The 55,422-nt window shown below is 68.4% G+C and carries 51 protein-coding genes, 1 tRNA gene and 1 pseudogene (2 of these 53 cut by a window edge); 30 read left to right on the forward strand and 23 right to left on the reverse strand.

From position 1 onward, the window contains the following. The 5 genes from ACSG06_RS05970 to ACSG06_RS05990 all read left to right on the forward strand — a co-directional run. Positions 1 to 836 carry the 3' portion of an MATE family efflux transporter gene (locus ACSG06_RS05970; protein WP_440989352.1) on the forward strand. The gene continues 607 nt to the left of window position 1, outside the view, so the window shows 836 of its 1,443 coding nt (coding positions 608-1,443); its start codon lies beyond the left edge, outside the window; its stop codon occupies positions 834 to 836. A gap of 108 nt (positions 837 to 944) precedes the next feature. Next, positions 945 to 1,835 (forward strand): tetrahydrofolate dehydrogenase/cyclohydrolase catalytic domain-containing protein, encoded by an 891-nt coding sequence (locus ACSG06_RS05975; protein ID WP_440989353.1) that lies wholly within the window; start codon positions 945 to 947, stop codon positions 1,833 to 1,835. A 76-nt stretch (positions 1,836 to 1,911) separates the two neighbouring features. Then, positions 1,912 to 2,364 carry an SRPBCC family protein gene (locus ACSG06_RS05980; protein ID WP_440989354.1) on the forward strand — a complete coding sequence of 151 codons (453 nt, stop codon included), beginning with the start codon at positions 1,912 to 1,914 and terminating at the stop codon, positions 2,362 to 2,364. Positions 2,365 to 2,383: 19 nt separating this feature from the next. Then, positions 2,384 to 2,767, forward strand: coding sequence for a YrdB family protein (locus tag ACSG06_RS05985; protein WP_440989355.1), 384 nt, complete (start codon positions 2,384 to 2,386; stop codon positions 2,765 to 2,767). Between the two features lie 87 nt (positions 2,768 to 2,854). Continuing rightward, the gene (locus ACSG06_RS05990) at positions 2,855 to 2,989 is read left to right on the forward strand and encodes a hypothetical protein (RefSeq protein WP_440989356.1); all 135 of its coding nucleotides are present in this window, start codon (positions 2,855 to 2,857) and stop codon (positions 2,987 to 2,989) included. An 8-nt stretch (positions 2,990 to 2,997) separates the two neighbouring features. On the opposite strand, the gene ACSG06_RS05995 is transcribed toward ACSG06_RS05990, so the two are convergent. Beyond that, positions 2,998 to 3,714 carry a DUF7117 family protein gene (locus ACSG06_RS05995; RefSeq protein ID WP_440989357.1) on the reverse strand — a complete coding sequence of 239 codons (717 nt, stop codon included), beginning with the start codon at positions 3,712 to 3,714 and terminating at the stop codon, positions 2,998 to 3,000. 286 nt (positions 3,715 to 4,000) lie between these two features. Between ACSG06_RS05995 and ACSG06_RS06000 the strand changes: the two genes are divergently transcribed. From ACSG06_RS06000 to ACSG06_RS06015, 4 genes are all read left to right on the forward strand, one after another. Beyond that, positions 4,001 to 4,429, forward strand: coding sequence for a DUF7528 family protein (locus tag ACSG06_RS06000; RefSeq protein ID WP_440990292.1), 429 nt, complete (start codon positions 4,001 to 4,003; stop codon positions 4,427 to 4,429). Positions 4,430 to 4,498: 69 nt separating this feature from the next. Beyond that, positions 4,499 to 5,449 (forward strand): DUF1028 domain-containing protein, encoded by a 951-nt coding sequence (locus ACSG06_RS06005; protein ID WP_440989358.1) that lies wholly within the window; start codon positions 4,499 to 4,501, stop codon positions 5,447 to 5,449. 419 nt (positions 5,450 to 5,868) lie between these two features. Next, positions 5,869 to 7,527 carry a tRNA uridine(34) 5-carboxymethylaminomethyl modification radical SAM/GNAT enzyme Elp3 gene (locus ACSG06_RS06010; RefSeq protein ID WP_440989359.1) on the forward strand — a complete coding sequence of 553 codons (1,659 nt, stop codon included), beginning with the start codon at positions 5,869 to 5,871 and terminating at the stop codon, positions 7,525 to 7,527. A 63-nt stretch (positions 7,528 to 7,590) separates the two neighbouring features. Then, on the forward strand, positions 7,591 to 7,821 hold the full coding sequence (locus ACSG06_RS06015; RefSeq protein WP_440989360.1) for a DUF6199 family natural product biosynthesis protein: 231 nt from the start codon (positions 7,591 to 7,593) through the stop codon (positions 7,819 to 7,821). Here the strand turns inward: ACSG06_RS06015 and ACSG06_RS06020 are convergent. Further along, positions 7,818 to 8,393 (reverse strand): NUDIX hydrolase, encoded by a 576-nt coding sequence (locus ACSG06_RS06020; protein WP_440989361.1) that lies wholly within the window; start codon positions 8,391 to 8,393, stop codon positions 7,818 to 7,820. The two genes, ACSG06_RS06015 and ACSG06_RS06020, sit on opposite strands and share 4 nt — an antisense overlap. 147 nt (positions 8,394 to 8,540) lie before the next feature. Here ACSG06_RS06020 and ACSG06_RS06025 point away from each other — a divergent pair, with 147 nt between their 5' ends. Further along, the gene (locus ACSG06_RS06025) at positions 8,541 to 9,773 is read left to right on the forward strand and encodes a Zn-dependent hydrolase (RefSeq protein WP_440989362.1); all 1,233 of its coding nucleotides are present in this window, start codon (positions 8,541 to 8,543) and stop codon (positions 9,771 to 9,773) included. A gap of 16 nt (positions 9,774 to 9,789) precedes the next feature. Here ACSG06_RS06025 and ACSG06_RS06030 read toward each other — a convergent pair whose 3' ends face one another. Then, positions 9,790 to 10,035 carry a hypothetical protein gene (locus tag ACSG06_RS06030; protein WP_440989363.1) on the reverse strand — a complete coding sequence of 82 codons (246 nt, stop codon included), beginning with the start codon at positions 10,033 to 10,035 and terminating at the stop codon, positions 9,790 to 9,792. Positions 10,036 to 10,130: 95 nt separating this feature from the next. On the opposite strand from ACSG06_RS06030, the gene rqcH reads away from it, so the two are divergent. The 3 genes from rqcH to ACSG06_RS06045 all read left to right on the forward strand — a co-directional run bounded on the left by rqcH (position 10,131) and on the right by ACSG06_RS06045 (position 14,740). After that, complete coding sequence (gene rqcH / locus ACSG06_RS06035; RefSeq protein WP_440989364.1) at positions 10,131 to 12,293, forward strand: ribosome rescue protein RqcH; 2,163 nt, start codon at positions 10,131 to 10,133, stop codon at positions 12,291 to 12,293. A 37-nt stretch (positions 12,294 to 12,330) separates the two neighbouring features. Next, positions 12,331 to 13,038: a DUF4013 domain-containing protein gene (locus tag ACSG06_RS06040; RefSeq protein WP_440989365.1), complete on the forward strand. Its 708-nt coding sequence runs from the start codon at positions 12,331 to 12,333 to the stop codon at positions 13,036 to 13,038. 634 nt (positions 13,039 to 13,672) lie between these two features. Beyond that, positions 13,673 to 14,740, forward strand: a complete 1,068-nt coding sequence (locus ACSG06_RS06045) for an mRNA surveillance protein pelota (RefSeq protein WP_440989366.1) — start codon at positions 13,673 to 13,675, stop codon at positions 14,738 to 14,740. Between the two features lie 175 nt (positions 14,741 to 14,915). Here the strand turns inward: ACSG06_RS06045 and ACSG06_RS06050 are convergent, their stop codons facing one another. From ACSG06_RS06050 to ACSG06_RS06060, 3 genes are all read right to left on the reverse strand, one after another. Beyond that, on the reverse strand, positions 14,916 to 15,698 hold the full coding sequence (locus ACSG06_RS06050; protein WP_440989367.1) for a TrmB family transcriptional regulator: 783 nt from the start codon (positions 15,696 to 15,698) through the stop codon (positions 14,916 to 14,918). After that, the gene (locus tag ACSG06_RS06055; RefSeq protein WP_440989368.1) at positions 15,698 to 19,684 is read right to left on the reverse strand and encodes an MMPL family transporter; all 3,987 of its coding nucleotides are present in this window, start codon (positions 19,682 to 19,684) and stop codon (positions 15,698 to 15,700) included. The genes ACSG06_RS06050 and ACSG06_RS06055 overlap by 1 nt, the downstream gene beginning before the upstream one ends. Before the next feature lie 147 nt (positions 19,685 to 19,831). Beyond that, positions 19,832 to 20,566 (reverse strand): MBL fold metallo-hydrolase, encoded by a 735-nt coding sequence (locus ACSG06_RS06060; RefSeq protein WP_440989369.1) that lies wholly within the window; start codon positions 20,564 to 20,566, stop codon positions 19,832 to 19,834. 549 nt (positions 20,567 to 21,115) lie between these two features. Here ACSG06_RS06060 and ACSG06_RS06065 point away from each other — a divergent pair. Further along, positions 21,116 to 23,914, forward strand: a complete 2,799-nt coding sequence (locus ACSG06_RS06065) for an ATP-dependent helicase (protein ID WP_440989370.1) — start codon at positions 21,116 to 21,118, stop codon at positions 23,912 to 23,914. A 52-nt stretch (positions 23,915 to 23,966) separates the two neighbouring features. Here ACSG06_RS06065 and ACSG06_RS06070 read toward each other — a convergent pair whose 3' ends face one another. The 4 genes from ACSG06_RS06070 to ACSG06_RS06085 all read right to left on the reverse strand — a co-directional run bounded on the left by ACSG06_RS06070 (position 23,967) and on the right by ACSG06_RS06085 (position 29,250). Further along, complete coding sequence (locus tag ACSG06_RS06070) at positions 23,967 to 25,001, reverse strand: hypothetical protein (protein WP_440989371.1); 1,035 nt, start codon at positions 24,999 to 25,001, stop codon at positions 23,967 to 23,969. A 101-nt stretch (positions 25,002 to 25,102) separates the two neighbouring features. Beyond that, the gene (locus ACSG06_RS06075; RefSeq protein WP_440989372.1) at positions 25,103 to 25,612 is read right to left on the reverse strand and encodes a DUF6789 family protein; all 510 of its coding nucleotides are present in this window, start codon (positions 25,610 to 25,612) and stop codon (positions 25,103 to 25,105) included. Between the two features lie 88 nt (positions 25,613 to 25,700). Beyond that, positions 25,701 to 26,540, reverse strand: a complete 840-nt coding sequence (locus tag ACSG06_RS06080) for a phosphatase PAP2 family protein (RefSeq protein ID WP_440989373.1) — start codon at positions 26,538 to 26,540, stop codon at positions 25,701 to 25,703. Positions 26,541 to 26,580: 40 nt separating this feature from the next. Beyond that, positions 26,581 to 29,250 carry an AAA domain-containing protein gene (locus ACSG06_RS06085; protein WP_440989374.1) on the reverse strand — a complete coding sequence of 890 codons (2,670 nt, stop codon included), beginning with the start codon at positions 29,248 to 29,250 and terminating at the stop codon, positions 26,581 to 26,583. A gap of 102 nt (positions 29,251 to 29,352) precedes the next feature. On the opposite strand from ACSG06_RS06085, the gene ACSG06_RS06090 reads away from it, so the two are divergent. The 4 genes from ACSG06_RS06090 (at position 29,353) to ACSG06_RS06105 (ending at position 31,286) form a co-directional block, all read left to right on the forward strand. Further along, positions 29,353 to 29,874, forward strand: coding sequence for a hypothetical protein (locus tag ACSG06_RS06090; protein WP_440989375.1), 522 nt, complete (start codon positions 29,353 to 29,355; stop codon positions 29,872 to 29,874). A 141-nt stretch (positions 29,875 to 30,015) separates the two neighbouring features. Further along, the gene (locus tag ACSG06_RS06095; protein ID WP_440989376.1) at positions 30,016 to 30,567 is read left to right on the forward strand and encodes a hypothetical protein; all 552 of its coding nucleotides are present in this window, start codon (positions 30,016 to 30,018) and stop codon (positions 30,565 to 30,567) included. Positions 30,568 to 30,661: 94 nt separating this feature from the next. Then, positions 30,662 to 31,045 carry a nuclear transport factor 2 family protein gene (locus ACSG06_RS06100; protein ID WP_440989377.1) on the forward strand — a complete coding sequence of 128 codons (384 nt, stop codon included), beginning with the start codon at positions 30,662 to 30,664 and terminating at the stop codon, positions 31,043 to 31,045. A gap of 1 nt (position 31,046) precedes the next feature. Then, on the forward strand, positions 31,047 to 31,286 hold the full coding sequence (locus ACSG06_RS06105; protein WP_440989378.1) for a DUF8527 family protein: 240 nt from the start codon (positions 31,047 to 31,049) through the stop codon (positions 31,284 to 31,286). Positions 31,287 to 31,307: 21 nt separating this feature from the next. Here the strand turns inward: ACSG06_RS06105 and ACSG06_RS06110 are convergent, their stop codons facing one another. Both ACSG06_RS06110 and ACSG06_RS06115 read right to left on the reverse strand, forming a co-directional pair. Beyond that, a complete protein-coding gene (locus ACSG06_RS06110; protein WP_440989379.1) occupies positions 31,308 to 32,270 on the reverse strand; it encodes an Rv3626c family coenzyme F420 biosynthesis-associated protein in 963 nt (320 codons plus the stop codon). 53 nt (positions 32,271 to 32,323) lie between these two features. Beyond that, complete coding sequence (locus tag ACSG06_RS06115) at positions 32,324 to 32,623, reverse strand: hypothetical protein (protein ID WP_440989380.1); 300 nt, start codon at positions 32,621 to 32,623, stop codon at positions 32,324 to 32,326. A gap of 135 nt (positions 32,624 to 32,758) precedes the next feature. Between ACSG06_RS06115 and ACSG06_RS06120 the strand changes: the two genes are divergently transcribed. The 5 genes from ACSG06_RS06120 (at position 32,759) to ACSG06_RS06140 (ending at position 36,514) form a co-directional block, all read left to right on the forward strand. Next, positions 32,759 to 33,823 (forward strand): M20/M25/M40 family metallo-hydrolase, encoded by a 1,065-nt coding sequence (locus ACSG06_RS06120; protein WP_440989381.1) that lies wholly within the window; start codon positions 32,759 to 32,761, stop codon positions 33,821 to 33,823. Between the two features lie 62 nt (positions 33,824 to 33,885). After that, positions 33,886 to 34,080 (forward strand): LSM domain-containing protein, encoded by a 195-nt coding sequence (locus ACSG06_RS06125; RefSeq protein WP_440989382.1) that lies wholly within the window; start codon positions 33,886 to 33,888, stop codon positions 34,078 to 34,080. Then, positions 34,077 to 34,250, forward strand: a complete 174-nt coding sequence (locus ACSG06_RS06130) for a 50S ribosomal protein L37e (protein ID WP_440989383.1) — start codon at positions 34,077 to 34,079, stop codon at positions 34,248 to 34,250. Before ACSG06_RS06125 ends, ACSG06_RS06130 begins: the two co-directional genes overlap by 4 nt. Positions 34,251 to 34,426: 176 nt before the next feature. Continuing rightward, complete coding sequence (gene purF, locus ACSG06_RS06135) at positions 34,427 to 35,908, forward strand: amidophosphoribosyltransferase (RefSeq protein ID WP_440989384.1); 1,482 nt, start codon at positions 34,427 to 34,429, stop codon at positions 35,906 to 35,908. A 69-nt stretch (positions 35,909 to 35,977) separates the two neighbouring features. Continuing rightward, positions 35,978 to 36,514 (forward strand): GNAT family N-acetyltransferase, encoded by a 537-nt coding sequence (locus ACSG06_RS06140; protein WP_440989385.1) that lies wholly within the window; start codon positions 35,978 to 35,980, stop codon positions 36,512 to 36,514. Positions 36,515 to 36,527: 13 nt separating this feature from the next. Here the strand turns inward: ACSG06_RS06140 and ACSG06_RS06145 are convergent, their stop codons facing one another. The 5 genes from ACSG06_RS06145 to ACSG06_RS06165 form a co-directional block, all read right to left on the reverse strand. Further along, complete coding sequence (locus ACSG06_RS06145) at positions 36,528 to 37,097, reverse strand: DUF420 domain-containing protein (RefSeq protein ID WP_440989386.1); 570 nt, start codon at positions 37,095 to 37,097, stop codon at positions 36,528 to 36,530. A gap of 32 nt (positions 37,098 to 37,129) precedes the next feature. Next, entirely contained in the window at positions 37,130 to 38,269 is a 1,140-nt protein-coding gene (locus ACSG06_RS06150) for a plastocyanin/azurin family copper-binding protein (RefSeq protein ID WP_440989387.1), read from the reverse strand. Positions 38,270 to 38,339: 70 nt separating this feature from the next. Then, positions 38,340 to 39,242 carry a plastocyanin/azurin family copper-binding protein gene (locus ACSG06_RS06155; protein WP_440989388.1) on the reverse strand — a complete coding sequence of 301 codons (903 nt, stop codon included), beginning with the start codon at positions 39,240 to 39,242 and terminating at the stop codon, positions 38,340 to 38,342. After that, positions 39,194 to 40,978, reverse strand: coding sequence for a PA14 domain-containing protein (locus ACSG06_RS06160; RefSeq protein WP_440989389.1), 1,785 nt, complete (start codon positions 40,976 to 40,978; stop codon positions 39,194 to 39,196). Before ACSG06_RS06160 ends, ACSG06_RS06155 begins: the two co-directional genes overlap by 49 nt. Positions 40,979 to 41,423: 445 nt before the next feature. Continuing rightward, a tRNA-Leu gene (locus tag ACSG06_RS06165) sits at positions 41,424 to 41,508 on the reverse strand. Between the two features lie 152 nt (positions 41,509 to 41,660). On the opposite strand from ACSG06_RS06165, the gene ACSG06_RS06170 reads away from it, so the two are divergent. After that, a complete protein-coding gene (locus ACSG06_RS06170; protein WP_440989390.1) occupies positions 41,661 to 42,173 on the forward strand; it encodes a helix-turn-helix domain-containing protein in 513 nt (170 codons plus the stop codon). Between the two features lie 61 nt (positions 42,174 to 42,234). Here the strand turns inward: ACSG06_RS06170 and glyA are convergent, their stop codons facing one another. Further along, entirely contained in the window at positions 42,235 to 43,482 is a 1,248-nt protein-coding gene (gene glyA / locus ACSG06_RS06175) for a serine hydroxymethyltransferase (RefSeq protein ID WP_440989391.1), read from the reverse strand. Between the two features lie 123 nt (positions 43,483 to 43,605). Here glyA and ACSG06_RS06180 point away from each other — a divergent pair, with 123 nt between their 5' ends. Continuing rightward, positions 43,606 to 45,666 (forward strand): hypothetical protein, encoded by a 2,061-nt coding sequence (locus ACSG06_RS06180; protein WP_440989392.1) that lies wholly within the window; start codon positions 43,606 to 43,608, stop codon positions 45,664 to 45,666. Between the two features lie 446 nt (positions 45,667 to 46,112). Next, the gene (gene tbsP, locus ACSG06_RS06185; protein ID WP_440989393.1) at positions 46,113 to 46,931 is read left to right on the forward strand and encodes a transcriptional regulator TbsP; all 819 of its coding nucleotides are present in this window, start codon (positions 46,113 to 46,115) and stop codon (positions 46,929 to 46,931) included. Between the two features lie 307 nt (positions 46,932 to 47,238). Here the strand turns inward: tbsP and ACSG06_RS06190 are convergent, their stop codons facing one another. After that, positions 47,239 to 47,529: an amphi-Trp domain-containing protein gene (locus ACSG06_RS06190; protein WP_440989394.1), complete on the reverse strand. Its 291-nt coding sequence runs from the start codon at positions 47,527 to 47,529 to the stop codon at positions 47,239 to 47,241. A gap of 227 nt (positions 47,530 to 47,756) precedes the next feature. Between ACSG06_RS06190 and ACSG06_RS06195 the strand changes: the two genes are divergently transcribed. Continuing rightward, positions 47,757 to 48,029: a PadR family transcriptional regulator gene (locus ACSG06_RS06195; RefSeq protein WP_440989395.1), complete on the forward strand. Its 273-nt coding sequence runs from the start codon at positions 47,757 to 47,759 to the stop codon at positions 48,027 to 48,029. 33 nt (positions 48,030 to 48,062) lie between these two features. Here ACSG06_RS06195 and ACSG06_RS06200 read toward each other — a convergent pair whose 3' ends face one another. Continuing rightward, positions 48,063 to 49,304 (reverse strand): AI-2E family transporter, encoded by a 1,242-nt coding sequence (locus ACSG06_RS06200; RefSeq protein ID WP_440989396.1) that lies wholly within the window; start codon positions 49,302 to 49,304, stop codon positions 48,063 to 48,065. Between the two features lie 90 nt (positions 49,305 to 49,394). On the opposite strand from ACSG06_RS06200, the gene ACSG06_RS06205 reads away from it, so the two are divergent. Beyond that, positions 49,395 to 50,696 carry an MgtC/SapB family protein gene (locus ACSG06_RS06205; RefSeq protein WP_440989397.1) on the forward strand — a complete coding sequence of 434 codons (1,302 nt, stop codon included), beginning with the start codon at positions 49,395 to 49,397 and terminating at the stop codon, positions 50,694 to 50,696. Positions 50,697 to 50,769: 73 nt separating this feature from the next. Then, positions 50,770 to 52,140 (forward strand): aminotransferase class III-fold pyridoxal phosphate-dependent enzyme, encoded by a 1,371-nt coding sequence (locus ACSG06_RS06210; protein WP_440989398.1) that lies wholly within the window; start codon positions 50,770 to 50,772, stop codon positions 52,138 to 52,140. A gap of 33 nt (positions 52,141 to 52,173) precedes the next feature. Here ACSG06_RS06210 and ACSG06_RS06215 read toward each other — a convergent pair whose 3' ends face one another. Beyond that, entirely contained in the window at positions 52,174 to 52,494 is a 321-nt protein-coding gene (locus ACSG06_RS06215; protein ID WP_440989399.1) for a ribbon-helix-helix protein, read from the reverse strand. 273 nt (positions 52,495 to 52,767) lie between these two features. Here ACSG06_RS06215 and cysE point away from each other — a divergent pair. Next, positions 52,768 to 53,274, forward strand: a pseudogene (gene cysE / locus ACSG06_RS06220) (serine O-acetyltransferase); the annotation flags it as partial. A gap of 140 nt (positions 53,275 to 53,414) precedes the next feature. Here the strand turns inward: cysE and ACSG06_RS06225 are convergent. Then, on the reverse strand, positions 53,415 to 54,269 hold the full coding sequence (locus ACSG06_RS06225; RefSeq protein ID WP_440989400.1) for a hypothetical protein: 855 nt from the start codon (positions 54,267 to 54,269) through the stop codon (positions 53,415 to 53,417). 90 nt (positions 54,270 to 54,359) lie between these two features. Continuing rightward, positions 54,360 to 55,422: the 3' portion of an acyl-CoA dehydrogenase family protein gene (locus ACSG06_RS06230; RefSeq protein WP_440989401.1), read on the reverse strand. 80 nt of this gene lie beyond the right edge of the window; only the last 1,063 of its 1,143 coding nucleotides appear in the window; its start codon lies beyond the right edge, outside the window; the stop codon is at positions 54,360 to 54,362.

The raw sequence follows: 55,422 nt of genomic DNA on the forward strand, positions 1-55,422 counted from the left end.
GTGTGCAGGGCGCGGCCATCGCGACCGTCATCTCCCGGGCGCTCGCGACGGCCGTCGGCCTCGGCATCCTCTTCCAGGGCGAGCGCGGCGTCGAGATACACCTCTCGCAGATGAAACCGGACCTGCAGTTCTTCCGGAAGATGCTCGGCATCGGGCTCCCAGCCTCGGTCGAGAGCACGGGCCGTTCCATCTCGGTGAACCTGATGCTCGTCGTCGTCGCCATCTTCACGGACACGTTCGTCGCCGCGTTCGGCGTCGGCATCCGCATCTTCAGCGTCATCTTCCTGCCGGCCATCGCGGTCGGCCAGGGCGTCGAGACGATGGTCGGCCAGAACATCGGGGCCGGCAAGCGGGACCGGGCCGAGCGCACGGCCCACACCGCCGCCGTCGCGATGTTCGTCATCCTCTCGGGGGTCGCGGTGTTCGTGTTCGCGTTCACCGAGGCCATCGTCGCACCGCTGTCGCCGAACGAGCAGGCGACCGACATCGCGGTCACCTTCCTCCGGGTGGTCGCGCCGACGTTCGGCTTCATCGGGATGATGCGGGCCTACAACGGCACGCTCCGCGGCTCCGGGAAGACGATGCTCTCGGCCGCCGTCTCCATCATGATGCTCGGGGTCATCCGACTGCCCATCGCGTACGTGCTCTCGCGATCCATCGAGCCGTTCGCCAGCTGGGCGCCCTACGCGACGGGGCAGGCGGGCATCTGGGCGTCGTTCGTCGTCTCGAACACCGCCGGAGCGCTCATCGCCCTCGCGCTCATCCAGCAGGGCTCGTGGCGTCACGGCGACGTGCGCGGCGGCCCGACTCCCGAGCCCAGCGCGACGGACGACTGAGCTCTCGCCGGAAGAAGTATGCAGTTTCGTGCATAGAATTCGGTTCTAAAACGCCATTTTGGGCACGAACCCGAGGATTGAAGGGGCCCGTCGGCCAACCCGGACGTAATGACACACGTCATCGACGGCAACGCGGTCGCAGAGTCCGTCCGGGACGACGTGCGCGCGGCCATCGACGAGCTCGAGGCCGAGGGCGTCACCCCGGGCCTGGCGACGGTGCTGATGGGCGGCGACGCCGGCTCGGAGACGTACATCTCGATGAAACAGCGTGCCTGCCGGGAGGTCGGCATCGACGGCACCACCGTCGAGGTCGACCCCGAGGAACCCGCCGAGGCGCTGTACGAGGTCATCGACGACCTCAACGCCGACCCCTCCATCCACGGCATCCTCGTCCAGATGCCGCTGCCCGGCCACGTCCCCAAGCGCGAGGTGCTCTCCCGGGTCGACCCGCTGAAGGACGTCGACGGCTTCCACCCCGAGAACGTCGGCCGGATGGTCTCCGGCAACCCGCGGTTCAAGCCCTGCACGCCCCACGGCATCCAGAAGCTGCTCGCGTCGGCCGATGTCGACCCCGAGGGGATGGACGCGGTCGTCCTCGGGCGCTCCGAGATCGTCGGCAAGCCGATGGCGAACCTGCTCCTGCAGAAGGCCGAGGGCGGGAACGCGACGGTGACGGTCTGTCACTCCCGCACGCAGGACCTCGCGGAGAAGACCCGCGCCGCCGACCTCGTCGTCGCCGCCGTCGGCCGCCCGGAGATGCTCACCGGCGACATGCTGAGCGAGGGCGTGGTCGTCATCGACGTCGGCACGAACCGCGTCGACGCGGACAACGAGAAGGGCTACGAGCTCACGGGCGACGTCGACTTCGAGAGCGCGAAGGAGAAGGCGTCGGTCATCTCCCCCTCGCCCGGCGGCGTCGGCCCGATGACCATCACGATGCTGCTGTACAACACCGTGAAGGCCGCGAGCCTGCAGTCCGGGGTCGACGTCGACCTGTAGCGCGGGGGCCCACTCCGCCGGGCGCTGCCGTTTCTTGTCACACAACGTTCATGCTGTCGTCGAGCGTGATGGTGGTATGAACGAACTCGTCACGACCATCGACGTGGACGCTCCCAGCGACGTGCTGTGGGACGTGCTGACCGACCTCGACTCGTACGACGAGTGGAACCGCCACTCCCGCGTCACCGGCTCCCTCGCGGTCGGGAAGCGCCTCCGCGTCGCGCCAGGACCGGACGCCGGTCGGATGCCGACGTTCAGGCCGACCGTCGTCGAGGTCGACGAGGGCCGCGAGTTCGCGTGGCTCGGCCACCTATTCGTCCGGGGACTGTTCGACGGCGAGCACCGCTTCGCGGTCGAGGACCTCGGCGACGGCCGGTCGCGGCTCACGCAGTCCGAGCGGTTCTCCGGGCTACTCGCCGGACTCGTCCTGCGGCTCGTCGGTGACGACACCGAGTCGAACTTCCAGGCAGTGAACGAGTCTGCGAGGGTCCGCGCCGAATCGCTGGTCGCGACCACGACGGCCCGATGACGATGTCGGTGTCCCGGCCGTGACTGCGACGGCATCCGACGCCGACCTCGACGAACGTGGTGCGCTGGCAGTCGCCGTCCTCGGCGTGCGCTTCCTGCTGGAGCTCGGTGCGCTCGCGGCAGTCGCCTACTGGGGTGTCGTCACCGCCGGTGGTGGTCTCACCGGTGCCGCGCTGGGCCTGGGACTGGCGCTCGTCGTCGCGGCGGTCTGGGGCGTGTTCGTCTCCCCGAAGGCCCCGTCACGACTCGACGGTGCTCCCCGTCTCGCCGTCGAGGCACTCGTCTTCGGTGGCGCGGCGGTCTGTCTGTTCGCGACCGGGCAGGTGGCGCTCGGCACGGCCTTCGCTCTCGTGGCGGTCGTCGACCGCGCCCTGGTCTCGTGGCTGTCGCTCGACTCGTACTGAGGACACCGGTCCCGGACCGACACTGCTGCAGCCGTTTTGACAGTTCCCGACGTACCCGGTTCCATGGCCGACGAACCACACCCGTAGGTGCAGGCGCTCCTCGCGATGATCGACGCGCTGGACGTGCCGAAGAGACACGAGATGACGCCACAGGCGGCCCGCGCGACGATGGACCCACTGTTCGCCCGGGCCGCCGACGTCTTCGCCGACCGCGACGCCTGAGCCGGGCCTCAGTCGTCGGTCAGCCGGTCCTGCGCCCGGGACAGCGCCACCTCGTCGCCGTCCCGGACGTAGGCGACGACCTCGCGCAGCGCCTCGACCAGCGCATCCGCCTCCCGTGGCGGTACGTCCCCCTCCAGCGCGCGGAGCCGCTTCGCCCGCTCGTCCAGCGACGCGAACACCTGCGTCGTCGCCCGGTCCGGCTCCACGCCGTTCGCGTCCAGCCAGTCCCGCAGGTCGCGACGGTACTCCCGTACGGCGTCGGCGGCCGCGAGCCCCCGTGCCTCCCGCAGCGAGACCGGCACGTCCGCTGGCTCGGGACGGCCCTTCGTGTCACCCTGGAGCAGCCGCAGCAGGTACCACTCCTCGTCGTCGCTCGCGTCGAACGACCGGTCCACCAGGTCCGCGACGTGGCGCAGCTCCCCGGCGACGAGGTACTCGTCGTCCAGGTCGCGGAGCGCCCCCGCGTCGACGAACCCCCGCTTGCGCTGGTACGCACGCACCGTCTCCGCGACCGACTGCAGCGCCTCGTCCTCCGGCTCGGTCTCGAACCGCTCGCGCGCCTCCGTGAGGTCGAACTCGACGGACTGGGTCGTGTGCAGCTTCCGGTCGTCGTCGACACCGACGCTGTGCAGGCTCCCGCACTCCGGGCAGGAGACGCTCCCGGTCTCGTAGTACGACCACCGCGTCCCGCAGTCCTGGCACTCGCGCTCGCCCCGAATCTCCATGTTGTGCCCCTGTTCGCGTGTCGTGGGGAAAGGTTGTCGGGTTCTGCACTCGCGACCGGTTCCGTCGGGTGGGTGTCCGTGGCGTTCACAACGTCGACGACAGCCAGCGAGCGACGGTCCGACAGCCGGGTCTGCACGACCACCACGTTCATGCCGGACGACGCCGAAGCAGGAGGTACGATGTCCACGGAGACACCCGAGGATAGAGGAAGTCGCACAGAAGCGGCTGGTCGAGAAATTCTCCGACACGAGTGATACCCCAGCGGTCGTCCGCACGGACGACGGGCTGCGACTCGCAGTCGACGGAGAGAGCCACGTTCTGACGCACGACACCGCCGCCGAGCTACGCGACCAGCTGGCGGCCGCACTGACACGGACCCACGAGTTCGTCCACACGACCGGCACGCACCGGGAGGACGGCAGCTACGTCGTCGCCCGGCGAGGCGCTGACTCGGCAGGCCACAGCAAGGTGTTCGAGCGCGTCGAGGCGCTGGAGCGCCTCTACGACCGGCTGCCCGACAGCTTCACCGCGGAGGACGTGGGCCGGACCGGGCTGACCGGCGGCCGGCGACACATGCTCGTCTGGCACTTCGCCGAGCACCCGGGCTTCGACTGCGAGCTGGTCTCGCGCCAGCCCCTCACGGTCGAGAAGCACGACGACGCGACGGGACCGGACGTGGCAGAAGCCCACCTGGCCGTGCCGACGGCGGACTGACCGCCCAGCCGGCCCGACGCGCCTGCCGGCGACCGCAGGTTTTTGCCCGATGCCGCCGCAGTGGCGGCCATGCAGCCACGGCCATCCACGTTCTCCATCGCGGCCCGCGACCCCGAGACGGGCGCGGTCGGCGTCGCCGTCCAGTCGAAGTTCATCGGCGTCGGCGCGGTCGTCCCGTTCGTCAGCGCCGACGCGGGCGCGGTCGCCACGCAGAGCTTCGCGAACGTCGCCTACGGGCCCGACGGGCTCGACCTCCTCCGGGAGGGTCACTCGGCAGCCGACGCAGTCGAGCAGCTGACGAGCGAGGACGACGACGCTCCGCAGCGACAGGTCGGCATCGTCGAGGCACCCGGCGGCGACGTCGCCGAGCGCGAGGACAGCGTCGCGGCCTTCTCGGGCGAGGAGTGCTTCGACGTCTACGGCGACGTCCAGGGCACCCACTACACCGTGCAGGGCAACATCCTCGAAAATCAGGAGACGCTGACGGCGATGGCCGAGACCTTCGAGGAGACCGACGGCGGCCTCCCCGAGCGCATGATCGCCGCGCTCCACGCCGGGAACGCCGCCGGCGGCGACTCCCGCGGCGAACAGTCCGCCGCGCTCTACGTCGCCAAGCCCGAGGGCGGCTACGACGGGAAGAACGACCGCTGGGTGGACGTGCGCGTCGACGACCACGAGCAGCCCATCGACGAGCTCGAACGGGTGTTCCGGCTCTACGACATCACGCTGCTCGCCCGCGAGGAGCCCGCCGACACCCGCGAGCTGTCCGGCGCGACGGCCGAAGCAGTCACCGGGACGCTCGCCGATCTGGGCTTCTACGACGGCACCCCCGACGGCGGGTTCGGCGACGACGAGCGCGACGCCCTGGAGGACTTCCGCGGCATGAACAACTTCGAGAACCACAGCGTCGCCGTGCTGGAGGACGCCCTCGCGCGGGGCTGGGACGATGCCTCCGGCGACGGCGAGGACCGCATGGTGGACGCCATCTGGCACGGACTGCAGCGATTGGACCGGAAGTAGGGTCGATTGCCGAGTTTCCAGGTGGCGCGTGGCTGGCGAGCGTGCCGAACGAAGTGAGGCCGTGAGCCATCCGCGCGAGGGCGAGGAGCGCAGCGGAGCGAGCACCGCAGTCGGTTGGGGAGGTGTGTGGGCGGTTGCCGTGCTGTCGGAGGGTGGGACTGAAAGGGGCGCGGTTCTCGGCGAACCCGGCCGACGTAAGCACCGCAGGCACGAGGAGCGCAACGAGGCCCGGGAGCCGAGAACCGCGGGGCTTTCTGGCTGTTCACACTCAAATCGAATCTCACGACTGGCCGAACAACCGGGCGGCGAGTCAGATTGCAGAACCACCCGACGAGCACGTCCAGAACACGACCGTTGTCGATAACTCCCGATACTCGCTAACGACACGCTTTTTGCCGTCACGGGGCCACCAGAGAGTAATGAGCACCGAGACGGACCCGACGAACTCGGACGCGTTCGAGGCGGTCTGCGAGACGCTCGTCGAGGGCATCCTCGCGGGCGACATCGAGCGCGACGACGTCGAGTCCGCGAAGCTCGCGGCCTGCTCCGAGCACAGCGCGCCGAAGGTGCCGAAGAACTCGGAGATACTCGATTACGCGCCCCAGGAGCGCCGCGAGGAGCTGGAGGCGGTGCTCCAGCGCAAGCCCGTCAGGACGGCGTCTGGCGTCTCGCCGGTCGCCATCATGACGTCGCCGCACATGTGCCCGCACGGGAAGTGCCTCTACTGCCCCGGCGGCCCGGCGTCGGAGTTCGACAGCTCGCAGAGCTACACGGGCCACGAACCGGCGGCGGCCCGGGGCGAGCAGAACGACTACGACCCGTACGGGCAGGTGACGCTGCGGCTGGAGCAGCTCCGGGAGATCGGCCACCCGGTCGACAAGGCCGAGCTCATCCTGATGGGCGGGACGATGACCGCCCGGAGCCACGACTACCAGGAGTGGTTCGTCAAGCGCGCGCTGGAGGCGATGAACGACTTCGACGTGGACAGGGAGCCCGCACCGGCGGAGGGCGAGAGCTTCGCGCAGGACCCCGACGAGTACGAGTTCCGGTACCTGGAGGACGTCATCGCCGAGAACGAGACCGCGGACGTGCGCAACATCGGGACGACGTTCGAGACGAAGCCCGACTGGTGCGACCCCGAGCAGATCGACCGGATGCTCGACCTCGGCGGGACGAAGGTCGAGGTCGGCGTGCAGACGACGTTCGAGCGCATCAACCGCGAGATGCACCGCGGACACGGCGTGCAGGCGAGCGTCGACGCGAACCGCCGACTCCGCGACGCCGCGTTCAAGGTCGGCTTCCACATGATGCCCGGCCAGCCCGGCATGTCGCAGGCGATGTGCCTGGAGGACTTCCGGCGCATCTTCGAGGAGGAGCAGTGGAAGCCCGACTATCTCAAAATCTACCCGACGCTCGTCGTGCGCGGCACCCGCGTCTACGACTCGTGGTACCGCGACGAGTACGACCCGCTCACCAACGAGGAGGCCGCCGAACTCGTCGCCGAGGCGCTCTCGATGGTGCCGAGGTACACCCGCGTCCAGCGGGTGCAGCGCGACATCCCCGCGGACTTCATCGACGCCGGCGTCTGGAAGTCGAACCTGCGCCAGCTCGCCTGGCAGAAGATGGACGAGCACGGCTGGGACTGCCACTGCATCCGCTGTCGCGAGGCCGGGATGAACGACGAGGCGCCCGAGGACGTCACGCTCGACACCATCACCTACGAGGCCGGCGGCGGCACGGAGCACTTCATCAGCTTCGAAGACAGGGAGCAGGACCTGCTCGTCGGCTTCTGCCGGCTGCGGTTCCCGAACGACCCCGTCAGGCGGGAGCTCGAGGACGCCGCGCTCGTCCGCGAGCTCCACGTCTACGGCAACCAGGTCGGCGTCGGCCAGTCCGGTGCGGACGGCGACCAGCAGCACCGGGGCTACGGTCGCCGGCTCCTGGCGGAGGCCGAGCGACGGGCACGTGAGGCCGGCTACCGGAAGCTGTCGGTCATCTCCGGCATCGGGGTCCGGCAGTACTACCGCGAGAAACTCGGCTACCATCAGGACGGACCGTACGTGAGCAAGCGGTTGTAGGTCGGGACGCGGTGCAGCTCGGGCGACACAAGACTTTCAGGTCGGGCCGAACAGGATTCCGACATGACCGCAGGACAGGACATCTTCTTCGGCCTCCTCGCACTCGTCGTGGGGCCACTCATGTACTACTACGCAGAGGGCCTGACCCGGTTCTCCGAGCAGATGGACGCCATCGGGAGCACGACACCGATGGAGGAGGTCGAGCCGGCAGCCTGGAACGTGATGCTCACGCGGCTCATCGGCGCTATCATCGCGTTCGCCGGGATCGCGCTCGTCGTCGGTGGGCTGATCTAGTCGGCCAGCAGGTCCAGAATCTCTGCTTGCTCCCGACACTCGGGCAGGAGTTCGCGGTCGAACACGCCCGTCGCCCGGGTCACGCCGGGGTGGTCGATGCGCTCGCGCTCGACCGTGAGCGAGCCGCCGACGCGGTGGCCGACGAACTGCGCGAGCGGGAGCGTGACGTTCGACCCGTCGCGGTACTGGAACTCGAACCAGCCGGAGTACAGCAGGTCGGTGAGCTCGATCTCCAGGCCGGTCTCCTCGCGGGCCTCCATGTGGACCGTCTCCTCGGGCGTCTGGCCGGCCTCGATGGCGCCGCCCGGCGGCTCCCAGTGGCCGCTGGGGTTGTACACCAGCACCGTCTCCTCGTGGGCGTCGGTGTAGAACACGACGACGCTCGCGATGCCGGCGAGGAGTTCCAGCTGTCCATCGACGGTCTCGGGTGGTTCGCCGGGGTCGTGGTGGCGGGGGCCGTACTGGAACGGCTCGACGGTGCGCTCGGTGTCCCACCGTTCCCGGAGGTCGGCGAGGACGCGGTCGGTACGGTCGGCGACGCGCTCGCGGACCGCGGGCCAGTCGTCGGTCATCGGTGGGAGTACTCGTTTCATTTATTTATCACTATTGTGCGGAACGACCGTGAGGGTTGTCCACACACCGGTCGGTCGGCGCAGAGAAGAAGCGGCATCGTCTGGGGCCAACGGGGGACTGAAACCCCCGGGTGGTGTGGACTGGATATGGACACGACGGTGTCGAGCGACCGGCTCCGGGAGCGGTTCGACGAGTTCAACGCGATCGGCGCGACCGACCGCGGCGGGGTGGACCGACCGTCGCTCTCGGACGCGAACCGGCGGGCCCGGGACCGGCTCGTCGAGTGGTTCGAGGCGGCCGGGCTGACGGTCACCGTCGACGAACTCGGGAACGTCTTCGGCCGGCGAGCCGGGCGGAACGACGACCTCCCCCCGGTACTGGTCGGCTCGCACGTCGACAGCCAGTACAACGGTGGCCGGTACGACGGCGTCATCGGCGTGCTCGGCGGGCTGGAGATCGTCGAGACGCTGAACGACGCCGGCATCGAGACGGAGCGACCCATCGAGGTCGTCGCGTGGAGCAACGAAGAAGGGGTCAGGTTCCAGCCCGACATGCTCGGCAGCGGCGCGTTCGCGGGCAAGTTCGACGTCGAGTTCGCGTACGACCTGACCGACAAGGAGGGGACCCGGTTCGGCGACGAACTGGAGCGCATCGGCTACCGTGGCGAGGCACCCTGCGAGCCCCGCGACCTGCACTGCTACCTCGAACTCCACGTCGAGCAGGGGCCGAAACTGGAGGCGGCGGGCCACAGCGTCGGCGTCGTCGAGGGCGTCTACGGCTTCGTCTGGTTCGACGCGGCGTTCGAGGGGGCGGCCGACCACGCCGGCCCGACGCCGATGCACCAGCGCCACGACGCGCTCGTCGCGACGAGCGACGTGGTCGAGGCGGTCCGGCGCATCGCCGGCACCGGTGGCGAGGACCTCGTCGGGACCGTGGGCTCGGTCGACGTCTCCCCCAACGCCATCAACGTCATTCCCGAACGCGTGGATTTCACGGTCGACCTCCGGTCGTACGACGACGAGACGGTCGACCGGGCGGCCGAGCAGGTCCGGCGGGAGATCGCCCACGCGGCGGACCGGGAGGGCGTCGACTGGGACTGCGAGGAGGTGATGCGCATCGAGTCGCAGTCGTTCGACGACGACCTGGTGGAGACGGTCGTCGACGCGGCGGACGCGCTCGATGCCGAGTACACCCGGCTGGTCAGCGGCGCGGGCCACGACGCGAGCTATCTGAACCGGCTCTGTCCGACGGCAATGGTGTTCGTTCCGAGCGTCGACGGCGTGAGCCACACCGAGGACGAGTTCACCGAGTGGGAGGACGTCGTCGCCGGGACGAACGTGCTCCTGAACGCCGTGCGTTCGAAGGCGGACGAGGTCTGAGAAGACGAAGCTGGAATCAGGGCCGAGACGACTCGAAGAAGTCGGTGAGCTCGTCCCACGCGACGAGCACCAGCCCGAGCGCGACGGTGCCGGCGACGAGCTGGAGGACGGTCGTGTGCATCGGCTCGCCGGCGAGCGAGCAGTAGACGCCGTACGCCGTCAGCGAGACGACCGCGAGCCCGACGGTCACGGCGCCGAGCACGCGGGCTGGCAGCGGAATCAGCGAGCCGCCGTCGCCGGGGCCCACCATCGGACCGTACATCTTCGTTCCGGCTGACACGAGGCTGCGTCAAAGCCCTTTCGACACCGTCACACACGAACGACAGGCCCTTACCCCCGCCACGAAAAATCGGGGGCATGGAACCGAAGCGCGAACTGACCAGCGTCGACCTCGCCGCGCTCGTCTCCGAGCTGAACGCCTACCGGGGCGCGAAGCTCGACAAGGCGTACCTCTACGGCGACGACCTGGTCAGGCTGAAGCTGCGCGACTACGACCGGGGTCGCGTCGAACTCATCCTGGAGGTCGGCGACGTGATGCGCGCCCACATCGCCGCGCCGACCCACGTCCCCGACGCGCCCGGGCGGCCGCCGAACTTCGCGATGATGCTGCGGAACCGGCTGTCGGGCGCCGACTTCGAGGGCGTCGAGCAGTACGAGTTCGACCGCATCCTCGAGTTCGAGTTCTCCCGCGAGGACGGCGACACGAAGATCATCGTCGAGCTGTTCGGCCACGGCAACGTCGCGGTCTGCGACGAGACGTACGAGGTAATCGACTGCCTGGACACGGTGCGCCTCAAATCCCGGACCGTCGCGCCGGGGTCGACCTACGGCTTCCCGGACTCCCGCATCAACCCCCTCACGGTCGACTATGAGGGCTTCGCCCACACGATGGACGACTCCGACACCGACGTCGTCCGCACGCTCGCCACCCAGCTGAACTGGGGGGGCCTCTGGGCCGAGGAGCTCTGCACGCGCGCCGGCGTCGAGAAGACCCTCGACATCGCCGACGCGACCGACGAGGAGTACCAGAAGGTGTACGATACCGTCCAGCGCCTCGCGGAGTCGCTCTCGTCTGCCGACCTCGACCCACGGGTGTACTACGAGGCCGACGACGGCGACGGCGAGGATGGCGAGGAGTCCGGCAGCGGCGACGGCCCGCGCCCCGTCGTCGACGTGACGCCCGTCCCGCTGGAAGAGCACGAGGCCGACGACGCGCTCGCCAGCGACGCCTACGAGACGTTCAACGGCGCGGTCGACGACTACTTCTACGAGCTCGACCGGAGCGACGACGCGGAGAGCGAGCCGGTCGGGGACACCGGGCCGGACTTCCAGGAGCAGATCGAGAAGCACCAGCGCATCATCGAACAGCAGGAGGGCGCGATCTCCGGCTTCGAGGAGCAGGCCGAGGAGGAACGCGAGAAGGCCGAACTCCTCTACGGCAACTACGGGCTCGTCGACGAGGTCATCTCGACGGTCCGGGCCGCCCGCGAGGACGACGTGCCCTGGGACGACATCGCCGCCACCTTCGCGGACGGCGCGGAGCAGGGCATCCCAGAGGCCGAGGCGGTCGTCGACGTCGACGGCTCCGACGGGACGGTGACGCTCGAACTCGACGGCACCCGCGTCGCGGTCGACGTCGAGGACGGCGTCGAGAAGAACGCCGACCGCCTCTACACCGAGGCCAAGCGCATCGAAGGCAAGAAGGAGGGCGCGCTCGCCGCCATCGAGGACACCCGCGAGGAGCTCGCGGAGATCAAGGAGCGCAAGGCGGCCTACGAGGACCGCGACGAGGAGGGCGGCGAGGACGACGAGGCCGACGACCACGAGGTCGACTGGCTCGCGCGCTCGTCCATCCCGGTCCGGCGCGACGAGAAGTGGTTCGAGCGGTTCCGCTGGTTCCACACGAGCACCGGCTACCTCGTCATCGGCGGCCGCGACGCCGACCAGAACGAGGAACTCGTGAAGAAGTACGTCGAAGGTGGGGACAAGGTGTTCCACACGCAGGCCCACGGCGGCCCCGTCACCGTACTGAAGGCGACGGACCCCAGCGAGCCCTCGCGCGAGGTGGAGTTCGACGACGAGACGCTGGAGCAGGCCGCCCAGTTCGCCGTCACCTACTCCTCGGTCTGGAAGGACGGCCGCTACGCCGACGACGTGTACATGGTCGACGCCGATCAGGTGTCGAAGACGCCCGAGAGCGGCGAGTTCCTGGAGAAAGGTGGCTTCGCCATCCGGGGCGACCGGACCTACTTCCGGGACACGCCGGTCGGCTGCGCGGTCGGCATCCAGTGCGAGCCCTCGACCCGGGTCATCGGCGGCCCGCCCGCGGCCATCGCGGACCGCGTCGAGACGAGCATGCGGGTCGAGCCCGGCCGGTACGCCCAGGGCGACGTGGCGAAGCGCATCTACCGCGAGTTCCGCGAGCGCTTCACCGACACCTCGTTCGTCCGCAAGGTCGCCAGCCCGGACCGCATCCAGCACTTCCTGCCGCCGGGCGGGAGCCGCATCGTGGAGGAGTGAGGCATGCGGGCCGGGACTCGGTGGCGGGGGCGAAAGCGTGGTCGCTGAGGCCTTCCTCTACCCGTTCCGCGACGAGAGCGACCGCTCCGCCCTCGCCGCGCTGTTCGCCTGCGGACTCCTGACCGCCATCTGCGGCCAGCTCGCCGTCGCGCTCTACCCGGCGACGCCGTGGCTCGTGCCCGGGCTCGTCGCGCCGCTCCCGCTCGTCGCCTGGACGGGCTACTGCCGGCACGTCGTCGCGACGACCGTCGCGGACCGGGACGCTCCGCTGCCGTCGTTCGGCGACATCCGAGTTCGTCTGCGCGACGGCGTCGTCCTCCTCGCGGTGACGGTCGCGTACCTCGCCGTGCCGGCCGGAATGTTGCTCGTCACGGTGCAGGGCGCGACGCGCGTCGACCCGTCGGCCATCACGATGGAGACCGGCACCGTCGTCCTGCTCGGGTCGACCGTCACGATGTTCGTCGCGCTCGCCGTCGGCTACGTCTACCCCGCCGTCGTCGCCCGGCGGCTCGACCGCGAGGACGCGCCGCTGTTCCACCCGGGCGGCCTGCTGTACGTCATCCGGAACCCCTCCTACCTCGTCGCCTGGGCCGCGGCGATGGTCGTCGCGCTCGTCGGCCTCGGCGTCTCCGGCCAGCTGTTCGGCGGCCGGAGCCTCGCCGGGCTGCTCGCCGGGCTCGTGGCGGTGTACGCGAGCGTCGTGGCTGCGAGGCTGGTCGGTATCGGGTACGTCCGGTCGCGGTAGTCGATGTAGGTTTACGAATATTTCAAACTTTGAGTGGCGACATCGACCAATCAGCCGGGTGGCGCGCGGCTGGCGAGAGCGCGAGCGCAGCGAGCGTGTCTCGCCAACCTCGTGCGAGGGATGAGCGAGGGAGCCTGCGACCGAGCGAATCGGCTGGGGAGGCGTGAGGTACGGTGCGGTCGCTGTCGGGTGTCCCCGTGAGCGAGCCTGCGAGCGAACGGGGGCTCGTCGGACCGCAGGTCCGACGGTGGGACTGAAAGGGGCGAGGGTCTCGGCGAACCCGGACCCGACAAGCGACGCGAGAGCGGAGCTCTCGCTAGTCTGAGCGCGTCGCGCTCAGGCACCGCAGGCACGAGGAGCGCAGTTGCGTCTCCGTGAGCGTGCGAACGGAGGCCAGCGAGACGACGCAGGAGTCTCGCGCGGTCCCGGGAGCCGAGAACCGCGGGGCTTTCTGGCTGTCGTCGTCGCCAGCGTGTCCCACGACTGACGGAGCTTTCTGGCTGTTCGTGGTTTCAGCTACTCTCGTCGACCAAGGGACTGCCGACGTGTCACCACACGTTCATCAACGGGATCAGGCGGATTCGGTTGCCGATGAAAGGAAAGTCATGTCCCTGCGGCACCCGCACTCCTGAGTATGCAGGTGAAGAGCCGGGTCCGCGTCGAGGGCGGCCGCGAGCGCATCACGCTCGTCCCCGAGAGCCTCGACGACCTCTGGCACCTCCAGTACGTCCTCGAACCCGGCGACCTCGTCGCCGGCGACACCACCCGCCGCATCCAGCGCGACGACGAGGAGCTGCGGGACACGGGCGGCGAGCGCGAGCACATGCACGTGACCATCGGCGTCGAGGAGGTGGAGTTCCACAAGTTCGCGAACCGGCTGCGCGTCTCGGGGACCATCGAGAGCTGCTCGCGGGAGGACCAGCTGGGGCTGCACCACACGCTCAACGTCGAGGACCACGACGAGGTCGAGGTCACGAAGCACTGGAAGCCCGACCAGCTCGACCGGCTGGAGGAGGCCGAGGAGTCCGCCGACAACCCGGACGTGGTCATCGCGACCGTCGAGGAGGGCGAGGCGCACATCCACACGGTCACCCAGTACGGCACCGAGTCGCGGGGCACGTTCACGGGGACGACCGGGAAGGGCGAGTACGCCCGCGGCCGCGGCGAGCTGTTCGACGAACTCGCGACTGCGCTGTCGCGGATGGACGCCGACGCGTTCATCCTGGCCGGGCCGGGGTTCACGAAGCAGGACGCCTACGACCACATCGAGAAGAACCATCCCGAGGTGGCGGAGAAGATGACCGTCGTGGACACCGCCTCCGTCGGCGACCGTGGCGTCCACGAGGTGCTCAAGCGCGGCGCGGTCGAGGACGTCCAGCGCGAGACGCGCATCGCTGCCGAGGCCGACGCCATCGACGAGCTGACGAAGCGCATCGCCACGGGCCACGAGGCGGCCTACGGTCCGGAGCAGGTCCAGAAGGCGGCGGAGTACGGCGCCATCGACGAGCTGCTCATCCTCGACGAGAAGCTGCGCGAGGAGCGCGGTCCCGACGGCGAGTGGGACATCGACGTCAACGAGCTGATCACCGACGTCGAGCGCAAGGGCGGCGAGATAACGGTGTTCTCCAGCGAGTTCGACCCCGGGCTGCAGCTCCGGAACCTCGGCGGTATCGCGGCGCTGCTGCGCTACCGGCTGGAGTGAGGCCTAGGCGGTTTGGGACACGTTTCTCCGGGACAGAACGAGAAGCGATGAGTGCGGTGTACAGCCGCCGGCAGTCACCGACTGCCGCGACGACGACCCCTGTCGACCGTCGATTCCGTCCCCCACCCCGGCCGTCTTCGCACGGCCCGGACGGCCACGGCACTCGGCCGTCCGTCTATCTCTCGACCGGTGAGATGGTCGTCTCGACCAGCTGCACCAGCACCTCCGCGAAGCCGGTTCTGGCGCTCCAGAACGCGGTCTCGCGGTTGATGCCGGGGAGCTCCTCGTCGTCGCCGAGCACGCTCAACAGCAGGATGTCGTCGTCGCCGAGCAGCGCGCGACCGGTGTGCTCGTCGTTGACGTGGTGGTCGGTCATCGGTTCGACCGCCTCGATGCCCGGGTGGTCGTCGTACAGCGCCCGGACCGCGGGGTCCTCGCTGAAGACGACGACGGCGAGCCCGTCGTCGGCACGGTCGCGCAGCGCGGTGTCGATGTCCTCGCCGACGAGTTCGGGCGACCGCGCGGCGAACAGGACCGACCGCTCCGCGCGCCGGATGAGGTCTGCGGCGCGGTCTGCGATCCGTTCGTGACCGCGGACCATCCAGATGTCCTCCTGCTCCTCCTCGTCGTCGGGGCCGAACTCCTCGCGGACCGTCTCGACGTAGTCGAACGCGCGGTCGGACTCCTGCTCGAACCGCTCGCGCAGCGTCGAGCGCGCCTCGTCGATGCTGACCGCGCGGTACTGGATGGGGCTCGACTGCTGCACCTCGACGAGCCCGCGGTCCTCGAGGCTCTCGGTGACGCTGTACACCTGCGAGCGCGGCACGTCGGTCACCCGGGAGACGTCACGGGCGGTGCCGGTGCCGAGCTTGTGCAGCGCGATGAACACCTTGGCCTCGTAGCTGGTGAGGCCGAGGCGTTCCAGCGACTCGATGGCGTCGTCCTCCTCGATGGACATCACTCGTCCCCGTCCAGCCAGCGGTCGTAGAGCGATTCGAGCTCGTCGCGGCTGAGTTCGCCCTCGCTCGCCAGTTCGCTGGCACGGTCGAGCGTCTCGCGCGTGACCGGCCCGGAGAGGGCCTCGCGCAGGAACGGCGTCGTCACCGTCAGCGACGCTGGCCCGTCGAGGTCGGCCTCGCCCGCGGCCGCGGAGAGCGTCGCGTCGAACGCGAGCTCCTCGCCGGCGGTCGCGTCCGCCGGGACTGACGCCTCGTAGGCGAGGGTCACGTCGGTCGGTTCGTCGAACTCCCAGGCGACGTACAGCCGACGGCCGACCATCGAGTGCGAGGCGGGCTTCGGCGAGAGCTTCGTCACGCGCCCGCCGGTTCCGGGCACCGTCTCCGAGAGCACGACGCGTCCCTCGACGTTCTCGGCCGAGAGGGTGACCTGGAAGTCGGCGCCGGGCTCCGGTCGTTCGTCGGAGACCGTCCGGGTCGCGGTCGGCCTGTCGTCGCCGGTGGCGACGGCGGCAGCGCCGGCCGCGCCAGCGCTCCCGACCGTCGAGGCGTCGACCGGCTCCGCGTCGGACCCAGCCGTGTCGGCCGTCTCCGCGTCCGTGCCGGTGGGCGTCCCGCCCGTCGGCCCGTCGGCGGTCGCGGACACCTCGTGCAGGTCGTTCCCGTCACCGCCGAGGTCGAGGTCGTCCGAGGGGACGGCCTCCGCGGACGCTGCCGCCGTGGCGTCGTGCGAGGTGCCGGTGGTGGCGTCCGGCCGAGCGTCGGCGGGCTCGACTGTCGAGGTGGCGTCGGCGGGCTCGGTGGTCGTGGGCTCGCTCGTCGCCGTCTCGACGGCGGTCGGGTCGTCGGTGCCGCCGTTGACGGCGGGCACGGCGTCGCCGGCGTCCTCGTCGTCGTCGAACATCGAGTCGGTCTCGTCCGGCCCGAGGTAGCGCTGCCAGACGATGAGCAGGCTCGGCAGCACCAGCACGCTCGCGAGGAACGCGTAGATGATGGTGAGCGCGGTGATGACGCCGAACTGCTGGAGCGCCGGGAAGATGGCGAAGCTCAGCACGCCGAAGCCACCGACCGTGGTGGCCGCGGAGCCGAGCAGCGCGCCGCCGGTCCCGGTGATGGTCTTGTCCATCGCGTCCCACCTGGTGTCGCGGCGGCCGAGTTCGAGGTTGAACCGTTCGGAGACGTGGATGCTGTAGGCGACCCCGAGCCCGACGGTCAGGCTGGTGATCATCCCGGTCAGCACGTTGAAAGGCATGCCGATGAGGTACATCGTCCCGAGGATCCACGTCACCGAGAGGGCGACGGGGAGCAGGGTGACGATGCCCAGCGTCGCGCTCCCCTCCGTGACCCGGTAGGCGATCATGAGGAACGCGAACACGGCGACGAGCGTGATGATGAGGCTCTGGATGACCGTGTCGAGCAGCTGCTGCTGGACGACCTCGTTGACGACCGGCGAGCCGGTTGCGATGACGGTCACCGAGTTGCCGCCGTCCTCGATGGCGGTCGCGATGGCGCGCATCTCCTCGGTCTGCTCGCTGGTCGTCGTGCCGGCGTCGGTGGGCACGACGAGCCGCATCGCGGCGTACTCGCCGCCGTCGGTCCGGTAGATGACGTCGCCGGCCTGCTGCGGGGCGACCGCGAACAGCTGGTCGTACAGCGCCGTGACGTTCTCCGCGGGCACGCCGTCAGAGCCGAGCGACGCCTGGTAGCTCTCGTTGAAGCTCGCGTTCTCTGCGGCGACCGTCTCCATGACCGTCAGCGGCGACCGGTAGGCGACCTCGCCGGTGGCGCCGACGAACGGGGTCTGGTAGGTTTCGTCGTCGCTGAGTAGCTCCTGTTGCTCGTGCAAGGCGCGCAACGTGGCGGGGTCGTCGACGCCGGTGCCGTCGCCGCCCGCCTTGATCAGCACCTGCGCCTGCGAGTCCTCGCGCTGGAAGTTGTCGTTGACGTAGTCGAGGTTGGACTTCGCGTTGTACTCACCCGGCGCGAGTGGCTCGGGCAGGTCGTACATCCAGTTCGGCGGCTCGTCCGCGATGAAGTCCTCGTTCTGGAACGAGGTGTCGACCTGCGTCGCGCCCGCTGCGCCTCCGACGGAGAGCAGCAGCGCGACGAGGATGACCGCGACGGGCGCCTTCTTCGCGAGCGTCGAGCCGACCCCGAGCGCCTGACTGAAGCGGCCGCCACCGGTCCCGAACGCGCGCTTTTTCCTGTCCCAGCCGATGCGCTCCTCGAGAAGGGCGTCGAACTCCACCTTCAGCGCGGGGATGAACGCGCCGAAGACGACGAGCGCGGCGAGGATACCGACCGAGGAGACGATGCCGAAGTCCTGGATGGGCGCGAGCGGGCTGGTCAGGTTCGAGAGGAATCCGATGACCGTCGTCGCGGTCACCCAGATGAGCGCGATGCCGACGCCCGCCAGCGCGTAGCTCATCGAGCCACGCACGTCGCTCGGCGTGTCGGCGTCCAGGCGCTCCTCTCGCTGGCGCATGAAGATGTGTATCGCGTAGTCGATGGAGAGCCCGATGAGCAACACCGGGACCGCGATCATGATCTGGTTGAACGAGATGCCCGTGTAACCCATGTATCCGAACGTCCACGTCAGCACCACGCCGATACCGAACAGCCCGAGCACGATGTCGAGGAGGTCGCGGTAGGCGATGGTGAGCGTGATGAGGACGAACAGGATGGCGAGCGGGCCGACGATGGCCAGCGAGTCCTGCATCGACTGGTCGATCTCGTTCGAGATGATGCCGAAGCCGAAGACGAGGTAGTCCTCGCCCGAATCCACGTCCTGGGCGTACTCCTGCATCTCCAGCTGGGCGTCGATGGTGACGTCGCTGACGCCGGCACCGCCGCCGACGTCGCTGCTGGACTGGGCGACCTGCTGGATGATCATCGTCCGCGCGCTGGCCTCGGTCGAGCCCGGCGAGTAGTTCTTCTCCATCAGCCGGACGGCCTGCCCGGCGAACGGTGACGCGCCGTTCTCACCGTCGCCGTCGCTCAGGACGGTGGTGAGCACGGAGTCGAGCTCCGACTCGTTCATCGACGCCAGCTGCTCCCGCTGCTCGGCGAGTGTCGGCATCGAGGCGTTCTGCAGCGCCGACTGCTGCTCCTGGAACGCCGCGAAGTCCTCCTGCAGTGCCGCGCCGCGCTCCTCCAGGGAGTCGCGCTGGTCCTGGAGCTCGGCCGCGCGCTGCTGGAGCGCCGTGCCCTGCTGTTCGAGCGCGCTGTACTGGCCCTGCAGCACGCCGACGGTCCCGAGCTGGTACGCCTGCTCGACCGCGGACTGGTTCGTCGCGTTCCGGATGTCCTCGCCGGCCTGCTCGAAGACGGCGTACTGGGTCTCGTTCAGGGTGACCGAGCCGTTCGGCTCGACGCCCTCCCACTGCGTGCGGATACTGGCGTTGGGGTCCTGCCGGATGACGGTGAGTGCGGCCTGCAGCTGGTCGGCCGTGGCGTTCAGGTCGTCGCTGCGCTGCTGGAGCGCGGCCCGGTCCGACTGGAGCTGTTCGAAGGCGGCCTCCAGTTCGGCCTGGTCCTCCTCGAGTTGCCCCTGACGGGCCTGCAGCTGTGCGCCCTGGGCCTCGAGCTCCGCGATGCGCTCGCCCTGGATGGCCGCGATGGCGACGATGTTCGAGACGCCGACGACGGGTCGCTCCTCGATGAGCGTCTCGTTTATCGACTCGTCGTCGCGCAGTGTCTGCTGGAACTCGATGGAGCGTATCAGCGACTCCTGGGAGAGGACGTTCCCGTCCTCGCTCCTGACGATGACCTGTGTCGTCTGTGTCTCCTGGTCACCGCTGGTCAGGTTCTCGCTGATGTAGGTCTGTGCCGCGGCCTCCGGGGTGTCACTCTCGAACTGACTGAGCCCGGACTCGCTGCTGACGTTCCCGGCGCCGACGCCGAGGACGACGGTCATGACCAGCATCACCGCGATGATGACCTTGCTGTACGACGTGATTCCGTCCGTGAGCCGTCTGAGCGCCTTCATCCGTCATCCTCCGTGACGAACGCGCTCGCAGCCTTCCTGTGTGTCTCGACCATAACGACAGTGGTGTTGTTATGTCGCTACTAACAATCTCCTTGAAATAAAGCTGTCGCTATCCGTAGATGAAACCAGATACACGTGGTCACCAGTTCACTCGATGGTCAGCGAGAGCATGTCGTCGGCGATGCGCACGTCGCCGTCGTAGTGCTCGCCGATGGACGACAGCATCGCCTCGTGCTCGCCGTTCGTGTGCGGGTAGAGGTGCGTGAGGTACACCCGGCCGATCTCGTGGCCCGACAGCGCCCGGCCCAGCTCCGATGGCGTCGGGTGGTTGTCCACGTCCACGCCGTCGGGGAACGAGCAGTCGTGTGCCAGCACCGCCGCGCCCTCCGCGAACGCCGCCAGCCCCGGGAACGCTTCGGTGTCCCCCGAGAAGACGAACGTCCCGTCGAAGCTGTACGCCAGACACGGCAGCGAGTGCCGTACCTCGAACCCTTCCACGTCGAAGCCCGCGACCGCGAACTCGTGCGGCCCGACCTCCCGCACCGTCAGGTCGACCCGGCCGTCGAGGTAGTCGTGCACGTCCAGCAGCCCGTCGACCAGGTCCTTCGTGCCGGTCGGACCCACGACCTCCAGATGGTCCTCGCCCGCCAGCCAGCGCGCCTTCAGCAGCGCCATGAGGTCCGACACGTGGTCGAGATGGTGGTGGGTCAGGAGCACTGAGGACACGCCCTCGTAGCCGACGTTCGTCCGTGCGAGCCGATGGAGCGTCCCCGCCCCGCAGTCGACCAGCAGTGGCCGTTCGTCGCCCTCGAGCAGGATGCCGGTCTGGTGACGGTCCGCCGTCGGCATCGCACTCCCGGTTCCGAGAAACGTGACGCGCATGTATGTCCTGTCGCGTGGGGTCCGTGAAATGTGTGACGCCAGAGAGTCGTGATTCGAGTCCATCTCGGTAGTTGGCCCAGAGACGAGAACAGCCAGAACACTGCTTCATCAGCACCAGGGACGGCGGTCCCGACAGTCGGGGAAACTACTGGCGGTGACAACAGCCAGAAAGCCCCGACGTGCTCGTCGGCTGCGACTCGCTGCGGTCCTCGTGCCTGCGGTCCTTGCGTCGTCTCGCTCGACGAGCGCGTCGCCCCTTTCAGTCCCACCCGACCGCGACCGCACCGCACCTCACACCTCCCCAGCCGACTGCGCTCCTCAGTCGCTAGCGCTCCCTCCGGTGCTCGCCCCTCGCGCGGATGGCTCGACGCGCTCGCTGCGCTCGCGGTCTCGCGAGCCGCGCGCCACTCGGCTGGTCACCTACCAGTGTTTACAATAATTGTAAACTATTGAGCCGGGGCCGGTCCGACAACCGACCCGCACACCGACGACGCACGGCCACTTCGCGAGTGCAAAGGCACTTGCCGGTCCATCCCCCAGGAGGCACCAATGGACGCGAGGGCGTTGCTCGCCGACCTGGACGGGTTCGAGGGGGAGCCCGGCTCGGTCGCCATCGACGACGAGGACGTGTTCGAGCTGCTGGACCCCGCCGTACAGGAGTGGTGGGTCGAGCAGTTCGGCGAGTTCGTCCCCGAGAACGGCGGGTTCTTCACGCCGCCGCAGAAGGGGGCGATTCCGCACGTCCACGCACGCGAGAACGCCCTCATCTGCGCGCCGACGGGCAGCGGGAAGACGCTGGCGAGCTTCACCGCCATCCTGAACGAGCTGTTCGCCAGAGAGCGCGAGGAGGGCCTGGAGAACTCGGTGTACTGCCTGTACGTCTCGCCGCTGAAGAGCCTCGCGAACGACATCCACCGGAACCTGGAGGAGCCGCTGTCGGGGATCCGCCAGGTGGCCGAGGAGCGCGGCGAGCCCGTCGGCGAGGTGCGCCACGCGATCCGCCACGGGGACACCGACCAGACCGAGCGCCAGAAGATGCTCGAGGAGACGCCGCACGTGCTGAACACGACGCCGGAGACGCTCGCAATCCTGCTGAACGCGCCGAAGTTCCGCGAGAAGCTCCGGACCGTGGAGTACGTCGTGGTCGACGAGATCCACAGCCTCGCCGAGAGCAAGCGCGGCACGCACCTCTCGGTGTCGCTGGAGCGACTGGAGGCGCTGGCGGCGGAGTCCCCGACGAGGATCGGCTGCTCGGCGACCATCGACCCGCTGGAGGACGTGGCCGAGTTCCTCGTCGGGAACGACGTGCCGGACGAGCCGGACGCCGAGGACGGCCGCGGCGGCTTCCCCGACCCCGAACCGCGAGACTGTGAAATCGTCGACACCCGGTTCGCCCGAGAGTTCGACCTCCAGCTGACGTGCCCGACGGACGACCTCATCGACACCCGCCGGGACGTGGTCACCGAGCGGTTCTACGACCAGCTCCACGACCTGATCCAGGAGCACACGAACACGCTGGTCTTCACGAACACCCGGTCTGGCGCGGAGCGCGTGCTCCACCGGCTCCGCGAGCGCTTCGACGGCTACGACGAGGAGAACTCCGGCTGTCACCACGGCAGCCTCTCGAGGGAGGTCCGCGAGGAGGTGGAGTCGAAGCTGAAATCCGGCGAGCTGGACGTCGTGACGTCCTCGACGAGCCTCGAACTCGGCATCGACATGCCCCACGTCGACCTCGTGGTGCAGGTCGGGTCGCCGAAGTCCGTCGCCGCGCTCCTCCAGCGCGTGGGGCGGGCAGGGCACCGCGTCGGCCAGACCGTCACCGGGAGAGTCGTCGCACTCGACCGGGACGAGCTCGTCGAGTGCGCGGTGATGCTGAAGAAGGCCGACGAGGGGTTCGTCGACAGCGTCGACGTCCCCGAGCGTGCACAGGACGTGGCCGCCCAGCAGGTGTACGGCATGGCCATCGCGGACATCCGCCCGGAGCGCGAGATTCGGCGCATCCTCCGGTCGGCGTGGCCCTACCGCGAGTACGGTGAACACGAGTGGGAGCAGCTGCTGGCCTACCTCACCGCCGACTACGACGGGCTGGAGGAGAAGAACGTCTACGCGAAGGTCTGGCGCGACACCAACGACGCGCCGTCGGGCGAGCACCACTACGAGGAGTACCCCGTCGGCGAGCATCTCATCGGGAAGCGCGGCCGGCTCGCTCGGGTCATCTACATGACGAACGTCGGCACCATCCCGGACTCGTTCACCTGCGACGTGTTCACCCGGGCGGGCGACGAGTGGGTCGGCCAGCTCGACGAGTCGTACCTCGACACCCTCGAACCCGGCGACGTGTTCGTACTGGGCGGCCAGCACTTCGAGTTCCGCTACCGACGCGGCTCGAAGGTGTACGTCGACCCGACCAGCGCCGCGCCGACCGTGCCCTCGTGGTACTCGGAGCGTCTCCCGCTCTCGTACGACCTCGGGCGGGAACTCGCCGCGTTCCAGGGCGAACTGCTCGACAGACTGTCGGCGGGCGGCGCACCGGCGGTCCGCCACTGGCTCCGTGAGTTCCCCCTGGACGACAACACCGTCCGCGCCGTCACCCGGATGTTCGAGGAGCAGGTGGCCTACGCCGGCCCCGAGAGCGTCAGCACGCCCGACCGGCTCGCCATCGAGGAGGTGGTCGACCGGAACGACTACGAGCGCCGCTACCACGTCCACTCGACGTACGGCCGGCGGTTCAACGACGGCCTCTCGCGGCTGCTCGCCTACCGCTGTGCGCAGGCGACGAACGCGAACGTCTCCGTCAGCGTCGCCGACAACGGGTTCACCCTCTCGATGCCGCTGAACCGGAAGGTCGACCTCGTGGGCATCGTCGAGAGTCTCGACGCCGGCGACGTGCGCCCCGACCTTCGTGCGAGCCTGCAGGGCACCGAACTGCTCCAGCGCTACTTCCGCATCGACGCGACGCGATCGCTGATGATTCTGAAACGCTACAAGGGCTACGAGAAGTCCGCGAAGCAGCAGCAGGTCTCGAGCGAGATGCTGCTCGGCTTCGCGGAGGAGCTCGACGAGTTCGCGGTGATGGAGGAGACGTACCGCGAGATCCTGGAGGACAAGCTCAACGTCGCCGGCGTCCAGGCGGTCGTCCGGGGCATCGGGGCCGGCCAGATACAGGTCACTCACACCCGCGTCGAGTCCCCGACACCCCGGGCGTTCGGGCTCGCCACGCTGTCGGCCAGCGACGTGGTGCTCGCCGAGGACGAGAGCGCCGTCCTGCAGGAGTTCCACGACCGCGTCGTCGAGGCCATCGGCGCCGAGGCTGGCGGCGTCGACGACCTCACTGGCACCATCGAGTAGTCAGGCGGGGGTGCGTCGCGGGACTGGGCCCCTTACGGCGTATTCTCGGTCGCTACCCCATCATACCCGTCGAGACGATGGGGCAGTTCACCGTCGCCGCGTTGCTGTTCAGGATGTTCGCGGCGTTGGCCGATTCGAGGTCCATCACGCTCTCGAAGTCGGCGTTGTCGTAGACCGCGACCTGCCAGAGCGGCGAGTAGCCGTCGTCCCCGGGGAGCGTGGCGACCACGTTGTGGGTCTGGCTGCTCCCAGTCTCGGTCACGAATCCAGAGGCGGGACCGCCGCCGTCCATCCCGGGGTTCGTGTTGAACGTCACGAAGATGGGCGACAGCGGGACAGAGCCGCCCATCGTCGTCAGCGGGGCCTCCTCGAAGGTGAAGTAGTGGACGACCTGCCCGTCGTACCAGCCCTGGACCAGCCCGGTGTCGCCGTCGCCGCCGCGCTTCGTGGCGGTCGAGCCCTCGGGGACGATGGGGCAGTTCACCAGCGTGTCGGTCTCCTCGATGCTGTAGTCGCCGTCCATCAACGTGCCGGCGCTCGTGATGGTGTTGGCGGTGTAGTCCGCCGGCACGGTCACGCGGTGGACGTGCCAGAAGTCGTTGTAGCCGTCGTCGCCGGGAACCACGTCGACGACGTTGAGCTGGCCCTCGACCGGCGAGTCCTCGCCCTCGCGGAACAGCACGTAGATCGGTGCCGGGCTGGTCGACTGCACGTCGAAGTTGTAGTACTCGACGGGCTCGCCGCTCGGGCCGAGCCCCCGGGTGATGAACGGTGCCTGGTCGAAGTCGATGGCCTCACCCGGGCCGGGCAGCCCGTTCTCGTCGCTGCGGACCATGAGCGTGCCGGCGTCCTCGCTGAAGCGGTCGATCGTCGGGCGGGGTGCGGAGGCGGGGTCGGTCGGCTCAGGCTCCATCATCCCCTCGTCGGTGGTCATCTCGTCGTCGGTCATGCCGTCGTCGGTCATGCCGTCGGTCATCCCATCGTCGTCGCCCGCGTCGCCGCCGCCGAGACAGCCCGCGAGGGCTGCGAGTCCGGCCGCGCCAGTCAGGGTGACGAACGTCCGTCGGGTCGGGTCTGGGTTCGACATCACATCCGTCCGGGACGACGAACCGGTAAAAGAGGATTTTTCGAGTTTCGAGCAGAGTCTCTACAGAGTGGTTGGGAACTGGTTCTAGAATCAGGCTCGATTCAGACCGCCAGGTCGGGGGTTTCGCGGTGGCCGGTCAGCCGACCCGCGACGAACCCGAGCAGGTAGCCGTAGGCGACGTGGGTGACGATGGACGTGACGACGAACACCGCGAGGTCCATCCCCGCGTAGTGGGTCCCGAAGGCGACGACGAAACCGGTCCAGAGCACCAGCGAGAAGACGATGCCCTGCTGGGCACGGGTCCTGCCGGGCAGGTACGCGCCGAGCGTTGCGAACGTGAGCGGCCAGGCCAGCGCGCCGGCCCCGAGGAACATCGCCATCCCGAGCGCGACGTTGTTCGCACCGACACCGGCCAGTTCGGCGAGGGTCGCGAACACGCTGATCTCCGGCGCGTATATCGCGTTCACCGCGAGCAACACGCCCGTCATGACGGTCGTGCCGACGATGCCGCCGGCGACCGCGCCCACCGCGGCCCGGAGCTCGTCCTCCCGTTCGGCCGTTCGGTCGAACCCCTCGCTCTCCTCTTCTGCACCCGAGTGACTGCTTGCCATGTCACGACGTACCACCGCCACCATGATAAACGATTGGCCGTTCGGGCGAATGTGTTCGGCGGGTCGTTTATCCGGCGAACCGGCCCGCTCAGCCGGTCACACCCCGGACGACGTCGAACGCGTCGGTCCGTTCGAGCATCGCGGGGAGTCCGAGGACGGCGAGGACGGTCGCGCCACCGACGACGAACTGCGCCACGGGACTGGTCTCCAGTGCGAGCCTCGTGGCGACCAGGACGACCGCGAGCACGACACCGACACCGAGCAGGAACGACCGTTCGGCGCGACTGCGGTCCGACGGGATCGGCCGTACCGTCCGGCAGGCCCAGACGCCGGCCAGACAGGAGCCGAGCACCGCCACGGTCTGCGGGTCGGTGTCGGAGACGACGACGGCCGGGACGGCGACGACCGTCCCCAGCGCGTAGCCAACCACCGGCCGGTCGCGCCAGAGCAGGTGGCCGAGCGCGAGGACGCCCAGCCCGAGCGCGGCGCCGACGAGCACGTCACCGAGGTAGTGGACGCCGAGGACCACGCGGGAGAGCCCGACCGAGACGGCCACCAGACCGGCCGCGAGGGCCTTCGGCGGCTCCGCGAGCCAGTCGAACTCCAGGGCGAGCCCGCCGTAGACGACCACGCCGGCGATCGCGTGGCCGCTCGGGAAGCCGTAGCCGTCCTCCGCGATCAGCATGACCGACTCCGGTGGCCGCGGCATCGCGAAGAGCTCCTTCAGGAACAGCACGAGCGCGAACGCGAGGAACGCGTACCCGACGACCGTCGCGGTCTCCTCCCGCCGGTAGCCCCAGTAGACGAGCGCCAGGAGCAGCGTCAGCAGCCCGGGGTTGCCGAGCGCGGTCACGGCCGCGTAGACGTCGACGAGTCCGTTCGGGAACGCCGACCGGATCGTCTCGCTCGCGGCCTCCATTCGAACCATATCGTGCACGTTGCTCGGGGGTGAACTGAACGCTTTCGCTTCAGCGGTCCGCCCAGTCGACCATCCGGGCGTACACGTCGTCGGTCGCGAGCGTCTCGCCGTCGCCGACGAGGACGAGCGACCGTTTCGCCCGTGTCAGCGCGACGTTCACACGCCGGTAGTCCTCGAAGATGGGGCTGTCGAGGTCGCCCGAGGCGACGAAGGAGACCACGATCACCTCCTTCGCGGAGCCCTGGAACCGGTCGACGGTGTCGACGGCCACGTCGTCGGGCACGTCCCGGGTGATCTCCGCGACCTGCGCCCGGAACGGCGCGATGACGCCGATCTCCTCGGGCTGGAGACCGGCTTCGAGGAAGGCGGCGACGACCCGGCGGACCTCCGCGGCCTCGACGGCGTCGGTGTGGCGGCCGTCGTCGCCGGGCGTGTCGACCATGGAGACGCCGCCCCGGAGCTCATCGGGGAGCAGGCCCACGTCGACGTGGTCGAGGTCGGTCAGGGAACGGGCGGCCACCTCGCCAGTCGCGGGCCGGAGCTGGCCGTCGTAGAACTCCCGAGACGGGAACGCCTGGATGCGCTGGGACATCCGGTACTGGCGGTCGAGCAGCACGCTGGCCTCGGGATGGGTGTCGATGAGGCGTTCGAACAGCGATCGCGAGAGGTCCGTGTCGGCGCGGACGACCGGCGGGAGCTGCTGGTGGTCGCCGACGAGGACGAACCGGTCGGCCAGGTTGACCGCCGCGAGCGTCCCGGGCTCGGTGAGCTGGCCCGCTTCGTCGACGAGCGCGACGTCGAACGCCTGCTCGCGCATCACCGTCGAGCCGCAGGTGGCAGTCGTCGCGGCGACGACGCTGGCGGACTCGAGCGCTTCGGCGCGCTCCTGTGGGTCACCGTGACGCCGGAGCCGGAGGTCCTGCATATCGTCTCGGACGCCAGACTCCGTGCCGATGCGGACGATGTCGCCGAGGTCGTCCTCCTCGAAGCCCGCGTCCCGGATGGCCTCCAGCGCGTTGTCGACCGCGCGGTTCGTGAACGCCGAGAGGAGGACGCGCTCGCCGCGCTCGACCATCGCCCGGACGGCCTGTGCGATGGTGTAGGTCTTGCCCGTCCCCGGCGGCCCGTGGATGAGCGCGCAGTCGTCGGCGGTGACGGCCAAGCGGACCGCCTCGTCTTGGGCGTCGTTGTTGTCGACGAACGTCTCGTCCGTGGGCTCGAACGTCGGCGACTCGCGGCCGAACAGCACGTCCTTCCGGCGCTCGTCGCCCTTCAGCAGCGCATCGTGGACCGCCGTCAGCAGGCGCGAGGGGCCGATGTCGGAGGGGTAGACGTCGAGCCGGTGGACGTCGACGGGCTCGTCGGCGGTGAGGACGATCTCCTCGTCGCCGAGCCGCTCCACGGTGGCGAGCTCCGAGTGCCCCCGGATGGGGTCGCCGTCGCTCGCCAACACGTAGTCGCCCTCGCGTATCTTCGAGACGGCCGCGGAGGTGCGCCGGGCCGTCAGCTCCCAGCGGCCGGCGGGCAGTTCGCGCTTCGCGACGGGTTCGAGGTCGACCAGCGCGCGGTCGTCGTCGGCCCGCTCGGCCGCGGTCTGCCGCCAGAGCTTCACGAACTCGTCGTGGGCCGCGTCGCGCTCGGCCTCGATGGCGTCGTAGGTGCGCTCGAAGTACGCGCGCTCGTCCTCCGGGATGGCGGTGCCGATCTGGCCGGCCTTGGACTCCTGGTTCAGCCGCCCCGAGACGACCATGCAGGTGTCCTGCTCGAAGCAGTACTCGCAGTTCGCGTCGGCCTCGTAGCCCGTCGGCACGTCCGCATCGAACTCCATCGCGGCGATCTCGTTGCGGGCGCGGACGACGAACTTGAGGAGCCCCGCCCCGATGGAGAACTCCTTCGCCGGCGAGAAGTCGCCGGTGAACTCGTCGCGGTCCAGCGCCTCGTTCTTCGTGTAGAGGAGGGTGCCGGTGTCGGCCGGGACGCCGCGCTCCTGGAGCAGGAGCGCGTACGCGGCGGCCTGTATCTTGTCGTGGAACCGCGGCTCGCTCTTGAGGTTCTTCCCGGTCTTCAGCTCGACGGGCTGGCCGCGACGGATGGCGTCGGCCCGTCCCTTGATGCCGAACGTCTCGGAGACGAGCAGGCGCTCGGAGCGCCACTCGTCCTCGTCCGCCAGTCGCCCCTGCTGGAGCCAGCCCGCGATTGCCTGTGCGTTCTGGGCGACCTCGCGCTCCACGTCGTCGGCGGCGTAGCCGAGCAGGCCGAGTTCCAGCGCCTGCTCCGCGACGCGGTCCGACACGGCCTCGTCGAACTCCCGGCCGCGGAGCAGGTCGCCGAACACCTCGTGGACGACGGTCCCCTTGATCACCGGGTAGGCCAGCGGGACGCTGGAGAGCTTGTTCAGGTAGTACATCCGGGGGCACTGCACCCACTGGCGCACGTCGGTCACGTTGACGAGGAAGTCCGGCTCGACGACGACGTACGAGTCACCGGTGGTCGAGAACCGCAGGCCGCCCTCGTACTCCTCCTGCTTCGGTTCGGTGACCAGCAGCTCCATCCCGGGTTCCAGCACCGCGGCGGTCTCGGTCCAGCGCCCCCACAGCGTGACGGTCGTCGGGGTGTCCTCGGGCCGCTCCAGGCCGACCTCCACGAGCTCGCTGGTGCCGTGGCTCGTGTTCACCGACCGCTCCTCCCCGACCGTCGTGACGATACCGCGAACGCTCACGCTCTCCTCTCGGTCGTCACCCCTGATAAACGCTGGCTCCGAGGGCTGCGTGTCGTGTGCCGTGTCGGGGTTTGATATGGACCGCGACAGAACCGTGCGCCCATGTCACAGTCGGACGGCGGCGTCCCGGTGCTCACGCCGGTCGCCGACGCGCTGGAACGGGTCGTGTTCGCGCCGTGGTACCGCTGGTTCGTCCGCGGGCTGCTCATCGCGGCCGCACTGGTCGGCGTCGTCCATCTCGTTCGCGCGACCACCGACGCGCTCGCATTCTCGGCCAGCGGCACGCGCATGCTCTCACAGCTCACGAGCGTCGTGGTCACGCTGTTCGCCCTCGCCGGCGCGCTCCAGCTCCTCCTCGTCGCCCGCGGAGTGCGCCGTCGCGAGGAGACCGTCGCCGAGTCGGCCGCCGGCGTCGAGCAGTCCGCCGAGGAGGTCAAGACCGCCGCCGAGGAGCTGGAGGAGACGGTCGAACAGAGCGTCGAGGAGGCCGGCGCACCCGAGGAGACCGCCGAGGAGATCACCGAGCGCGCGAAGCAGGTCGAGGAGCAGGCCGACGAGGCGAAGGAGACCGTCGAGGGCGTCAAGGAGGAGCTGCACGGCCCCGAGGAGACGGACGACTCCTGATTCCACGTCGCGAACACCGAATTCTGGCTACTGTCGACGGAATCCGCTGACACTGATTCTCGTAGAAGTTCGACGGCACCGAGACTCATCACAACTCTCGGGCACCGATACGTTCTTGCGACAGAGCGAACTAGCACCGGTATGCGCGTTCGAGACTGGGACGACATCGTCGCGGACGTGGTCGAGTCGGGTGCGGAGCCCGAGGGCTGGTGCGCGGTCGCCGGCGACCGGGCGAACGGCCTCGGCGAGGACCTGTATCTCGGACACCCGAACAGCGGCGTCTTCCACCTGAAGACGTACGCGAAGAACCCCTTCGAGGTGCACGGCGTCGGGACGCAGGTGGCCCGACGGCTGGACGACGAGCTGGAGCCGCTGTTCCCGACGAAGACCGACGGGAGCCGGTTCGCGGTGCAGTCACCGCCCGAGGACGAGGACGAGGCCGAAGACGCCGCCAAGCGTCTCCAGGCGGTCGTGGAGGCGCACGCCGACGCGCCGACGACGCCCGGGGACTTCTTCGACGACGTGATGGACGCTCTCGACAGCCCGGCGTTCGGACCGATGGAGTTCGACAACTACGACCGCCCGGAGGGGCTGGACGACCTCGCGACGACGTTCGAGGACGCCGAGGACGTCCTCAACACGGAGCTGGACGAGGTCATCGAGGCGGACGAGGTCGACCGCGGCTTCCAGTGAGGGGCGGGCTCCGGTGCCCCATGGCCCGGAGACGTTGGCGGTCGCCGAACCCGGGAACGGGGGTTTCAAACCCGCCGGGGCCGTTGCTCAGGGTATGACTCCCGAGGAGACCGTTCTGGACTACTACGAGGCGCTGCGCCGGGGAGAGCCGCTGTACTCGTACTTCGTCGAGCGCGCGGAGACGTGGAAGGCGGCGATCAGCACCGAGTACAGCGGCTACGACGCGGTCAGCGAAGCGCTCCGCGAGCAGACACGGACCACCGACGAGTGGACCGTCGAGAGCAAGGCGCTCTCGGTCACCGAGCACGAGGAGCTGGCGCTGTTCGACGACGCCGTCCGCATGGCCTGGACCGACACCCGGACGGGCCAGCGACACGGCTTCGACTCGCGCTGGAGCGGCGCGCTCGAGCCCGTCGACGGCGACGACGAGGAGTGGGGGTTCGTCCAGATGCACGTCTCGGCACCGCGGACGCTCTGAGATGGTCGGGCCATCGATGACCGACGAGGACCGCGAGAGTGGGATGCAGCGCATCCGGTACACGTTCGTCGCCATGGTCGCCGCATCGGGTGCGCTCGTCGCGCTCCAGGCGGAGGCGTCGCTGGCCGTCATCGCGCTGGCGGCGGTCGGCGGTGCCGTCGCGGGCGCGGTTCTGTGGTGGTACCTCGTCAGTGCGTTCCAGTCGGCACAGCGGGAGACCGAGTCGCGGTCGCGGCGATAGCCACCAGTTCGGGAAGGCTGGTCAGATACCCATCCGGCGGACCCACGCGCCGGGGTCGTCGAGTTCGTCGTCGGTCGGCAGGTTCTCCGGGCCGTCCCAGACCGCGCCGGCGGCCTCGACGCCACGGAGGGCGGCGACGCCCTCGAAGAACTCCTTGCCGCGCTCGTACTGCTGGCGTTTGAGCCCGAGCCCGAGCAGCCGCTTCGCGAGCTTCGAGAGCGGGCCGCCGCCCTGTCTGCGGGCGTCGACCTTCGCGCGGAGGTCGGCGTACTCGTCGTCGAACGCGTGGTCCATCAGCAGCTCGGCGTAGCCCTCGACGACGGTCATCGCGACGTTCATCTCGCGGAACGCCTCGCGGTCGAGACCGCCGTGGGAGAGGTCCTCGAGGCCCTCCTCCATGCGTTCCTCGAGGTACTCCGAGAGCCACGGCGCGGCCCCGAACTCGGCGGCGTGGGTCACCTCGTGGAAGGCGATCCAGCGGCGGAACCGGGGGAAGTCGACGTGGAGGTCGGCGGCGACCTGTCGGATGTTCGGGTGGACGAAGTAGAGCGCGTGGTCGGCGTCGATCTCCTCGGCGAGCAACAGCGGGTCGTACTGGCCGAGGACGTTCCGCGCGAGGAAACCGAGCATGAACGACATCGTTCCGGTGTTGACCGCGCGAGCGACACCGGGGAGGAAGTCGGCCTGCTGTCCCTCGAGGGGTTCGAGCACGCGTCGGAAGGTGGCGACGTTGGCGTCGATCCAGTGGTGCCGGTGCTGTATCTCGATGGTGTCCGGCACGTCGAAGTCGATTCCCGCGACCTCCCTGACGCGGTCTCGGGCGTCCCGCACGTCGGTCGCGTAGCCGCTCCGTTCGGCTGGGGTCAGGTCGACCGACCCCGGCTCCGTGCCGGCGCGGGCCGCCTCGACGACGGCGTCCCAGTCGATGGCACCCTCGCCGCTCCCGGAGGATGCGACGGCCCGGACGCTATGAAAGAGGTTCACAGGGCCGGGTTGGGACCGCGCACGCAAAACTTTTCTGTGTAATATGCTGCCCGTTACTCCTCGATTTCGACCATCTCGGGCTCGAACTCGTCGGATTCTCCCTCGTCACCGCCGCCGAGCAGCCGCTTGACGCCGACCCCGAGGAGCACGAGCACGACGAAGCCGACCAGGACGGCCACGGGGTTCGGTCCCGGGAGGCCGGTGGAGTCCTCGTCGTCGCCCCAGTCGATGTCGACCTCGTCGCCGGTGTCGGCCTCCTCGAGGGCCTCCTCCGCATCGTCCTCGTCCCCGCCGAACGTCGGACCGAAGCTCGTGTCGCCGTCGAAGTGGAGTTCGAACAGTGTTAGCTCCATACGAATCAGTTCTTCGACAAAGGACTTAGCGGTTGTGCCTCGGACGATAGCCATCCGGTCGGTGGCAGTCAGGTCGGCCACCCTGGCACGTGAGCGGACCGTCGGGTTCAAACGGGGGCCGTCCTATCGACCCGTATGGACGACTCCGAACGCGAGTTCCTGACGGAGCTGCTGGAGACGCCGAGCCCGTCGGGCTACGAGACGCGCGGACAGCGGGTCTGGGTCGAGTACGTCGAACAGTTCGCCGACGAGGTACAGACCGACGCGTACGGCAACGCGGTCGCCGTCGCCGAGGGGAGCCCGGACGCACCGTCGGTGGCCTTCACCGGCCACGCCGACGAGATCGGCTTCAGCGTGAACCGCATCGACGAAGACGGGTTCCTCCACCTCGCGCCCATCGGCGGCTCCGACCGGACCGTATCGAAGGGCCAGCACGTGACCGTCCACACGGGCGACGGGCCGGTGTCGGGGGTCGTCACGCAGACCGCCATCCACCTTCGGGAGCGCAACGGCGACGAGTTCGAGGATATCACACAGCAGACGGTCGACATCGGAGCCGAGGACGGCGAGGCGGCCCGGGAGACCGTCGAGGTCGGTGACCCCATCACGTTCTCGAGCGGCGTCGAGGACCTCATGGGCAGCCGTATCGCGGGTCGGGCCCTCGACAACCGCGTCGGCACCTGGGCGGCCGCCGAGGCGCTCCGACGGGCCGTCGAGGCGGGCGTCGACGCGACCGTGTACGCCATCTCGACCGTGCAGGAGGAGGTCGGCGCGCAGGGCGCGAAGATGGTCGGCACGGAGGTCGACGCCGACGCGGTCGTCGTCGTCGACGTCTCCCACGTCTCCGACTACCCCGGGGGCAAGGCCGACAAGGCGGGCGACACCGAGCTGGGCGGCGGGCCCATCGTCGGCCGCGGGGGCGCGAACCACCCGGTCGTCGCGCAGGCGGTCCGGAAGGCCGCCGCCGACGCGGACATCGACGTCCAGTTGCAGGCCGACCCGAACGCCGGCGGCACCGACGCGCGCTCGTTCTACACCGCTCGCGGCGGCGTGCCGACGCTGAACCTCGGGGTCCCGAACCGCTACATGCACACGCCGGTCGAGGTCATCGACACCGAGGACCTCGATGCGGTCGCCGACCTGCTCGCCGCGTTCGCGGGCCAGAGCGCCGAGTACGACTCGTTCGCGGTCGACGTGTAAATCGGGCGACAGGCCGTCCGCGACTCGGTACGTTTATGAACGCGTCGGCAGGCCGTGTGAGTATGAGTGAATCGAGTGGCCGACCGCTTGACGTGCTCGAAGCCTCCGTCGGCGAGCAGGTCACGGTCCGACTGAAAGGTGGCGAGGAGTACGACGGCGAGCTCACGGGCTACGACCAGCACATGAACCTCGTCCTGGAGCGAGACGACAACACAACCATTATACGCGGCGATAACGTCGTTTCGATAACTCCATGACTGGTGCAGGAACCCCCTCCCAAGGTAAGAAGAACACCACGACGCACGTCAAGTGCCGACGGTGTGGCGAGAAGTCGTACCACGTGAAGAAAAGCATCTGCTCCTCGTGTGGCTTCGGCAAGTCCGCCAAGCGGCGCGACTACGAGTGGCAGTCGAAGGCCGGCGAGTAACTCCCGATTCTCACTCGCGTTCTCAGATCGGTGAGCCGCGGCGTCGTCGTTCGACGGCACGAGCAATCGACCCGCAGCCCCGTTCCTATACACGATTGTGCATATTCTACCGGCGACAGTCGGCCAGTAGAACACAACCACGGGGATTTTTACCGTCCGGTACCTGACCCTCTCACATGACACACGGGTCGGGGCAGGCCCCCTACCGGAGCGGGCCGACCGAGAAATGTGGCGTCGTCGGCGTCGCGCTCGACGACCGCGCCGCCGCGAGGCCGCTGTACTACTCGCTGTACGCGCTCCAGCACCGCGGGCAGGAGTCCGCGGGCATCGTCACCCACGACGGGTTCCAGCAGCACGACCACGTGGCGATGGGCCTCGTCGGCGACGCCTTCGACGAGGCCGACATCGAGCGGCTCAACGGCGAGTCCGGCATCGGCCACGTCCGCTACCCGACCGCCGGCAGCGTCGACAAGTCCTGCGCCCAGCCCTTCACCGTCTCGTTCAAGTCCGGCTCGCTCGCGCTCAGCCACAACGGCAACCTCGTCAACGCCGACGAGATCCGCGACGAGCTGGCCGGGATGGGCCACGCCTTCACCTCCGACGGCGACACCGAGGTCATCGCCCACGACCTCGCGCGGAACCTGCTGGAGGCCGACCTCGTGCGCGCCGTCAAACGCACGATGAGCCGCATCCACGGCTCGTACTCGCTGACCATCATGCACGACGAGACCGTCCTCGGCGTGCGCGACCCCGAGGGGAACCGTCCGCTCTGCATCGGCGAGCTGGAGGACGGCTACGTGCTCGCCAGCGAGTCCGCGGCCATCGACACGCTCGACGGCGACCTGGTGCGTGACGTCGCCCCCGGCGAGCTCGTCGTCCTCCACGAGGACGGCTCGGGCTTCGACTCCTACCAGCTCGTCGAGCGCGAGAACACCGCGCACTGCTTCTTCGAGCACGTCTACTTCGCCCGCCCCGACTCCGTCATCGACGACGAGCTCGTCTACGAGGTCCGACGCGAGCTCGGCCGCAACCTCTGGGACGAGTCCGGTATCGACACCGACGTCGTGATGCCGGTTCCCGACTCCGGGCGCGCGTTCGCCTCCGGCTACGCCGAGGCCGCACAGGAGGCCGGTGCCGGCACCGAGTTCGCGGAGGGACTGATGAAGAACCGCTACGTCGGCCGGACGTTCATCATGCCCACCCAGGACGAGCGCGAGCGCGCCGTCCGCCTGAAGCTCAACCCCATCAAGTCCACCGTCGAGGGCAAGACGGTGACGCTCATCGACGACTCCATCGTCCGCGGGACGACCTCGACCCAGCTCGTCCAGCTGCTCAAGGACTGCGGCGCGGAGGAGGTCCACATGCGCATCGGCGCGCCGCCCATCGTCGCTCCCTGCTACATGGGTATCGACATGGCGACCCGCGAGGAGCTCATCGCGGCCAACCGGGACGTCGACGACATCCGCGAGGCCATCGAGGCAGACTCGCTCTCGTACCTCTCCATCGACGCCGTCGCAGACGCCCTGAACCGCTCGCGCGCCGACCTCTGTCTCGGCTGTGTCACCGGGGAGTACCCCTACGACATCGAGGGCGAGGCCACCGACCGCGAGGTCGAACGGCCGGTCATCGACGGACAGGACCTCGCCGCGGACGACTGAGGCGGGACCGCGTCCATTGCTACCACACGTTGTCACTCGTTTAAGAGCTGTGGCGTCCGACGTTCTCCCATGCCCGGAGCAGTCTTCCTCGAAGGCGACCGCGTCGACCTCTGTACCATCGAGACGGAGGACGCGGAATTCGTCACCGAGGCGCTGAACGACCCCGAGGTACGGGTCCCGCTCGGCATCGCCGAGCCGAAGAACGAGACACAGCACGAGGAGTGGATCGAGGAGCAGGTGTCCAGCGACGAGGGCTTCAACCTGCTCGTCGTCGCCGACGACGAGCCCATCGGCGTCATCAACTCGAACTGGCTGAGCGAACGCCACGGCCACGCGGTCATGTCGGCCTGGCTGGCCGCCGACGCCCAGGGCGAGGGCTACGGCGCGGACGCCACCAGCACGTTCATCGACTTCCTCATCGACGAACGACGCATGGAAACGGTCCGCGCGGAGGCGTTCGCGTTCAACGAGAAGTCCAACGGGATGCTGCAGTCCATCGGCATGGAGCGCGTCGGCACCATCCCGAACTGGGCGTTCGTCGACGGCGAGCACCACGACTCGCACATCTACGCCGTCACGGCCGAGCAGTGGCGGAACCGGCACTGAGCGCCTCGCTCGTTCAGTAGACGCTCGCCGGCACCAGGTACAGCAGCACGTAGACGACCGTGCCGAGGACGAACGAGATCAGCCACAGCGGGGCGGCGATCCGCCCGATCTTCGGGTGCGCCGTCTCGGAGAGCTCGCTCATCGGCCGGGTCACCGCGAGCAGGAGCACGTAGTACAGCAGCGGGATGCACGCGATGGCGAGTACCATGTGGATCGCCAGGATGGCGAGGTACGCGAGCTCGGCGACACCCGAGCCGGGGAACGAGTTCGGTCCCTTCAGGGCGACCTTGTAGAGGTAGAGCGCGAGGAAGGCGACGAACAGGACCGTCGCCGTGAGCATCAGCTTCCGGTGGCGGTCGTACCGTCCTTGCTTGATGGCCCGGAGGCCGGCGAGGATGACGACGACCGCGACCACGCTGATGACCGCGTTCACGTGCGGGATGGCATCGAGCACCCACCCGGGTGCGGCCGGCAGCAGCGCCTTCGGGATGAGCTGTCGCGCCGCACCGAAGACCAACGCCAGCGAGACGACGGAGAGGACGGCTGTCACCGCCGGGACGTTCCGCTTGACCGTCTGTTGCATACCCGGCCCTCGGGGCGGGACGCCCAAAGCCGTTACTCAGTGGACTCGACGACGAGCGTCCCCGTCATGCCGAGTCCGACGTGGGGCTCGCACTCGAACTCGTACCGGCCGGGGACGGTGAACGTGTGTTCGTACTCGAAGCCGGCATCCTCCGTCGACTCGTGACCGGTCCAGTCGGCGTCGGCCGGGCTGGCCGTGACGACGACGTTGTGGTTGTCAGACGCCCAGCGGAACGTCACATCCGTCCCCGAATCGACGACCGCGGTCGCCTCGGTGCCCGGCGCGAAGACGTACTCCCCGCCGGGGCCGACCTGTATCTCCGGCGGTGCCTCGCTCCCGAGACAGACCGTGTCGTCGACCTCGTTCGGGCCACCCGCCGGCGGCTCACCCGATGCGTTCACGACGATGGTCCCGTCCATCCCGAGACCGGCGTGTGGGTCGCACTGGAACTCGTAGGTCCCGAGCGTCTCGAACGTGTGCTCGTACTCGAAGCCGGTGTTCTCGGTCGGCCGGTGGCCCTCCCACCCGGCGTCCCGCGGCACGTGTCTCGGGTTGACGTTGTGGTTGTCCGACTCCCAGACGAACCGGACCGTCGTGCCGGGCGTGACGTACAGCGGCTCCTCCGTGCCCGGGTCGTAGACGAGATCGCCGTTCGGGCCGACGGTGACGGTCTGCGTCGGCTCCGGGTCGGCGACCGACTCCGCCGGCTCCGAGCAGTTCGGTGGCTCCTGCACCTCGAGCGTGGCTGTCGCCCCGAGCGAGGGGTGTGCGTCGCAGTGGAACGAGTACGTCCCGGCGGTCTCGAAGGTGTGGCTGTGGACGAACCCCTCGTCCGCCGCAGACGGGTGTCCCTCCCAGGCAGTCCCGTCGGGTGCCTCGTCGACCGCGATGCTGTGACCGTCCGAGCGCCACTCGAACGCGACCGTGTCGCCGACCAGGACGGTCGCCGCCTCGGCCGTCCCGGGCTCGAAGGTGTAGTCGCCGTCGGGGCCGACCGCGATGGTCTGGTCGGCTTCGATCGCGTCGCCGGGGGTCGAGGTGTCCGTCCCGGTCGGTTCGGTGAACTCACCGTACCCCTCGTGTTCGCCACAGCCCGCGAGCCCGGCCGTGAGCAGGAGCGTGGCACTGGTTCGGAGGACGGTTCGTCGTCGAGGGCTGTCGTGGTCGTCCATCTGGCGGGCCTCGTTTCCGGGAACCACCGGCGTAAAAATAAGGCTGCTGTTCGTCGGACGGTCGTCGTCCTCAGTCGCGTGGTTCGACGAGGAGGACGCCGCGCTCGCCGAGGCTCTCGTGCGGCTGACAGACGAACTCGTAGCGACCGGTCGCCTCGAAGGTGTGGGTCCGCTCGTGGCCGGCGCTGTATACGGTGCCGTCCTCGTTCGTCCAGGTGGCGTCCTCGGGCATCGTCTCCATGTGGACGTTGTGGTTGTCGGACTCCCAGACGAACGTCACCTCCGTCCCGGGCGGAACGCTCACCGGCCGCTCGGTGCCCGGCTCGTACACGAACTCGCCGTCGGCACCGACGCTGATCTGGGCGGTACCGTCCTCGCCCAGACGGATCGGCTCGTCGGAGCTGGGCTGTTCGGTTCCGGTCTCGGGCGGCTGGCCGGTCTCGTTGACGACGACCGTCCCGGTCATGCCGATGCTCCGGTGTGGCTGGCAGTGGAACCGGTATTCGCCCAGGGTCTCGAACGTGTGTCGGTACTCGAACCCCTCGTTCTCGACGGTCCCGTGGCCCTCCCACGTCGCCCCCTCGGGGATCTGTTCGACGGCGATGTTGTGGCTGTCTGAGGCCCAGTAGAACAGGACCTCGGTCCCGGGCGTGACGTACACGGGCTCGTCGGTCCCGGGCTCGAAACGGAAGTCGCCGTCGGGGCCGACCTCGATGACCGCACTCGCTCTCGACTGGCCGCCGTCACCGCTTTCGTCGTCCGTCGTCGATTCGGCCTCGGACGCGTTCTCTGTCGTCGTCGGTGGCTCGGTCGTCGGTTCCGCCGTCGGCGTGGGCGTGTCCGTCGGCGTCTGCGTCGGGTCACCGCCGGAGGACTCACTGCAACCCGCCAATGCGCCGAGAAGGAGCGTCGTGCCGGTCGCTTTCAGTACTGTGCGCCGTCGTGTCGCTGGTTCGTTGTCGGAGTTCTGCATCGGGGACCTGACCTCGCTTCGGTACTCAGGTCGCTGATAAAAATACCCCCGAACGTGTTCCCAGCCGCTGGGAACCGGACCGGGCGGTCCCCCTGAATCGTCAGGTCCGACACCGACGGCGAGCTGGCGTTCCGGACCAGCACGCTGTCCGGGATCAGCTCCTTCCCGAAGCTCGGCCCGGCCCAGAACACCGACAGCGACTCGTGCCCGGTCCGCTCGAAGAACGTCACCGTGATGCGGTGGGTGCCCGCCTCCAGATCGATGGTGCCGGACTCCTCCTCGTACGGGTGGGTGCCGTCGTTGTCCACGACGACCTCGTTCCCGATGGTCAGCCGGCTCCCGTCGTCCGACCCCGTCCAGAACGTGTACTGGCCGTCCTCGGGCACCTCGACGTAGCCGGTGTAGCGGACGGCGAACTCGTCGTCCTGCTGTCGCACCGAGATGTCGAAGTTGGTCACGTCGCCCGAATCCACGACCGGCTCGCTGTCGAAGTTCGGCAGGCTGTTCCAGTAGCCCTCGTAGTACTCGTACTCCAGTCCGGCTTCGGTGCTCGTGGGCGAATCCGGTGCGCGGAGGTCCTCGACGGCGACGGTCCGGCTGGTCGAATCGCTCCGGCCGCTCGACCCCTGCACGGTCAGGGTGACGGTCCTGTCGCCGTCCGACGTGTACTCGTGGTCGACCGTGGGGCTGCTCGTGGTCGTCGTCGTGCCGTCGCCGAACGCCCACTGGTAGGACTGGACGCTGCCGCCGTCGTCGCGGGACGACCCGGCGTCGAACGAGCAGTTGTAGCCGACACAGCTCACGTCGAAGGCGGCCTCGGTCGACGGCTGGGTGTAGAGCGCGCTCGCCGGGACCGCCTGCTTCCCGAAGCTCGGTCCCTCCCAGGAGACGTCCAGCACCTCGTTGCCGGTGTGCTCGAAGTGCGTGACGGTGATGGGGTGCAGCCCAGCAGAGAGCGTCACGGTGCCCGAACGCTCCTGTGCGCCGTGTAGCCCCCGGTTGTCGACGATACGGTTCCCGTCGATGTACAGTTCGCTCCCGTCGTCGGAGGTCGTGTAGAACGTGTACTGACCGTCCTCCGGAACGTCGACGTAGCCGACGAAGCGGAACGCGTACTCCGTTCCCCGGTCGCGGAGCGAGATGTCGAACGTCGGCGTCGAGCCGGTCCGCTTCGGCGTCTCGCTCGCGAAGTTCGGCATCGAGCTGTACTGGCCGCTCGCCTCGTAGTACTCGTAGGTGAGCCCCTGCGCGACCCCGACCGAGGGCGCGGCGTCGGTCGGCACCCGGTACTCGGCGAGGATGGCCGTCCGGCCGTCGTCGCCCGGCGCGTCCCAGACCACGCGGACCGTGTCGCCCCGCTGGAACGCGCTCGGGTACGTCTCGTTCCCGCCGACCGGGCTGTTCGTCGCGTTCAACCGGAACGTCTCGCCCGCGCGCAGCTCGAAGCCGTCACGCCCCGTCCACGTGTAGTTCCGACGCGTCCCCCCGTCGGCCGGGACCACCTGGATGGTCACTGCCTCCGTGTTCGCCTCGGTCAGCGACTGGCCGCCGCTGTGGGACACGTCGAGCACCCCCGTCTCCGCGTCGTACCGGAACTCGAACTCCGCCTGGGGCGTCGGTTCCCCGAGCACCCCCGTCAGGCTCGTCCCGGTCAGGAACACCGCGCCCGCCGCGACGAACGCGATGGCGACGATGAGCACGACCGCGATCTGCGAGTTCAAGCCCCGCTCGTCCATTCCCCCATCACCTGTCTGGCTGGAATTGTCTTGGAGACTACAAAAGTCGCGTGGCCGTTTCGAGCCGCGTCGCTCCGCGACGGCGTTCGGATTCAGCAAGCTGAATCCTCACCGGCGGACCGCTACAGGACAGCGCCGTCGCTCTCTGGTTGGTGCGTCGGAAAGGATTATGCGTGGGTGCTGTCCGTCAGGAGAGCACCCGCATCGTGTTGTGGCCGAGTTGGTGGCCACCTGTGCGATGCGTGGGACCGGATTTGAACTTCCGTCGTTCCGCTTCGCTTCACGACGACGTTCGGATTCAGCAAGCTGAATCCTCACCGGCGGACCGCTACAGGGGAGTGCCGCCGCTCTCTGGTTGTTGCGTCGGAAAGGATTATGCGTGGGTGCTGTCCGTCAGGAGAGCACCCGCATCGTGTTGTGGCCGAGTTGGTGGCCACGCATGCGATGCGTGGGACCGGATTTGAACCGGCGGACCTCTACAGGACAGCGCCCTCAACGCTGCGCCGTTGGCCTGGCTTGGCTACCCACGCTCGCTGTGTCTTGCTGCACTCCTGCGTTTTACCGGGATAAATAAAAGCGTGTCCTTTTGCCGCCGCCGGAGGGAGTGGTAGCGACGGACAGGGTGCGTGACACAGAACAGCAAAGCGAGGTATTCAAATGTGCGCCCACGGTAGGGGAGCGTATGGCGAAGTACTCGACGGGTGACTCGTCGGGTGGTGGCGACGGGGACACCTGCGAACTCTGCGGTGCGGCCAGCGACCGACTCCGGATGGCGAACGTCGCCGGAGCGGAACTGGAGGTCTGTCCCGACTGCGCCCCGCACGACGACGCCCAGAAGACGACGAGCGGTTCGAGCGACGACGGCAGCAGCCGCGACCGCGGCGAGCGCAAGCGCAACGCCGCCAAGAACACGGCCCGCACCTCCAACTGGGACGGCGACACCTCCCACTGGGAGGAGGGTGGGACGAACTACGACGACGACCAGCTCCCCTACCTCGTGAAGGACTACGGAAAGCTCCTGACCGAGGCCCGCCAGGACGCCGGCCTCCAGCGCGACGAGCTCGCCGACGAACTCGACGCCGACGAGGCCGACATCATCGCCGTCGAGCAGGGCCGGGCGGCCCGGGCCGGCATCGGCGGCGGTCTCATCGCGAAGCTGGAGGACAGACTCGACGTGCAGCTCTCGGAGTCCTGAGGGACCGCTAGTTCTCGTTCTCACGCCTTCGAGCAGCGGCGACGGAAAATCTGGTGTCCCGCTACTCGTACAGCGGGTTCGCGGCACAGAGGTCCGCGACCGTCTCGCCGACCTCGCTCTTGACGCTCTCGTCCTCGGGCGCGTCGATGACCTTCTTGATGCAGTCCGCGACGACCCGGAGGTCGTCCTCGTCGAAGCCACGCGTCGTGAGCGCGGGCGTGCCGATGCGGATGCCAGAGGGGTTGAACGCCGAGCGCGTCTCGCCGGGGACGGTGTTCGCGTTCAGGACGATGCCGGTGTCCTCCAGGGCCTCCTCCGCGTCGCCGCCGGTGGTGTCCGGGTGGGACGGCCGGAGATCGACGAGCACGAGGTGGTTGTCGGTGCCCTCGGAGACGAGGCTGAAGCCGTTGTCCTGGAGCTGGTCGGCGAGCGCCTTCGCGTTCCGGACCGTCTGTTCGGCGTACTCCTCGAAGTCGGGGCTCAGCGCCTCCTTGAAGCCGACCGCCTTGCCGGCGATGTTGTGCATGAGGGGGCCGCCCTGCCCGCCGGGGAAGACGGCCTTGTCGATGTCCTCGGCGTACTCCTCGTCGCACATGACGATGCCGCCGCGGCCGGCGCGGATGGTCTTGTGCGTCGAGCCGGTGACGAAGTCCGCGATGCCGACCGGCGAGGGGTGTGCGCCGCCGGCGACGAGCCCGGTGATGTGGGCGATGTCCGCGAGGTGGAGCGCGTCGGCGGCCTCGGCGGCCGCCTGGATGCGCTCCCAGTCCACCGTGCGCGGGTACGCGGAGTAGCCCGAGACGACGATGTCGGGCTCGAACTCCTCGGCCATCGCGTGGAGCTCGTCGTAGTCGATGTAGCCGGTCTCGGGGTCGACCTCGTACGACTCGACCTCGTAGAGCTGCCCGGTGAAGTTCGCGGGGTGGCCGTGGCTGAGGTGGCCGCCGTGGCTCAGCTCCATCGAGAGGATCTTGTCACCGGGGTCGAGCATCGCGAAGTAGACCGCCTGGTTCGCCTGCGTGCCGGAGTGGGGCTGGACGTTGACGTGCTCGGCGCCCCAGAGCTCCTCGGCGCGCTCGATGGCGAGGTTCTCGACCTCGTCGGCGTACTCACAGCCGCCGTAGTAGCGCTTGCCCGGGTAGCCCTCGGCGTACTTGTTCGTCAGGGCCGAGCCCTGCGCCTCCAGGACCGCCTCGGAGACGTGGTTCTCGCTCGCGATCATCGCCAGCGTCTCGTTCTGGCGTGTGACCTCGCCTGAGAGGGCGTCTGCGACCGCCGGGTCGACCTCGCGGACGTGCTCGTAGTCCATGCGAGAAGACCCGACCGGTTCGGGCATAAGTGTACTCGTCTCCGGGCGATACTGCCACCGAATCTGTACTCACGTGTGGGTCCCGATACATCTAACTGCTATTAGTTACATCTACCAACGCGAATGATAGAGTGGGAGGTGACGTCCACCGGGCTCCGGGTTGTCGACCCAGGGAACTCGGAGTTCACGGTCGAGGGGCCGAACCTCTCCGTGACCGGCGACGGCGTCTCGCTCCCGCGGCCGGTCGACGCCACGCTCTCCTGTCGAACCGCCGAGGTACGGTTCCCCATCTCGGTGGTGTACGTCGCCTCGGAGTCGAGCGATGCCACCTACGAGCTGGAGAACGACACCGGCCCGCTCGAGCTCCCGACCGGGGAGTACATCGTCGACCTGGACACCGACATCAAGACGTACCTGCGCGCGGACGGGCCGCTCGCGATCTCGAAGACGCCGGACTTCGAGGAGGTGGTGGTCAGCTTCGCCGAGGAGACGGACGTGACGCTGGGGTTCCGGAGTCGGAACGTCCGACCGTCGGGGAAGATGGTCGTCCCGCCGACGCCGACGGGGCTGGCGGTCGCGCTCAGTCACCTGCCGTCGTCGCACAAGACCACCGCACCCGACCGGACGTACCCGACGTTGCGTGGACACCCGCCGCTCGTCGAGACGGGCGACACCGTCGAGGTCTCCTCGACCATCCGGGACGCGACGCCCGACGTCGGCATCGAGCTGCTGGTGCCGCCGTCGTTCGAGGAGCTGTACGTCACGGCGCCGCTCGCGTACTACCTGCAGGCCGACGTCGAGACGGTTCCCGACATCGAGGCGCCGATGCTCTGTGCGCCGGGTGCGGGGATCCGCCACGACCTCGGCACGATGCCCGACCTGGAACGGCGGACGACGCGGCTGCTCCGGAAGACGTTCTTCCTCGACTGCCTGGTCCGCAACGCCGGCCCGTACGGGACGAACCTCGCCGAGGAGAGCCTGCTCGACGCGCTCGGGCTCGACGCCGAAGCGCTGTACCACGGGACGCCGGTCGATCGACTGGAGACGTACCTCGACGTACCGTACGCCGCACTCGAACACCGGCTGCCCGACTGGCACCTCTCGATGTACGTCGAGCCGAGCGCGGAGACGCTCGAGACCATCCCGTTCCTGCTCCACGACCTCGCGGCCATCTACATGCCCCGCACGTCGGAGCTGGAGGGGTCGGAGCTGGTCGAACGCTCGCTCGACGACTTCTACCGTACGACCGGCCCCGGCGAGGTCGCGTCCGTCGATGTCGTCAAGCCGGAGCTCCGGGCGGGCCGGGTCCACGGCTGGCTGGCCGACGGCGTCCCCATCGACGTGTTCAAGTGCACGCCGGCGGCGTACCGGAACCGGCTCTCACTGCTCGACCGGCAGCACGAGACCGCCGAGGTGACCGTCGTCCTCAACGACGAGAAGATGGACGACGAGCACATCGACGTGGGCCGGATCTACCGCGAACACGCGACCGACCTGCCGCTGTCGGTGAACGTCGTCGACCACCTCGGCACCGCCGAGCTCGCGCGCGTGTTCGAGGACGAGAACGACTTCGTCCACTACATCGGCCACTGCGAGACGGACGGCCTGCGCTGTCCCGACGGCTACCTCTCCGCGAGCAGCCTCTCGTCGTGTGGGACCCAGACGTTCTTCCTGAACGCCTGTGGCTCGTTCCACGAGGGGATGGAACTCGTCGAGAAGGGCGCCGTCGCGGGCGGGGTCACGTTCACGCAGGTGCTCAACGACCACGCCGTGAAGGTCGGTTCGGCGTTCGCCCGGCTGCTCATCCACGGCTTCTCGTTCGAACGCGCGCTCCGTATCGCTCGCGGGCGGATCATGATGGGGAAGGACTACGCCGTCGTCGGCGACGGCACCTACACGCTGACCCAGACGAAGAACCGGCTGCCGACGACCGCCGAACTGGAGCGGCTGGACGACGACCGGTTCTTCCTCACGTTCGACCAGTTCTCGCTCCAGCACGCCGGCAGCTACTACCACCCGTACGTCGAGGGCAACGAGTACTCCTACCTCTGTGGGAACGAGTCGGAGTTCGCCCTCTCGAAGGCATCGTTACTGGACTTCCTCGAACGGGCGGACACGTCGGTCATCTACGACGGCGAGTTCTGCTGGTCGGACGACCTCCACGCACAGATACTCGAGGAGTGAAATCCTCTCCGCGCTGAAGGCCGGGGCTCTCTCCTCGAGACTCCGGAACGGCTCAGGGTCCCGTGTACGGGCTGCTTCCTTTGTCGAGGCTGTTCGTCGAGGGTCGGTCGAGGGTGGGGGTGCGACGTCGCATCTGAGACTACACCATCGTGTCCCCCAGTCTAACTTATAGATTGTGGAGCCCCCGGTCGTGTCGGGTAGACAGAACATATCTTCGACCATCGAAGCGAGAGCGCGTCGTTCCCTTCGAACCTGAACCTGTGCCCCCGGTGACCGGATTCAGGATGTAAAGTAATCTGGCGTTACATGCTATATCATCCCACGTTACGCCCACTCAATCTTCCTCTCGTTTACATAGACTCGGAATCAAGAGGAGATTGCCAAGATTTGAGGTCGCGCTGGCCAATAAAATTAAGTAGCGCGGGAACGTTTTGTTGTGCATAGGCATGAGTTCGAATTTACTCGACAGACAGATTGACGATATCCTCCACACCGTGCTGGAGGATACCACGGGCGACGTGTTCGTGGTGAACCCGTCGGCAGACGTGATCGAGGAGTTCGTGCGCGTCGCGACTCGCTTCGAGGGCGAGCTCCCGACTGTCCACATGCTCGCAGACGAGCGAACCCTGAAGGACGTCATGGACGACTTCATCGTCGCGTCGAACGCGGCCGACCTCGTCGACCGTGGCTCACTCGAGCTCCGGACGGTCGAGGAGACCCCGGAGAACTCGCTGCTGGTCACCGAGGACAGCGTCGTCGCCCTCGTCACGGCGGGCAACCGTGTCGGCGGACTGACGACAGCGGACGAGGAGTTCGTCACGACAGCGTACGACGCCTACATGGCGTCCTGGGAGGATGCGGAGGCGTTCAAGCTCCGCACGCCGCCGATCTCGCGTGTCCGCGAGTCGCTCGAGACGGACATCAGCCCCGAGGCGGAGGAGGACTTCACGAACATCCTCAACTCGCTCGAGACCGCCCGTGGTGACGGCGAGGGCCTCGACGAGGTCACCATCTCGCTGCTCGTCGCCGCGAAGAACGAGGCGCTCCTGTACGACATCAGCAAGTGGGGCGAGGACGTGGGCATCGCCAGCAAGGCGACGTTCTCCCGCACGAAGACCAAGCTCGAGGACATGGGCCTCATCGACACCGAGAAGGTCCCCATCGACGTGGGACGCCCGCGCCTGCGCCTGAAGATCGGCGACGACCGGCTCCGCAGCGCCGACAACGGCCAGCTCGCGACGGTCGCACAGTCCATCCTCAACTGAACCGTTCGCACCATTCTTCGACCGTCGACACCGTTCCCGTAGCGACGCCGTCGTCGAGGTTTCTGTCCTCGACGAGAGGGCACCAGGTTGGCCGTTTGCGGTACATTTAAGAGTCTGGCACCGATTGTTTCAGGTGACGCTTCGCTTGGAGGGCCGAAGCGTCAGCGGGGACCAATTCAGGGCGGCAAGCGACCACGCGGGCCCACTATTCCCGCGTGGTCTGCTTTCCTGTTTCGAACACCAGACACGGAGCGGTTGCTCCGTCGTGACGCGCGAAGAACGTGGATTCGAGCCGCAGCGGTGCCGATTACTCGATGGAGAGGTCGCCGGTGTCACCGCCACCGCCGGACTGGCGCTCGTCCCACTCGAGCTCGAACTCGATGCTGAGCTCGCCCTCGGTCGCTCCCGTACTCGTCTCCCGTTCTGCCTTGACCTCGAACTCGACGCGCTCCGGCGGATCCATGGTGACCGAGTCGTTCCCGGCGGTGAGCGTCAGCGAGTCGCCCGCGTCGAGCTTGTCGGCGACGGTTCGCAGGTACTGTGCCACGTCGGCGCGGGTCCGCATCGCCTCGGTCTTGAAGAGTACTTCCTCTGGCATGGCTGTCCATACGGGCTGATGCATTATAAGTGTCTCAACTCGCTGAACATAGACAGATTCCCTACAATTTTGCCTGTTACTGCCGAAACCTGTCTCTATTGGTGAGTTCTTCTGACCACTGGAAACCGGATAAATAAGGGATTTACCCCGTCGAGACACTGAATATGCAGGCCCGGGCCGACATACTTAATAATAGCCGACAATAAATCGCGAGCGACGTTCCCCCAATGCACGACCTGACAGGATTCCAGCGCGATTTACTGTATGTAATCGCCGGGAAAGACGAACCACACGGACTCGCTATCAAGGAAGAACTGGAGAACTACTACGAGAAGGAGATCCACCACGGTCGCCTCTACCCGAACCTCGACACACTCGTCGACAAGGGCCTCGTCGAGAAGGGCCAACGGGACCGTCGGACCAACTTCTACACGTTGACGCGTCGCGGGCGCCGGGAGATCAGCGCCCGCGAGGAGTGGGAGTCACAGTACGTCGAGTGAAGAGGCACACGCTCGACGACGAGTGACAGGCACTCACTCGTCACTCTCACCCGCAGGGGAGCCACCGGGCACATCTTCTGTTCCAGTCTCGGCGGGCTGGTCCGTCGTCTCGAAGTGCGACGGGTCGACCGCGTAGGGCTGGACGCGTTCCGCGTTGAGCAGCTCCGGCAGTACCAGCCGCGCGAAGTGGACAGAGAGCACCAGCAGCATCGGTCCGAGGAAGATCCCGTACCAGCCGAACAGCAGTGGCCCGAAGATGTACGCGAACATCACCGAGCCGACGTGGAGGTTCCGGCCCGAGACGTACGGGCGCAAGACGAGGTCGGGGATGACGTCGACGATGACGAACGAGACGGCGACGAACAGCGCCGGGAACCAGAACGCACCGGTCGGCTCCTCGGTCGCCGCACGGAAGAACAGGAACCCGGCGACGGGGAAGTAGACGAGCTTCATCCCGACGACGGGGATGAGGCTGGCGGCGCCCGCCAGCAGCCCGACGAGGGCGGCGTACGGGATGGCCCCACCCGGCGGTGCGTACACGTTCAGGAGGCTGTAGGAGATGGTCCCGATGATGCCGGTCAGGAAGGCGTTCAGGATGTTCCCGAAGAAGATGTTCCTGAAGTCGCGGTCGACGACGCGGAGGTAGGCCGCCAGCACGCCGCGTTCGTCGCCGAACGTGTTCCTGAACCATCGCGAGAGCCTGTGGCCGTCGCGAAGCAGGTAGAACGCGATGGCGATCATCACGAACAGGTGGAGTAACCCGGTGCTGACGAAGCCGATGTAGCCCTGCGCGTCGGTCGCGAGGTTCGTGACGAGGTCGAGCTCCTCCGGGTTCGAGAGGAGCTGTTCTGGGTTGTTCACCGCCGAGGCGACGTCGAAGTAGGGTTCGAGGATGTCGGTGAGCTGGTCGATACCGTCGGCGCTGGCGTCTCCGGTACCATCACCTGTTCCACCGTCAGCGTCGCCGTCTGCCTGTCGGTCCCGGAGGTTGGCGAGGAACGTGTTCAGCTCATTCAAGCCGATGGCGACGGCGTACGCGAGGAGGAGGATGAGCGGCAGCGCGAGCGTGAAGATGGAGACGGTGGCAGCCAGGCTCGCCGGTCGGACGCCGCCTCGCCGCATCTGTCGGTAGATGGGCCGGGTCGCGTAGTAGATGAACACCCCGAAGACGAACGTTCCGATGAACGAGTAGAACACCCAGAACAGTACCGCACCGAGGGTTATCGCGAGCAACCACCACGCGGCCTCCGAGCGCTGGACGTCGAGGCCCCACATGTCCGTGTGTAAGCGCGACGGCGACGGGCAAAAGGTTAACCCGCCCGAACGAGGGCAGGTTTTTTACATGGGAACGGGGTACGATGTGGGGTGAACGTCGTACTCCAGGGGTCCGCGAGTCTCTCGCTGGACAGCATGGTCATCCGTCTGCTCCTCGCGGGAGCCTTGGGCATGTTCCTCGGCCTCGAACGCGAGTGGTCACAGAAGTCCGCCGGGGTCCGGACGTTCTCGCTCATCGCGGTCGCGGGTGGCGTGTTCACGCTGCTCGCCATGGAGACACAGTGGGGCGGGCTGTTGCACGTCGTCGGTGGCATCCTCGTCGTCGCCCAGGGCGTGGTGCTCGCGGTCCGGGGGCTCATGGACGGTGGCGAGAACGGGCTCGCGCTGACGACCTCGATGACGATGCTCGTGACCTACGGCGTCGGCGCGCTCGTCGTGAGCGGCTTCGTCCTCGAGGGCGTGACGGTCGCGGTGCTGTCGTCGATGCTGCTCGTGCTGAAGCGGGAACTGCACTCGTTCGCCGACAACCTCTCGCGCGAGGAGGTGCGCTCTGGGGCGGAGTTCGCCATCCTCGCGTTCGTCGTCTACCCGCTGCTCCCGGCCGAGCAGCAGAGCTACTCGTACGCGCCTCTGGGCGTGGAGAACATCCACATCGAGCCACGCGTGGTCTGGCTGATGGTCGTCACGGTCGCGGCCATCGGCATCGTCAACTACGCGGTCGTGATGACCTACGGGAGCCGGGGCATCGCCGTCACCGGCTTCTTCGGTGGGCTGGCGTCCTCGACGGCGGTCGTCGGGTCGATGATGGACCACGTCCGTCAGCAGGACGACGCGGTCGCCTACGCGGTCGCGGCAATCCTGCTCGCAGACGCCGCGATGGCGCTGCGGAACCTGTTCATCGTCGTCGCGTTCTCGGTCTCGACGGACCTCATCGTACCGACGGCGGTCCCGCTCGTGGTGCTCGTCCTGGCCTCGTTCGCGGTCGCGGCCTGGTCGGCGGACTGGCGCGACAGCGTCGAGATGGAGCTCGAGAGCCCGTTCTCGCTGCGATACGCGCTCGGCTTCGGCGTGATGTTCCTCCTGGTGCTCGTCGTCGGTGCCGTCGCCGAGGCGAGGTTCGGACAGGAGGGGTTCATCGCGACGGCCGCGGCGTCCGGGTTGGTGTCCAGTGCCGGGGCGACCACCTCGGCGGTCCTGTTGCATCGCGGCGGGACGCTCACCACCCAGACGACGGTCGTCTCGGTGATGCTCGCGACGGCGTCGTCGGTGGTGGTGAAGGCGGGGCTGACCGCCGCCAGTCCGAACCGGCAGTTCGCCCGGCGGGTCGCCGTGTTCAGCGGTCTGCTCGTCGTCGTCGGTGGTGTCGGCGCCGTGGCCGTGCTGCTCGCGTGAGGCCGCGACCCCCGTGCAAATGTTGCGTGGAACTAAACGAATGTATTAAACGAACCCTCCTCATAGCGGGGATATGGACAGAGACACGGCCGAGCCACGGGTACGAGAGATGCCCGGGGAGAAGGCGAAACAGTGGGTGGAGTACCACCACCAGTTCTCCGCACCGAGCACGTACGTCTACGACTTCGTCTGGGACATCACCGAGGAGTCAGAAGGTCCGTTCTGTACCGACGTCGACGGCAACGTCCTGCTGGACTTCACGAGCCACGTCGCCGCGGCACCCCTCGGGTACAACAACCCGAAGGTGATGGAGCCGCTCTCGGACCTCGAGCTGTTCGACCCGGTGAAGATCGCCGGACAGGACTTCTACGCCAGCGGTGGCTGGCCCCCGGAGGACCCCGACATCCCGACGCCGACCCAGCTGATGGACCGGCTCATCGACGCGACCGACCACTACGACATGGACCGGGTGTTCCTCTCGAACTCCGGCGCCGAGGCCGTCGAGAACGCCATCAAGATCTGCTACAACCAGCGCGGCCACCGCGCGTTCACCTTCGAGGGCGCGTTCCACGGCCGCACGCTCGGTGCGCTCTCGCTCAACCGCTCGAAGACGGTCCACCGGAAGGGCTACCCCGAGGTGCCGGGCGTCGTCTCCATCCCCTACATCTCGACCCAGGAGGAGTACGAGCAGCGCTGGTGCACCGACGGCCACGGCGGGAACGTCCTCGCCGACAAGCTCCACGCCGCCGGCAACGTCGACCCCGACGAGGTCGCGTACATCATCCTCGAACCCGTGCAGGGCGAAGGTGGCTACCGCGTCCCGCACGACGGCTTCATCCGCGACATCGCCGACATCCGCAACGAGCACGGCATCTACGTCATCGCCGACGAGATCCAGGCCGGTCTCGGCCGCACCGGGGAGATGTGGGGGGTCGACCATCTGGACCTCACGCCCGACGTCATCACGTCCGCCAAGGGCCTGCGGGTGGGCGCGACCGTCTCCCGGTCGGACATCTTCCCCGAGGAGAAGGGACGCCTCTCCTCGACGTGGGGGGCGGGTGACGTGCTCTCGGCCGCACAGGGCGTCGTCACGATGGACGCCATCCACGAGTACGACCTCCTCGAGAACGCCCAGGTGCGCGGGCGCCAGCTCTGGGAGACCATCGCCGACGCGGACCTCGACAGCGTGGTCGACATCCGCGGTCGTGGCCTGATGTTCGCGGTCGAGTTCGACACCAAGGACCGCCGCGAGGCCGTCGTCAAGGAGGCGCTCCACCGCGGCCTCCTCACCCTCGGCTGTGGCTACAAGAGCCTGCGCCTGCTCCCGCCGCTCGACGTCACCGAACGGGAGATCGAACTCGGCGCGAACCTGTTCATCGAGGCCGCCCAGGCCGCCGAGCGCGACTCGCCCGTCGCGACGACGGACTCCAGCGACGCGTACTGAGGCCGCGATCGATTCTCTCCGGCCGTCGCCGTTTCAGAACTGGTAGCGACGGTCGTCGTTCGTCTCCGGCTGCGGGAAGCTCCCGCCCGTCATCTCCTCGTAGGTCATCCCCGAGAGGTACTCGTCGTAGGTGACGTCGTACGAGGAGCGCAGGTGGAAGTCGAGCTTGCCGGAGTCGACGGTCGTCTGGAACAGCAGGTGGACCGCGCGCTCGAGCAGCTGGTCCGGGTCCGTGCCCAGTCCGGCGGCGAGCATCGCCAGCTCGTTCTTCGTCTCCCGGTCGAGGTCGAACTCGGCGTCGACATCGTCGTACGAGTCGGTCACGTCGGCTTGCAGGTCGTCGAGTCCACTCATACCCGGCTGATAGTCGGCCGCGACTGAAGCGCGTTTCGTGTCCGGACGAGGGCTCCACAGCTGCCGCCGGAGGTGGGAGGGCCACAGGGACGACCGTCAGGTCGCGGCTGTGCATCCGAGTCGCGGAACCGCACTCCTTTTTGTCGCTCCGCTCCCAGCAGTGGGTATGTCGGTCACATCCGCACCCGACCGTATCGCCGTCGACCAGCACCGGTCGTCCACGGCGTGTTGCTGCTTCTCGTCGGGCGCACGTGACCACGGGGTGACGATCTGATGCTCGCCCGGCTCCGCGAGGACGTCGCGGCGGTCATGGAGCGCGACCCCGCCGCGAAGAGCAGGCTGGAGGTGCTGACCTGCTACGCCGGTCTGCACGCCGTCTGGGCGCACGTCGCCATCCACCGACTCTGGGAGGCCGGCTTCCACCTCACGGCTCGGCTGCTCTCGCAGTTCGTCCGGTTCATGACCGGCGTCGAGATCCACCCGGGCGCGAAGCTTGGTCGGCGGGTCGTCATCGACCACGGCATGGGCGTCGTCATCGGCGAGACGGCCGAGGTCGGCGACGACGTGCACATGTACCACGGCGTCACCCTCGGCGGGAACTCGCCGAAACCCGAGAAACGACATCCGACGCTCGGTGACGGCGTCGTCGTCGGCGCGAACGCGACGCTGCTGGGCGATATCCGCGTGGGAGACGACGCACGGGTCGGTGCGGGCTCGGTGCTGACGAAGGACGTGCCGGCCGGCGAGACGTGGGTCGGTGTGCCCGCGGTCCGGGTCGACGGCCCGGCGGCGACGGACGCAGAGGAGTCGGACGCGGAGGAATCGGACGCCGACGCAGCGACGTCGGAGTCGGTCGACACGGAGACGGGCTCCGACGACACCGTCGTGCCGGGCGACGGCGCGGAGGTCGAGGCGGACGACTAATCGAGCGGGACCGACCCGTCGGTCGACTCGCCGCGGCCACAGCGCGGCACCCTGACGACGACGGCGTCGGCGGTCTGCTCTGCCGTCGCCTCCGCGGCCGTTATCGGGAACGGTGGCACGATGCGAGCGACGCGTTCGCTCCGCACGCAGCCGTCGCCGTGCTCTGTCTCGCCGAGGAGCCAGACGCAGAGGGCACCGTTCTCGACGCGGACGTCGTGGTGGGTCCGCGCCCCGGACGTGGGGTCGAACCGGGCGACCAGCTCGTCGGCCGTCACCGAGACGTCGCCGTCGCCCAGGCGCTCGCGCAGGCCGAACAGTCGCTGTCTGGCGCCGGCGAACGCGGGGACGACGACGCCCGCGAGGAGCCCGCCGCCGCGGAGCCGTTCGAGCGTGTACGAGGGCGGCGATTCAGGAGGTGTCGGTGGGCCCTGGCGGCCCTCGCGGACGAAGCGGTCGCCGTCCCGTCGGAACGTCGCCTCGTGTTCGACCGCGGCGTCGGCCGGCACGGTCCGGAGCGTCGGTCGGACGAGTCGCACGTCCGAGGCCGGTCCCGGGAGCTCGGTGACCCTGACCTGCGCGCAGGCCAGCGTGACGTGGTGGTCGAGTTCGGCGGTCGTCGTCAGCTCCTCGTCGGCGTGCAGGATGCGCTCGACCGTGCAGCCCTCGTCGGTGGGGTCGACGCGGAGCGTCACCGCCTCGGTCTCGCCGACCGCGGAGCGGAGTCGACAGGTGAGCGCCTCGGGCGACACGCTCGCGGGTCGCTGGTCGGCCGCCGCTTCGCCTCGCCCGTCGGTCGTGTCCGGGTCGTCTCGGTCCGGTCCGCCGCCCGATTCGGTCCTGCCGGTAGCCATCGGTGGTGCAGACGGGGGCGACCCTATTAATTTTCAGGGGGAGTGCCTGAGAAACTGTCGACAGATTGGACCGTCGGGCGCCGTCCAGCCTCAGGCGTCGTCGCCGAGCAGGTGGCGGGCGATGATCTTCTTCTGTATCTCCGTGGTCCCCTCGTAGATGGTGAGGATCTTCGCGTCGCGGTAGAAGCGCTCGACGGGGAAGTCGGTGGTGTAGCCGTAGCCACCGTGGATCTGGACGGCCTCGTTGGTCACGTCCATCGCCGCCTCGCTGGCGAAGTACTTCGCCTGGCTGGCGAGGAACGCGGTCTCCATGCCGGCCCCGTCTGCCTTCTTCTGGGCGGCCTCGTGGGTCAGGAGACGGCCGGCGGTCACCTGCGTCTGCATCTCCGCGAGCTTGTGCCGGATGGCCTGGAACTGGCTGATGGGCTGGTCGAACTGCTCGCGCTCGCCGGCGTACTCGACGGCGGCGTCGAGGGCGGCCTGTGCGAGCCCGACGGACTGGGCGGCGATGGCGATGCGCCCACCGGTGAGGATCTGGAACGCGGCGGAGAGCCCGCGACCCTCCTCCGTGAGCTGGTACTCGGCCGGGATGCGTGCGTCCTCGAAGATGAGCGTCGTCGTGTCCGAGGCGCGCAGGCCGAGCTTGTCCTCCTTCTTCCCGACGCTGACGCCGTCGGTGTCGGCGGGGACGAGGAACTGGGTGATGGAGCCGGGGTCGTCGCGGTCGGTCTTCGCGAAGACGACGTAGACGCCCGCACGGCTGCCGTTCGTGATCCACTGCTTCTTGCCGTTGAGGACGAACTCGTCGCCCTCGCGCTCGGCGACGGTCGACATCTCGGCGGGGTTCGAGCCGGCCTCGGGCTCCGAGAGCGCGAACGCGCCGACGGGGCGTCCGTCGACCATCTCGGGGAGCCACTCGTCGCGGACGTCCTGCGAGCCGAACTCGTCGATGCAGGAGGTGGCGAGCCCGTGGACCGACAGCGCGGTCGCCACGGAGAGCATCCCGTGGGCGAGCTCCTCGTTGATGATGGCGTAGGTCACCGGGTCGGCGTCGTACCCGCCGTACTCCTCGGGGACGGTCAGCCCGGTCAGGTCCAGCTCCGCCAGCCCGTCCCAGACGTCCTCGGGGAAGGTCTGCTCTGCGTCGCACTCC

It is taken from the genome of Haloarchaeobius baliensis, from assembly GCF_052060055.1.
Classification (GTDB): domain Archaea; phylum Halobacteriota; class Halobacteria; order Halobacteriales; family Natrialbaceae; genus Haloarchaeobius; species Haloarchaeobius baliensis.

What these genes read in the sequence shown, in the direction of transcription:
- ACSG06_RS06125 (WP_440989382.1), top strand. Translation starts at nt 33,886, where the DNA reads ATGAGTGAATCGAGTGGCCGACCGCTTGACGTGCTCGAAGCCTCCGTC.
- ACSG06_RS06070 (WP_440989371.1), bottom strand. Translation starts at nt 25,001, where the DNA reads ATGTCGAACCCAGACCCGACCCGACGGACGTTCGTCACCCTGACTGGC.
- ACSG06_RS06045 (WP_440989366.1), top strand. Translation starts at nt 13,673, where the DNA reads ATGCAGGTGAAGAGCCGGGTCCGCGTCGAGGGCGGCCGCGAGCGCATC.
- ACSG06_RS06200 (WP_440989396.1), bottom strand. Translation starts at nt 49,304, where the DNA reads ATGTGGGGCCTCGACGTCCAGCGCTCGGAGGCCGCGTGGTGGTTGCTC.
- ACSG06_RS06115 (WP_440989380.1), bottom strand. Translation starts at nt 32,623, where the DNA reads ATGGAGCTAACACTGTTCGAACTCCACTTCGACGGCGACACGAGCTTC.
- ACSG06_RS06120 (WP_440989381.1), top strand. Translation starts at nt 32,759, where the DNA reads ATGGACGACTCCGAACGCGAGTTCCTGACGGAGCTGCTGGAGACGCCG.
- ACSG06_RS06190 (WP_440989394.1), bottom strand. Translation starts at nt 47,529, where the DNA reads ATGCCAGAGGAAGTACTCTTCAAGACCGAGGCGATGCGGACCCGCGCC.
- ACSG06_RS06130 (WP_440989383.1), top strand. Translation starts at nt 34,077, where the DNA reads ATGACTGGTGCAGGAACCCCCTCCCAAGGTAAGAAGAACACCACGACG.
- ACSG06_RS06065 (WP_440989370.1), top strand. Translation starts at nt 21,116, where the DNA reads ATGGACGCGAGGGCGTTGCTCGCCGACCTGGACGGGTTCGAGGGGGAG.
- ACSG06_RS06215 (WP_440989399.1), bottom strand. Translation starts at nt 52,494, where the DNA reads ATGAGTGGACTCGACGACCTGCAAGCCGACGTGACCGACTCGTACGAC.
- ACSG06_RS06155 (WP_440989388.1), bottom strand. Translation starts at nt 39,242, where the DNA reads ATGCAGAACTCCGACAACGAACCAGCGACACGACGGCGCACAGTACTG.
- ACSG06_RS06225 (WP_440989400.1), bottom strand. Translation starts at nt 54,269, where the DNA reads ATGGCTACCGGCAGGACCGAATCGGGCGGCGGACCGGACCGAGACGAC.
- ACSG06_RS06010 (WP_440989359.1), top strand. Translation starts at nt 5,869, where the DNA reads ATGAGCACCGAGACGGACCCGACGAACTCGGACGCGTTCGAGGCGGTC.
- ACSG06_RS06195 (WP_440989395.1), top strand. Translation starts at nt 47,757, where the DNA reads ATGCACGACCTGACAGGATTCCAGCGCGATTTACTGTATGTAATCGCC.
- ACSG06_RS06015 (WP_440989360.1), top strand. Translation starts at nt 7,591, where the DNA reads ATGACCGCAGGACAGGACATCTTCTTCGGCCTCCTCGCACTCGTCGTG.
- ACSG06_RS06060 (WP_440989369.1), bottom strand. Translation starts at nt 20,566, where the DNA reads ATGCGCGTCACGTTTCTCGGAACCGGGAGTGCGATGCCGACGGCGGAC.
- ACSG06_RS05995 (WP_440989357.1), bottom strand. Translation starts at nt 3,714, where the DNA reads ATGGAGATTCGGGGCGAGCGCGAGTGCCAGGACTGCGGGACGCGGTGG.
- ACSG06_RS06025 (WP_440989362.1), top strand. Translation starts at nt 8,541, where the DNA reads ATGGACACGACGGTGTCGAGCGACCGGCTCCGGGAGCGGTTCGACGAG.
- ACSG06_RS06160 (WP_440989389.1), bottom strand. Translation starts at nt 40,978, where the DNA reads ATGGACGAGCGGGGCTTGAACTCGCAGATCGCGGTCGTGCTCATCGTC.
- ACSG06_RS06055 (WP_440989368.1), bottom strand. Translation starts at nt 19,684, where the DNA reads ATGAAGGCGCTCAGACGGCTCACGGACGGAATCACGTCGTACAGCAAG.
- ACSG06_RS06150 (WP_440989387.1), bottom strand. Translation starts at nt 38,269, where the DNA reads ATGGACGACCACGACAGCCCTCGACGACGAACCGTCCTCCGAACCAGT.
- ACSG06_RS06095 (WP_440989376.1), top strand. Translation starts at nt 30,016, where the DNA reads ATGCGCGTTCGAGACTGGGACGACATCGTCGCGGACGTGGTCGAGTCG.
- ACSG06_RS06090 (WP_440989375.1), top strand. Translation starts at nt 29,353, where the DNA reads ATGTCACAGTCGGACGGCGGCGTCCCGGTGCTCACGCCGGTCGCCGAC.
- ACSG06_RS06020 (WP_440989361.1), bottom strand. Translation starts at nt 8,393, where the DNA reads ATGACCGACGACTGGCCCGCGGTCCGCGAGCGCGTCGCCGACCGTACC.
- ACSG06_RS06140 (WP_440989385.1), top strand. Translation starts at nt 35,978, where the DNA reads ATGCCCGGAGCAGTCTTCCTCGAAGGCGACCGCGTCGACCTCTGTACC.
- ACSG06_RS05975 (WP_440989353.1), top strand. Translation starts at nt 945, where the DNA reads ATGACACACGTCATCGACGGCAACGCGGTCGCAGAGTCCGTCCGGGAC.
- rqcH (WP_440989364.1), top strand. Translation starts at nt 10,131, where the DNA reads ATGGAACCGAAGCGCGAACTGACCAGCGTCGACCTCGCCGCGCTCGTC.
- ACSG06_RS06180 (WP_440989392.1), top strand. Translation starts at nt 43,606, where the DNA reads ATGATAGAGTGGGAGGTGACGTCCACCGGGCTCCGGGTTGTCGACCCA.
- purF (WP_440989384.1), top strand. Translation starts at nt 34,427, where the DNA reads ATGACACACGGGTCGGGGCAGGCCCCCTACCGGAGCGGGCCGACCGAG.
- glyA (WP_440989391.1), bottom strand. Translation starts at nt 43,482, where the DNA reads ATGGACTACGAGCACGTCCGCGAGGTCGACCCGGCGGTCGCAGACGCC.
- ACSG06_RS06170 (WP_440989390.1), top strand. Translation starts at nt 41,661, where the DNA reads ATGGCGAAGTACTCGACGGGTGACTCGTCGGGTGGTGGCGACGGGGAC.
- ACSG06_RS06030 (WP_440989363.1), bottom strand. Translation starts at nt 10,035, where the DNA reads ATGTACGGTCCGATGGTGGGCCCCGGCGACGGCGGCTCGCTGATTCCG.
- ACSG06_RS05980 (WP_440989354.1), top strand. Translation starts at nt 1,912, where the DNA reads ATGAACGAACTCGTCACGACCATCGACGTGGACGCTCCCAGCGACGTG.
- ACSG06_RS06075 (WP_440989372.1), bottom strand. Translation starts at nt 25,612, where the DNA reads ATGGCAAGCAGTCACTCGGGTGCAGAAGAGGAGAGCGAGGGGTTCGAC.
- ACSG06_RS06005 (WP_440989358.1), top strand. Translation starts at nt 4,499, where the DNA reads ATGCAGCCACGGCCATCCACGTTCTCCATCGCGGCCCGCGACCCCGAG.
- ACSG06_RS06105 (WP_440989378.1), top strand. Translation starts at nt 31,047, where the DNA reads ATGGTCGGGCCATCGATGACCGACGAGGACCGCGAGAGTGGGATGCAG.
- ACSG06_RS06145 (WP_440989386.1), bottom strand. Translation starts at nt 37,097, where the DNA reads ATGCAACAGACGGTCAAGCGGAACGTCCCGGCGGTGACAGCCGTCCTC.
- tbsP (WP_440989393.1), top strand. Translation starts at nt 46,113, where the DNA reads ATGAGTTCGAATTTACTCGACAGACAGATTGACGATATCCTCCACACC.
- ACSG06_RS06100 (WP_440989377.1), top strand. Translation starts at nt 30,662, where the DNA reads ATGACTCCCGAGGAGACCGTTCTGGACTACTACGAGGCGCTGCGCCGG.
- ACSG06_RS06050 (WP_440989367.1), bottom strand. Translation starts at nt 15,698, where the DNA reads ATGTCCATCGAGGAGGACGACGCCATCGAGTCGCTGGAACGCCTCGGC.
- ACSG06_RS06210 (WP_440989398.1), top strand. Translation starts at nt 50,770, where the DNA reads ATGGACAGAGACACGGCCGAGCCACGGGTACGAGAGATGCCCGGGGAG.
- ACSG06_RS06080 (WP_440989373.1), bottom strand. Translation starts at nt 26,540, where the DNA reads ATGGTTCGAATGGAGGCCGCGAGCGAGACGATCCGGTCGGCGTTCCCG.